Origin of the sequence: Halobaculum sp. CBA1158 (assembly GCF_021431925.1) — an archaeon.
Taxonomy (GTDB): Archaea; Halobacteriota; Halobacteria; order Halobacteriales; family Haloferacaceae; genus Halobaculum.
Window position 1 is genome coordinate 2,818,038 of sequence record NZ_CP090371.1, and the last position, 57,303, is coordinate 2,875,340.

Genomic DNA, 57,303 nt, shown 5'->3' on the forward strand with positions numbered 1-57,303 from the left:
GGTCCGGCCGCCGACGAATGCTCGTGCCCCCGGATCCGGCGGGGAATGGCATCGGCGGATCGCACCGACGGGTCGCGTGGCGTGACGGATTCGCAGCGCGACCGATCGCGGACTGACGGGCGGTCGATCGGGCGCGCGTCGCCGGCAGAGGGAAGATTGAATGCGGCGCGATAGCGAGGGACGGGCGTGAATCCGACCGCGCGAACCCGGCGTGAGGCGGCCGTCGCCGCCGTGCTCGCGGCGATCGCCGTCCTCGCGGAGCGCCCGCTGCTCGTGCTCGCGGCGGTCGGACTGGGCGGGCTGATCCTCGCGCGGCAGTACGCCGCGGTCCGGGCGTTCCTCCGAGTCGACGACGCGCTGACGGTGACGGTGCGACCCGCGGACGGCGAGGCGGTCGTCGACGAACCCGTTCCGGTGACGGTTCGCGCGTCGCTGGAGTCGCCCGTCGCGTGTCGCGTCCGCGTGTCGGTGCCGCCGCCGGTGGGGGCGCGGGCCGCGGGCGCGTCCGGCGACGGTTCGGTGCTCACGCTGTCGCCGGGCGAGACGGAGGCGACGGGGGTCGTCGAGTGGACGATGCCGGTCGCCGGCCGGGTCGACGTACCCGATGTCGTCGTGGACGTCGACGGGCCGACCGGCGCGTTCCGCGAGACGCTCGGGCGGGCCAGCGACGCGGAGTTCGTCGTCGCGGCCCCGCACCCGCAGAGCGTCCACGTCGGTCGCGGGGGCGAGCGCGTTGCAGGGGCCTACGGCGAGCACACCGACGGCGCGTCCGGAAGCGGGCTGATCCCGCGCGAGATCCGGCCGTACGTCGCCGGGGACGAACTCGCGCGGATCGACTGGAACGCGACCGCTCGACTCGGCGACCCTCACGTCCGCGAGTTCGAATCCCAGACCGACCGCCCGACCGCGCTCGTGGTCGACCGGCGGCGGACGATGGGCGAGGGACCGAGCGGCGAGGAGCCGCTGGCGTACGTCCGCGAGGTCGCGCTGGGCTACGCCGCCGCCGCCCAGGACCGTGGCGACCCGGTCGGCCTCTACGCCGTCGGCGACGACGCCGTGACCGACGCCCTCGCGCCGGGGGCGACCCCGGAGCGCTACCGTCGCGTACGCGACGCCCTGTACCGGATCGAACCGGACGACGGCGTCGATCTCCGGGGCGTGATGAGCGCCTCCCGCGGCGCGTCCGGCGACGCGTCCGACGGCGCGACCGCGGGTGGACCGACGGCCCCGACGGCGTCGTCGACACCTGCGGGGTCGTCGCCGGCGACGACAGCGCCGTCGTCGACAGCGACGGCAACGGCGACGACGGGCGACGGCTCGGCGTTCGATCGGGCGCTGTCGCCGTTTCTCGCGGGCGGGACCCGCGGGCGGCGTCGCGTCGACGGCGACCCGCTGGTCGCGGCCGTCGAGCGGGCGCGCGCGGAGACTTCCGAGGGCCGATGGATCGTGATCGCGACCGACGACGCCGACCGAGACCGGGTCGGCGAGGCGGTCGGGCGGGCCCGCGCGGCGGCCGCCGGGGTGGTGGTGCTTCTCACCCCCCGGGCGCTGTTCGAGCCGGGGTCGCTCGCGGACGTGGAGGCGACGTACGACCGCTACCTGTCGTTCGAGGAGTTCAGACGGGGGCTCGACAACCTCGACGGAGTGCGCGCGCTCGAGGTCGCGCCGGGCGACCGCCTCGACGCCGTGCTCGGTGCGGCGGGTCGCCGTCGGTGACGCCGGCGCGAACCTACAACGCTAAGGACGGACGGCCGAAACGACCGCCGAATGAGTCGCGTTCGCGCGCTCGAGCGCCGGGTCGCTCGCTCGATTCGACCGCCGTCGACGGCGGCCGGCCTCGCGTCTCTCGCGGCGATCGGGGGGCTGTGGGCGCTGTGGGGCCCGTCGGGAGGCGTCGCGGGCGCGGTCGCGGCCGGCGCGGGACTGCTCGGCGGTCCCGCGGCGGCGTTCGTCGTCGCGCACGTCGGCCTCCTCGCAGTAGCTCCAGCGCCCGTCGGCTGGCGGGTCGTCGCGAGCGAAGTCGCGCTCGGGCCGCTGCTCGTCGTCGCGGCGACTGAGTCGGGGACTGGGCAGACCGCCGCCGCCGTCGGCGTCTGCGTCGTGCTGCTGGCCGCGGAGGTGTTCGTGCTCGCCGAGGCCGCGCTCGACTCGCTGGCGCGGGCGACGGTCGTCGTCGCCGCCGGCCTCGCAGCAGCGTCGTACCTGCTCCACCGGTACGAACTGGTCCGACTGGGGCTCGTGACGGAGGGCGAGTCGTGAGCCGACGCGACGGCGACCCCGGCTCGGGTCGCGGTGGTGACGGCGACCGCGACGGCAACGCGGAACGTGACGCGAACCGCGGCCGCGACGCCGATCGTGACGCGAACCGCGGCCGCGACGCCGATCGTGACGCGCTCTCGACCCCGGAGCTTCGCGCTCGCGTCGAGGTGTTGGAGGCTGAGCTCGACCGACTCCGCGAGCGCTACCGGCGGTCGCGCCGGAGCCGCTACCGGCGAACCGCCGGCGGCCTCGCGGCCGTCGGCGGGGTCGCGGCCGCGCTTGCGGCGGCGTTCCCGACGGTGCGCTCGACGCTGGTCGTGCTCGCCGGCATCGGCCTGTTCGGCGCTGTGTTGACGCTCGTCATCACCCCGGAGCGGTTCGTCGCCGCCGGGACGGCCGAGCGCGTGAACCGCGCCCGAACGCGGTCGCTCTCGGAGATGGTCGACCAACTCGGGCTGTCGGCGGTCCGGGTGTACGTGCCCGTCGATGGGGCGACGCCGGCCCGGCTGTTCGTGCCGCTCCACGACGAGTACGCCGTGCCCGACGACGGCGCGCTCGCGGAGCCGTTCGTCGTCGACCACGCCGGCGACGGGGCCGGCCGCGGGCTGTCGCTGGTTCCCGCGGGCGCGCCGCTATTCGAGGCGTTCGAGCGGACCCTCTCGGAGCCGCTCGGGTCGTCGCCGACGCGGGTGCTGGCGCAGGCCGCCGACGCGCTCGTCGAGGCGTTCGAGCTGGCCGAGACCGTCGAGACCGACTGCGACCCGGGCGACGGCCGCGCGACCGTCGCAGTCGGCGGAAGCGCCTACGGCGCGGCCGCGGACGTGGACGACCCCGTGGCGTCGTTCGTCGCCGTCGCGCTGGCTCGCGGGCTGGACGCGCCCGTCGAGGCCGAGGTCGTCGACGCCGACGGGGACGACGACCTCGTCGTGGCGGTCCGCTGGGACGCGACGGAGCGATCGGAAACTGAGCAATCAGCTGACTGAGCGATCGAGGACGTGATCTGCCGGGGTTCGTTACCGCCGAGCGCGACGGTCGATCGCGAGCCGGATCGCGACGACGAGCGCCGTCGAGACGACGAGCACGAGCCGGATCCCGTCGCCGACGACCCAGATCTTCCGCTCGGCCGAGAGCGGGTCCGCGCCCATCGTCGGATCCAGGGGCGACGGATGGTGGGTGGTGTTAGTGGTGCCGTCGGGCTGAAGCACGTCGATCGGCGGGATCCACCCGGCCGCGGCGATGCCCGGGTCGCCGACCAGGCCCCGGTGGGTCGTGATCAGCACAGTACCGTCGACGGTGTAGAATCGGTCGTGGATCGGGTACAGGAGGTTGACGCCGGTGTGGGCCAGGTCGGGGAGGATCCCCGCGAGCGCGATCGCGAGAACCGACACCGACGCGATCCGAACGCCGCGGTCGCCGTAGCGCGCGCGCAGGGTCGAGCGTTCGCGACGACAGTCGAACAGGAGGAGGGCCGCGAGCGCCAGCGGGAACAGCAGGGTGTGCAGCGCCGCGCGGTGGGTGCCGGGCACCGCGAGCGCGACCACCGCGTCGAGATCCGGCAGCGACACGGCCGCCAACACGACCGCGAGCGAGCGCGCGTCGAACGCCCGGTCGAGCAGTATCCCGGCGAACAGCGCCGCCAGCGCCAGGTGGACGAGCAGGGAGGGCACACCTCGGGGGTCGCCGGAGCCGAGGATAGTAAGGAGTCGGCTACGCCCGCCCCGCAGGATACTTGTCGGGGTCGCCCCGATCGATTCGCGTGACGACACGTCTCCAAGTCGCGGCCGTGCTCGCGCTGGCGGTGGTGTGGACGGCGTCGCCGGTCGCCGCTGTCGGCGGCACGGCGCTCGCGGAACCGGGCGTCGACGGGGGCGTGGCGACCGCGGAGACGGGATCGGCCGAGGACGCCGCGACCGCGGAGACGGGATCGGCCGAGGACGCCGCGACCGCGGAGCCGGCGGATCCGAGGGCGACGCCGGCGGCGGTCGTCGACAGCGAGACGATCGAGGCCGAAACCGCCGACGCCGAGACGGCCGGTCGACTCCTCGCCTCGCGGACGACCACCCCGGTCGGGTCGCCGGTGTCGCTGGGCGTGGCGGACGCGAGCGCCGCGAACGAGTCGTGGACGCTGGCTGACGCCCCGGCCGAGAGCGACGCGCGGGTGTACGCCCACGGCGACACGGCGACGCTTCGGCCCGACGTCGCCGGGTCGTACACCGTGGGCGTCGAGACCGAGGACGGAACGACCCTGACCGCGACAGTACGGGCGCAAGGCACCGACCGGATCGACCTGCTGCGGCGGTACGCGCCGCTGGTGTCGTTCCACGAGAACGAGACGTACTACCCGACGCGCTACGAGTCGTTCGTGTACAACGCCGACCTGGAGGCACTCACCGCCGTCGACGACCCGGAGCCGAGCATGTTCTCGCTCGCCGAGCGCAGCGACGGATGGGAGTTGGATCTCGACGACGGCGACTACGAGCGCTACGACGAGCGCTACCCGCCGACCGTCTACGGGAGCGTCCACCGAGACGTCGAGTTCCGCGGCGAGACGTACACGGCGGTCACCTACTGGCTGTTCTACGTGTACGACCCGAAACAGCCGGGGTCGATCACCAGCCTGCTGGCCCACCAGAGCGACCTGGAGACGGTGACGGTGCTCGCGAACGACAGCGGGCCGCAGTGGCTGGCCGCCTCCCAACACTACGGCGGCGAGCGCCGGGAGTGGCGCGCCGTCGACCGGGTCGACGGCCACCCGGCGGTGTATCCGGCGCTGGGGGCGCACTCGAACTACCTGCGTGACACCGGCGCGTTCGACGGCGACGGGATTCAGATCCAGCGCCAGTTCGTCAACGAGACGAGCACCGACACCGCGCTGTTCGAGCCCGCCGTCGGGATCCACGCCGACCGCACGGGCGACGCGACGACGTGGAGCCACGACGGCTCGGTCGGCGTCGACTACCAGCTCGCGGTGCTCACCGGCGACGAGGTGTGGGCCAGTTACGAGGGGACGGTCGGACCCGAGGGCGAGGGCGGGCCGGTCCCGATGGCCCGCCAACGCTGGCGCGCGCCCGGCGAGTGGGTCGCCGGAAACACCGCAGCCGACGAGCGACAGATCGACGCCCGGTTCCAGTCGCTCCACTTCGACCACGCCCGCGACGCCGCAGCGGCGACGGTTCGGCTCGGGAACGTCGGCCCGAAGCCGCACAGCTTCCGCGTCCGGTTGGAGGCGAAGCCCGTCGACGGCGGGTGGCACGAGGATGGGCGGGTGCTGAACGCGACGACGCTGCCGGTCGGTACCGACGCGACGGCGGCCGCGACGCTCGAGGGGACGCCGCCGGCCGACGGCAGGTGGAACGTTCGCGTCCGGGTGCTCGCGTATCCGGAGTCGACGGGGGGGAGTGCGGAGTCCGTCGTCGTCTCCGATCCCGCGTCGTTCACGGTCGCCGTCGGTGAGGGACCGTTCGGCCTGCCGCTGTGGCTCCGTGAGCGCCTCCGAGAGGTCGCCGCGCCGCTCGCGCTCGCGGGCGTGCTCGGAGCGCTGTACGCGACGCTGTCACGGTTCGATAGCTCGTGAGGCGTGATCGGCGGTTGGAATTTCGCCTCCGAGACCCGGTCTCGACCGCCGGCCTCGCGCCGTCGGGGTATTATCGATCGCCTACCGAACGGAAACGAACCCAAAGGATGAATTTGTTCCGCATAACATGACACGTCGTCATGACAGAAACGGCCGGACAGTTCGGTGGCGGACTGTCGGGATCAGACGGGAAGAAGCTCATTATTCGCTTCCTCGCCATCCTGCTTGCCGCCCCGCTCGTCGGGTGGATGATGGCGCGCGCGTGGGTACCGAACAACCTCATATACGACCTCGTCGGGAACACGGTGCAGTCGATCCTCGAGGTCGACAACAGGTTCATCGCGCTCCAGGTGGTCGGAAGCGCCGGGCTCGGCCTGTATCTCGGGTTCCTCCTCATCTTCCTGATCGACATCAAAAAGCGGGTACAGGGGACGCTGTTGCTGCTCGGAACGGTGCTCGGGCTCGTGGTGTTGACCGTCCAGGGCGTGTTGCTGCCGAACATCGACCTGGGCTACGTGCCGAACGTCGCCGCGTTCGCGCTGGCGTTCCTCGCGGCGATCGTCCTCGACATCGACAAACTGTTCAGCATCAGCCTGGAGGAGTCGACGCTCAAGCGACCCCGGACCGCGAGCGGCGAGATTCCCGAGTTCACCAACACCGCGCGGGCGCTGTTCGGAATCTTGTCGTTCGTGATCGTGCTCTCGCTCGTGCAGGTCGTGCTGGCTGGGGTGTTCCAGCCGACCGACGCGGTCGCGACGGTGGTGATGATCTTCCTCCTGTACAAGTTCATCCAATACGAGGTGAAGTCCAGCTACATGATGCTCGGCCCCTCGAAGTCGGGCAAGAGCATGGCGATGCTCGGCATGGCGCTGAAGATGTACGACACCGACGACGTGCAGCCGGACCCGAACCCGTACCTCCAGCGCGCGATCGAACGCGCGAGCGACCCGGAGAACGCCGAGGACTGGCCGTTCCCGCAGACGGAGCAGCTGAACGAGACCAGCTTCCAGATGCTCGTCGGTAACCTCTTCCCGCGGCGCATGCGGCTGGTCGCGTACGACTACCCCGGACAGCTCCTCCCGCAGATCGCCGACCGCGTCGAGCACATGTCGTCGTCGTCGACGCTGTCGCGGCTCCCGTTCCTCGGCGGCGACGAGGCCCCGGACGTGCAGGCCGACGGTGGGGCCGTCGAGTCGGTCGACGACCAGGCGGGGCGGGTCGCGTCAGACCTGCTCGGCTCGGACATCCTCATGGTCGTGATCGACTGCGAGCGGCTCGTCCACCCCCAGGAGTTCGACGAGGCCGAGACGGGCGGACAGGACACCGGCCGGACGCTCGGGATCGAGTACTACAAGCCGATCCTGGAGAACTCGAACGTCGAGCACGTCGTCATCGCGGTCACGAAGGCCGACGTGTTGATCCACGACGAGTCGATCCCGGTCCAGCCGCCGTCCGCACACGGCGGCTTCACCGGCTTCAAGAGCGAAGTCAACGAGCTCCTCGGCGAGCGCTACGACATCCAGGAGCTCAAGCAGGCGCTCGAGGAGACGGAGGTCCAGCCGGTGTTCTACAAGACCGAGAAGCGCGACGGGGAGTACGTCCCCCTTCGCGACGCCTCGAACAACCTGATTCCGGTGGGCTACGACAACCTCATCGAGTCGATTCAGCGGGGTGCCTGAGATGTCCGCGTTCACCGTCTACACCACCGACGCGAACCCGCAGTTGCTGTACTCGGGCGAGCGCGCGACCGAAGCCGACGAGCGCGTCGACGGCTGGGTCGACCAGCTCGCGCGCGTCACCGGCCAGCCGGTCGATCTGTTCGTCGACGTGCCAGGCGGGCGCGTCGTCTGGACGATGCTCGCGACCCGCGGCGAGCGCGGGCGGACCGGGCGCTACCTCGCCGACTACACCGTCGACGGCGACGAGCCGATCGCCGCGGTGTTCGACGGTCTCCACGACCGTCTCGCGGGCCTGCGCGACGGCGACGGGTGGACCTTCACCGCCGACGAGCCGCGCTGGCGCGCCGCCTTCGACCTGCCCGACCTGCCGGCGGCGTGTCCGGGACTCGACGACGCCGACGAGGACGCGCTCGCCGCGGCCGTCGGCGACGCCGACGGACAGCTCGTCGTCGGCATGTCCTCCTACGACGCGGCGCTTCGGACGGTGAAACACCTGACCGAACGCGGCGTCGCGGCGACGCTGGCGATCAACTCCGACGGCGCGACCGCCGAGACCGAGGGGGTCGATCTGGTGCTGTGGCCGGGTGCAGACGCCGATTTCGCGCCGATGGACGAGTCGACCCGCGACGCCCTCGTCGCGGCCGGGTTCGCCCCCGCACGCGAGACCGATGTCGTCGACGAGACGCCCGCCAGCGACCGCGCGGTCGTTCAGGATCGCCACGAGCGCCCCTCGGCGCTGGAGTCGTTCGTCGGCGACGGCATCGGTCGGATCGGCGTCGGCATGAGCGTCATCCTGTCGGTCGCGACCGTTGGGTCGCTGGCGGCGATCCAGTCGCTCTATCCCGCATCGGGTCTGTCGGCCATCGGCGGCGTTATCGGTGCCACCGCGGGGCTCGTCGCCTCCCGTGCCGGGCTTGACTCGATCGCGTCGGCGACACCCACGGAGACGGATGGCGGCGCAGTCGACAGTAGCAACGACTGGGCCTGGCAGCAGTACGGCGCATTCTTCGGGTTCTACTTGCTGTTCGGGTACGCGTTCCTGACAGTATTCCGACTGGCGGGGTGGCCGTTCGGAGTAACGGAGTTTGTTGTACCGACAGCGCTATCAGCGGCCGTGTACGCGGGGGCGATCCTCCTGGTCAGCCTCGCGCTGCGCGTCGCCTGGGGCCTCCGGTCGGGCGAGTCCCCCGAGGCGACCGATCTGGTGCCGGTCGTCGCCATCAACGTCCTGTTCGGCGTCGGCCTCGTCGCTTCCACCGGGCTGGCGTGTGCGGTGTGGTACGGCGTGATCGGCTTCTCGGGCGGACCCTGTTGAGTCGCGAACCGGTCGGGTTCCCTCGTCGTCCGGTCGTTTCCCGGCCGGTAGCCGGGAACTAACCGGGATCTTTTTGCTATTCATTGTCTTACACTATGCAACTCGTGGACGATCCCTCGTTTCAGACGTGGCTGCTCGGCTTGCCCGTCGGCGGGGCAGCGCTCTCGGCGGCCGTCGGCCTCGTCGTCCCCGGTGTCGGTCCGGTGCTGCTGGGCGGGGCCGGGCTCGCCGTCGGAGCGTGTCTGAGCGTCGCGATGGTGTATCTCGTGTCGACCGACGACTCGGCCTCGGATCCCGGCGGCAGCGGTCTCGCCGGAAGCGCTCCCGACGGACGCTCGAGTGCGACCGGGCCCGGGACGGCCCCGGTTCGGATCCGGGTCGTCGACGCGGTGAGCGGCGAGCTAGTGCGCGATCCGGTGTCGGTGCTGGCCGAGCAGTCCGTCATCGGTGACCGGCGCGAGTTCGCCGTCGAGAACGGCGAGGCGACGGTCGAACTCCGGACGCTGGGGTGGGATCTCACCGCCGCGTACGACGGCCGGCGGGCGACCGAGGCGGTCGCCGTCGGAGACGACGAGACCGTCGAGATCGCGATCCCGCCGACGCGGCTCCACGTCGCCGTCGCCGACCGCTCCGACGACCCGCTCCCGACGGCGACGGTGTCGTGTCGGGCCGAGCCGACCGTCGCCGCCGCCGGCGACGCCGTCGCGGCCGAGCGCGACGACGCCACCCACACGGTCCCCCTCTCGGCGACCGCCGAGCGCGCGACCATCGCCGTCGAGCACCCGGAGTACGCGAGCGAGCGGACGGACGTGCTCCTCGACGGCGACGGCGACCACCGGGCGACGGTGCGGCTCGAACGCCCCGCGACGACCGGCGAACCCGGCGGCGTCGACGACGTGGGGGCCGCCGCCGAGACGACGGCCGCGGACGCCGAGCCAGCGACGGCGGACGCGGAGCAGGCGGGCGCGAACGCGGAGACCGCGACCGCACCGGCCGCCGGGACGGGGGACGCCGGCGGCGACCCCGGTGCCGCCGGCGGCTCCGCGGCGTCGGCCGACGGGCGTGGCGACGGGGGAGCGGGCACGCCGAGCGCGTCGCCGGCGACCGGGACCGACCGACCGAGCGAGGGTGACGGGGAGAACGAGAGCGGCGGCGGAGCGCCCGGCGAGGGCGACGGTGCTTCCGGGACGGACGGCGACCCCGCTGCGGGGAACGACGATCCCGTCGTGGGGAACGACGACCGGGCTGACGATCCGACCGACGACCCCGACGACGACGCGGGGAGCGACGGCGACCCGAACGTCGCCGACGGCGTCGAGATCGAGCGCGTCGGGGTGACTGGAATCGACCACCACCTCCCGTCGACCAGCCCGGACCCGCCGCGGATCGGTCTGGAACCGGCGCGCGTCGAGGCCGCCGACGAGGTGATCGCGGAGAACGACCACACCGCCCGCAAGCGGGTCGTCGCCGGCGACCGCGAGCTCGTCGTCACCGTCCCGAACGGCACCAAGGACGGCCGACGGACTGTGCGAACGACCGCCGAGCGCGCCGACGAGTGGCGGGACATCGACCACCACCCGCACGTCGCGAAGCTGCTGGCGGCCGAGGCGGGTGACCGGCCGTATCTCGCGGTCGAACGCGGCGACCGCACCGTCGAGAGCGTCGCCGGGGAGAGCGAACAGCGGACCGCGCTGTGGCTGGCCGCCTGCGTCGCCGACGCGGTCGCGACGGCTCACCGTTCGGGCGTCTACCACCTGGATCTGGAGCCCGGGAACGTGCTGTTGCAGGACGTCGAGCGGGGCAGTTGGCCGGTGGCGAAGGTGACCGGCTGGGACCTCCCGCGGCTCACCGACCTCCCGTCGGACGTGTTCCGGCCGCTCGCGACCGCGCACGCGACGCCGGAGCAGTTGGACCACGAGGCGACCGTCGACGAGCGGACCGACGTGTACCAACTCGGCGTGTTGACCCACTACCTGCTCGTGGGCGAGACGCCGATGAACGGGGGCCACGCGGTCGATCGGACGAGCGCGTCGTCGGCTCCGATCCCGGCGATCACCGACCTCGACGCCGAACTCCACGGCGACCTCGACGCGATCCTCCGGCGCGCGACGGCCGTCGAGCCCGCGGCCCGCTACGGCACGGCCGACGAACTCCGCGAGGACCTCGTGGACGTGGCCGGGCGCGTCGCCGGATTCATCTGAGGGGTCGGAGAACGGGACGAGGCGAACAAAGCGCGTTGGAGGCGACGCGACGGAGCCTTATCCCTGCAGTTCCGCGCGGACGCCGGGGCGTTCCGCCTCGGGGATGTAGTCCCAGTCGATGAGCCCCTGGTCGTAGAGGTACGCCCAGGGGTTCTCGGCGGTCTCGATGACGCTGTGCTCGTAGCCGTTCGAGAGCACCTTGAGTCGGATCTTTCCGACGTCGGTGACGTACAGCAGCGACTGGCTGTAGTTGGCGGAGTTGCCGGCCTGTGCCTGGATGACGTACCGACGCTCGCGATCGGTCAGGTCCAGCGCCTCCAGCGCCTCGTCGCCGATGTTCTCGTGGCGCATGAGCGCGCGGATGTCACACTGGTCGTAGATCGCCTTCGCCGACTCGTTTTTCATGAACTCGTCGACGGTCTGGCTGATGAGCGTCATGCCGGAGTCGTAGTGGCGGCTGTGGCGCGCGAACAGCTCCAGCATGCGAAGCGGCTCCTCCTGGCCGAGCATGTAGTGGGCCTCGTCGATGACGACGAGCGTCTTCCCGTCGTTGGCGCGGGCGCGCTGGAACAGCCAGTCGAGGACGACGTGCATCATCAGCGGCGTCCCGCCCTGCGTGCGGGCCTGCGAGAGGTCGAACTGGACGACGCGGTCGTGCAGTTGGACGTTGGACTCGCCGTTGAGGTTCTGATTCTGCCCGCCTTCCTGGAAGTCCTCGAGTCCCAGTAGGACGTTGTGCGCGTGGTCGGCGACCTTCTGGCCGGCCTCGCTGCCCTCGGCCATCTCGATCGACTCGATGAACGGTTCGTGCTCGGGTGGCACGTCCATGAACTCGCTGGGACTGTTGCCGTCGGCGAACGCCCTGAGTACGTCGAGGACGGTCTGGACGGTCGGACTGTCGTTGTGGTGAGTGGACACGTCCGGGGTGATCCCGTGGCGGAGGTACGCGAGCCGCACGGCCCGTCGGAGGATTCCCTCCTCTTCTTTGGTCAGCTCCCGGCGACCCTCGAAGTGGGTGTGGAACAGCCCCATCACCGAGCGGATCTTCTGCTCGTAGGGGTTGAGGTCGAGCTCCTCGTCGGCCTCGTCGACGTCGCTGTCCTGCAGTTCGAGGGGATTGATCACGCTGGACCCGCCCACCTGGACGCGCTGGCCGCCGATGGCGTCGACGAGGTCGGACATCCCCCCGACGGGGTCGATGATGAGGACGTCCGTGTCGGGGTCCATCTGGAGGCGACGCCAGACCGCCAGCTTCGCCAGATAGGACTTCCCCGACCCGATCTTTCCGGAGATGAGCATGTTGTGCCCCGAGAGGTCGAAGCGGTCGACGACGACCGGCGTACCGGTCACGTCGTGAAAGCCCAACAGGACGCCGGAGGGCTGAACGACGCTCGGCTCGATGAACGGGAACGTGGTTCCGAGCGCGTTCGTGTCCATCACCTGCGTGTTGCGGACCTTGTCGCGACCCAGCGGGGCGACCGACGCCTGCCCGTCGAGCTGGCGGTCGTACAGCGGCGTGACGCGGGCGTTGCTCTGGGCGAACACCTGCCTGACGCGTGCGGTCCGCTCGTCGAGGTCCTCCTCGTCGTCGGCGATGACCTCGATGTACAGCGCGAAGTCGAACAGGCTGGTGTTGCCGCGAGTGACCTGCTCGCGGAGGCGCTCGATCTCCTCGAGCTGCTGCTCCTCCTCTGTGGTGTTGATGTTGCCCTTCTCGCGTTTGTCGCGGATCTGTCCCCGCAGGCGCGTGTTCCGGATGTTCAGCTTCCGGAGCATCGAGTCGGGGTCGCGCGGCCAGGTGTGATAGGAGATGCGGATGTTCGTGTCGCCGGCGAACAGCTGGTCGAGCCAGCCGTAGGAGACCCGCGAGGGGAAACTGGAGACGATCAGTTGGCGGACGTACTTCTCCTCGCCGTTCTCGCCGCGGCGGACGATGTGCGACTCGTGCTCCTCGACTTTGTCCGGTGCGACCGCGACGCGCTGGGCGTCGCCCTGCGTCTCCGGCGACCGCACGGCGCGCGAGGGCTTCTCCGAGGCCGCCTCGCTTCTGATCTCCTCGATGACCTCCCAGAGGTTCGCGCCGGTGACCTCCTCGCCGCGGCGGTCGAGGCGTCGCGCCGCCTCGTCCAGGAGTGCCTGGTCGAGGTCCTCGAAGTCGTCGTCGTCGTCCGCCTCCCCGGCGGCCTCGCTCTCGCCGCCGCCCGACAGTCCGGGGATGTAGTCGGCGATGCCGGCGACGAGCACGAGCGCGCCCGCGAGCGCGAGCGGTCCCTCGAGCGCGAGCGCCGGAACGGCGATGCCGAGTCCGGTCACGGCTCCTCACCCCCCTCGCCCACGTCGCCGTAGTCGGGGCGCATGAGGTCGTCCACCTCGAACCCCTCGACGTTCAACTCGGTGTCGGCGTCGAACTCGGTTCGGCGACCCACATCGAAGGCCGCTCGTTCGGGACGGGCGTTGTTGTAGTAGTGGTAGATCACGGAGAGCGCCTCGTCGCGGTCGGTGATCGGGTCGACGGTCACGTCGATCTGTCGGAGCGCGCTGCGGACCTGATTCAGGCGCTTGCTCACCTCGCGGACGCACTCCTCGCGGCTGGCCTCGCCCGCGTCGGCGTCGTCCGAGGAGAACAGCGACTCGACCGCCGAGACGATCGACCCGAAGGCGGCCGCGCTCTCGCCGACCTTGTCCGAGAGGCTCTCGGACTCGTCGAACTGCCGCAGCGACGACGGGTCGACGCGGACGATCACGTAGTACTCGCGCTGAGTGAGCTCCTCCTCTTCGATGAAACTCGTGAGCCACCGGGGGTACAGCTGTCGGCCGTACTGGACCAGCGGCGACTCGTCGGCCGCGTTCGACCGCTCGCGCATGCGCTCTTCGAGGCGGTCGATGTGCTCGCTGGTGTCGAACTCCGTCGGGTAACAGACGATCTGCGTGTAGAAGTCCAGCGAGGAGAGGAATCCCGACTGATACGACTGGAGGATCTGGTGTTTCTTCTCCTGCGTGTGGATGCTCCAGCTTCGCGGAGTCACCCGGGCCATCCCGACGTAGTCGCCGCTTTGGGTCAACACGATCCCGTCCGCGTTGACCGACTGCGGGGCGAAGTCGTCGCCGGAGTCGAAGACGTACTCGAAGTCGACGAGGTCCTGCGTGTAGTTGCGCGTCCCCATCGGCCCCTGCAGCGCGGGGTCCGTCTCCTCGGGCCGCCGTCGCTCGGCGGTCTCGCCTGGCGAGCGCGACGCCTGATCGACCGCCGAACTCGCGGCCGTCGAGGGACCGTCATCGCCGAACGGCGACGAGTCGGGGGCCGGCGTCGGCTCCCGGCCGGTCTCGTCGGCCGGCTCGGTGTCCGTCGATTCTCCAGTATCGCCGTCGGCAGGTTCGACTCCGTCGACGGCTCCGCCGCCGACCGCGTCGCCGCCGGCGTCGCGGTCGGTCGACACCGCGGTCGCCTGCTCGAATCCCGACGCGTCGTCGCCGCCGCCGGCGGCGTCCGGTGTGCCCTCGTCGAACCCGTCGAAGCCATCGGCGTCGCCGGCGGAGCCGTCGCCGCCGGCGTCCGACGACCCGGACCCGGGGCCCGATCCCTCGTTAGTCGTGGACGTGTCGCCCCACGGGTTGTTCTGCTCGTCGTCGCCGTCGTCGTTCCCGCTCATCGCTCGCTCCCGTCCGGGTCGGGTTGCTCGTCGATCGGTTCGCCGCCGTCGGTCGCGGCCGAGTGGCGCACCGACAGGTACGTGCTCCTGTCGTAGCCCATCTCGTCGGGGCGCAGGTAGTACGTGTCCGGGCCGAGTCGCCGCCGCAGCGCCGCCGGAGCCCACGAGGTCGGACTCTGACCCTCGGGCGTGCTGACGACGATACCGACCATGACGAGCCCGGCAACTACCGCGGTACCGATGCTCACGAGGAGCGGTACCTGTTCGATGAACAGACTCGGAAGCATGACCACGAGCGGAATCGACGCCATCAAGATGATCTCGTCGAACGAGAGCCCGAAGGCCACGTCGTCCTCGAGGATCCGTCCGGGAATCGGGACCGTTCTCATACTAGTTCAATCCATGATACTTCCTCTGGGTGTTATATGTACCGTTAGGTATCAGATAACGCCGCGTGGAATTTGTCGGACGCGAGGGCGGCGGGTCAGTTGACCTGGTCCTCGAGGTGTTTCACGTCCTCGTAGTCGGGCATCTTCCCGTGGCCGTCGACCTGGCACTCCTCGGGGGGCTCCTCGCCCATCGAGAAGTAGATATCCCGTATCTGACACCGGAAGTGGTGAATCAGGAACTCCCGGAACCGCTCGCTGAACTCGAACTCGAAGTTCAGCTGCGGCAGTTCGATCGCGAGGTCGGCGACGCGCCCGCGCGAGGGCTGTTGGCCGACCCACTCGTACTCGTCGGGTGCCCGCTCGACGAGCACGAGTACGTCGGAGACGTGTTCGATCGAGCGGCGGTCGGGTGTGAGGTAGATCAGCTGTGTGATCACGTCGATCGCTTCGGGTTCGGCACCGACCGCCGGGTCCCGAAGCCGGTGGTACGTCTGCCGGAACAGCCGGGCGAACTCGTCGTCGCTGAGCGACTGGATCACCTCGATCCCGTCGGCGATGACCCGCGGATCCCAGTTGGGGTCGAAGACCTCGAGTCCGCCCTCCCAATGTGCTTCGTACTGTGCGCGCCGCTGGACGTGGTGGACGGTCTGCTTGCGCTCGTCACTCAAGTCATCGAATGACGCCGGCCAGTCGTCCGGTGACTCGTGTGTGCTGATCTCACCGTCCCCCTCCATGACAACGACCTTGTGCACCTCACCCTCGTTGTCGACAACCCGAACACCGACTCTGTCGTCCGCAGTTCCCAATATGCTGACGTTCATTCAGCAATCACCTGTTGGTCGACCTCGTCCGTTCCGCTTTCGTATCCGGACTCGCCGGTGTCCGCGGTCCGACTGGACTTCGACGTGGCGAGCTCCTGCACCGAGCCGGCGATGTCCTTGCCGGCGTTGATCGAGCGGTCCGCCACGTCCATCGCCCCTCCCTTGGCCGACTCGACGGCACTCTCGGCGCCGCCGAAGTCGTTATCGTACAGCGATTCGGACGCTGCCCCACCAGCCACCTTGATCGCCTCTCCCCCGACAGCGCCGGCAGCGCCCGTAGCGGCGCCTGCTACCGTCCCGAGTGGCGTGGCGGCTGACCCGATGGCCGCACCGCCGGCGGCTCCCTGCACGGCCGCTCCCATGAGGGAGTCCTTGTTCTCTTTGAGCTCCGAAACGGCGTCGCTCCCGGCCTGCTTCAGCTTCTCTCCCGTGCTCATGTTCTCGGCGTCGGCCTGCGCTCCGCCGCCGGCCGGCGATTGCGTTTCGCCGCCTCCGGAAGCCCGGTCGAGTTTCTGTTGGGAGCCGGCCGCTGCGCCGGCCGCGCCGCCCCCGCCGAAGGAGTTCTGCGAGCTGCTCGGCTCGAACTCGGCGGTCGTGGCACCGCCGTCGGCGGTGACGCCGCGGCCGGTGTCGGGCGCGCCGCCGGCGTCGCCGGTGGCACCGCCGCCTCCGCCCCCAACGTCGGGTTCACCGCCGTCCCCGCCGCCGCCTCCACCGCCGAGCAGTCCGGAGCCCCCCGAACTACCGGATCCGCCCGAGCTACCGGTTATTCCCCCGGCGACCGCGCCGGCGACGGCCCCGCCGATCGCTGAGGTCGTTCCGCCGGTGAGCGAGGAGAGTCCGAACAACACGAGCGTCGTCGACAGCGTCATCGCGCCGCCGATGCCGATCACCGGCGTGATGTTCACGTACTCGAACGGTCCGGCGGTGATGATCTGCGTGTCGCTTTGCGCGATGACGATCCCCGCGTTCAGCGTCGCCGCGATGAACACGCCCGCGACGAGCGTCATCCCCGTCGCCTTGAGGAACAGGTCGCTCACCTTCTTTCCGTACTTTCCGACGCCCATGTCGAAGATCCAGAAGGCGGCCAGCAGCGGAAACAGTCCGAACGTGGCGTAGACGATAAACACCCGAAAGAGCAACAACGCGAGGAAGATCGCGAGACCGACCAGGATCGTCGAGCCGATCGTCAACGCGACGATGATCGCCGCGGCACCGGTGATGGCCGCCGACTCCGGGTCCGTGAGGATCGATCCGAAGGCGTCAACCACCGAACTGGCGTTCGGATAGAAGAACCGCCCGAGGACGTTCGTGAACTCGACGGCAGTACTGACCGCCTGCCGGCCGACGACCGCCATCACGACGCCGACGAACGAGCGTTCGAGCAGCCGGTAGGGATCGGCTTTCGTGCTGGGGTACACCTGAATACTGAGTAGCGTGACGAGCCATCCGATCCCGAGAATGAAGACGAACGCCGTGAGCGACCGGTCGTAGAGGTCACCGAGGTCGTTCGCGGGGCCGGGCTGTCCGAACTCGCTCGGTTCGGTGAAGAACAGCAGTTGCTCGACGACTTCGAGGAGGAACTGGAGGATTCCGAAGAGCGCCTCGTAGGCGTTCCGCAACAGGTTCTCGAACGCCTGTCCGACGAGACTTCCGCCGAGGACAAGCGGAGAGGGTTGCGTCGCCGTGATCTCCGCTAACAGACTCGCTCCGATCATCGTTGTTCTCCAGCCATTCGGTCTGGCCGATAGTTACCGATTAGTGTCATAATTGTTGTGGTCAGCTATCGTCGTTCGTTGATCCGGCGGACGAGGAAGTACCCGATGAAGAACGGAGTGGCGAACGCGAGCCACCTGACGAGGTCGATGATGCTGGCGATCAGGCCGTCGGCGTCGGTGGCGATCAGCCGTTCGCTACTCTCGCCGTAGTACGGTCCGTCGACCGTACCGGACCGGATATCCGCACGCCAGGGATCCCCGTCGAACGATGCCGAGACGTACGTCGACGTCTGTTCGACGGTCGCCGTCCCGTCGTCGCCAGTCACGACCGTATCGCTCGCGGCCCCTTGTACGGAGAGCTCACGATCAGCCAGTCCCGTCCCGGTGGTGGCGTTCTGCAGCCGGAACGTCACCTCGCCGTCGGACTGCTCGACGATCTCGATCGAGGATCGGCGAACCGTCACGGTCGGCTCGGATTCGACCGGCACGTCGCGTCCGAACAGGTCGGTCGCATCCAGGATCTGACTCGGAACCCCGGCGATGAACATGCTGTCGACCACCGTCGGCTCCGTCGTTGTCATGTTGACCTGCGGTCCGAGCGTCGGCTCCTCGTCGGCGATCTGCGACTGTTCGACCGTCTCGATTCGGGGGCTGGTCGGCTCGTCCACCGCCTCGGTGTCGACGACGCTCTGCGGGCGGGCGTACGAACTCGTCAACTTCGTCTCCAACACGTGCGGGAAGTCGAACGTCTCGGTGTCTCCGGAGTCCGTGGCGATGTGCCCGTGCGTGTACCTAGTCGTCGAGTAGATTCCCCAGTTGTTCTCGATCTGCGTGCCCGAACTGAAGTTGAGCCGCGACCAGATCTGGCGGTCCGTGATCGACTCCGGACCGTCGAACCGTACCGCGAGATAGCCCGTGGACTGCCCCTCGATGTCGACGTACCGTTGGGAGATCGTCGCCTCCTGGTCGTCGACCACGCGGACGGTCGCAGTATCGCGAACAGTAACGCTACCGGCCTCTTGCTGTCTCGGTTCCTCGTCGACGATACTCCCGTTTTCGTTTCGGGTGATAACCGTGTAATCCATCACCGCGACGATGGTGGTCTCGATCGTCAGCGTCACCTCGCCATCGCCGTTCGCGCCGGCGTAGTCGATGACTCGGCCCTCCGGGTCCTCGGTTGCACTCCCGACCTCGCGGCCGTTGATCGTGACGACTCGACGCTCCACGCCCGTCTCGTCCTCGTTTATCTCCTGATCTGTCACCTCGTTCGTGAAGTTCCCCGGGGCTGAGTCGACATCCGGTTCGGGGAGGTTTCCGTCGTCGATGCGGTAATCGAGGAAGTTGAGCACCCGGCCGTCGGCGGGAATGAACTCCTGATCGGTTCCGTCGATCGGGGTCACCGGAGTCGCACCTTCGACGGTACCGAGATACGTCACGTGTGCGTCCTTGATCACTCCGGTGGCTGAGTCGCGAAGCCGTGATTCGGGGAGGTACTTGCTCGTCGAGTCGTTTCGGTCAACGCCGCGGAGTTGTTCGATACGGTAGTCGCTGTAGGAGCGGTCGTCCGAACCGAACGACCGATCCGTGGTGCGGTAGTAGATGTCGAACGCGGCACCCAACTGGGCGAGGTCCGAGGAGTTCGTATCCGCGATCGACTGGTCATCCGGATCGTCGGCGTAGAATATTCGCTCGGGTCCCGTCGGCCACTCGTCTACCGGTCGGTCGTCGGCGAGCGCGAGCGGGGCCACGCCGGCGCTGAGTACCATCGCGACCGCGACGAGCGCGGCGAGTTGGCGATGCCGGGCCGAGCGAGCCATGTCAGAACAGCGTCGCCTGGATCAAGCCGACCGCGACCTGGATGATCGCCGCACCGGCGAGCGCGATGAAGGTGTTCCGGATGCGCGTCTTGCCCTTCTGCAGTTTCTCCTCGTTCGCACCCGCAGTCATCCATTGCAACAGGCCGAACGCGCCGTTCGGCACCGCGACCGCGCCGATGACGAGGACGAGCAGATCGGCGATCTGCTGGAACTGGTCCTGAATCTGCTGCTCGCGTTCCTCCTGCGTGGGCGTCGGTGTGTGATTGTCTGCTGCGACGGGAACGGCCATGATTCCCAAGACGATCGAAATCAGCGCGAGGAACTTCACCGCACGCATCGGAGCAGAACCGCCCGCAGTTGCTGTCATGAACAAATACGGCGTCGTCAGAGCATCAATTAAATATACTGGATTTCTACCCGACAGATAGTAGCAAATAATGTAGTAGTTACGTGGTATCTAAGCGGCCTCATTCGATCTCGCCGTCCGCCTCCACCGCCCGCGCTTCCGGCGGCTCGACCGACTCGACGGTTCGCTCGACGATCTCGCGGGGCGACTCCCCGGCCAGTTCGGCGTCGGTGTTCACCACCACCCGGTGTGCCAACACCGGCTCGGCGAGCGCCTTCACGTCGTCGGGGATGACGTACGACCGCCCGCGGATCGCCGCCCTCGCCTTGGCGGTGTGCAACAGCGCGAGAGTTCCTCGGGGGGAGGCCCCGTGTTCCAGCGAGGGGTCGTCGCGGGTCGCCGCGATCACGTCGAGGACGTACTCCGCGACCGCGCTCGCGACGTGCACGTCGGCGACGGCGTCGATCGCCGCGGACAGGTCCGCCTCGGTCACCACCTGCGAGACGGCGTCGGGGCCGAGGTTCGGTTCGGCGTCGAAGCGGTCGATCAGTTCGCGCTCGACGTCGCGGTCGGGCAGATCGACGACGAGCTTGAGCTGGAAGCGGTCCCGCTGCGCCTCGGGGAGTTCGAACGTCCCCTCCATCTCGATGGGGTTCTGCGTGGCGATCACCATGAACGGCCGCGGCAGCGACAGCGTCTCCCCGCCGATCGTCACCGTCCGCTCCTCCATCGCCTCAAGCAGCGCCGACTGGGTCTTGGGCGTCGCCCGGTTGATCTCGTCGGCGACGACGACGTTCGCGAACACGGGGCCGCGCTGGAGTTCGAACTCGCCGGTGGACTCCCGGTACACCTTCGTACCGGTGATGTCGGCGGGGAGGATATCCGGGGTCATCTGGACCCGGGTGAACTCGAGGCCGGTGGCGCGGGCGAAGACGTTCGCGATCGTCGTCTTCGCGACGCCGGGAACCCCCTCGAGCAGGACGTGTCCGCCGGTCAGCGCGCTCACGGTGAGCCGTTCGAGGACGCGCTCGTTGCCGACGAGCACCTCGTCGGCCGCCTCCCGGATCGCCTCGTACACCGCCGCCGGATCACTCATCGTCACGCGATTGCGGTCCGCGCGGCAAAACGCCTCCTATCACGCGCCGGATCCGCCGACGGTCCCAGTCGGGGTGGCGACGCTCCAACAGCGCCACGAGCGCCTCCCGGTCGGCCGCCCGCTCGTCGTCGCCGACAGCCGCGGTTCCGGTTCCGTCGCCGACGGCGTCAGCGGTCTCCCCGTCGCCGTCGCCGGCGGCGATGCCTCGGCGGACGAGTCCCGTCGTCCACCGCCTGAGCGTCCGCCATCGGAGGATCCCGGCGACGCCGACCAGCGCGACCAGAGACTGGAGCCACGGCGTCGCGCGCAGCGTCGCCAGCGCGACCACGGCCGGCGGGCGATCGGACCGGTGTGAGAGGTCGAGGATGGCTCGCTCGTGAGCGCCGAACAGGTTCGCGGCGAGGCGTTCGTTGCCGGGGCGCTCCAGCATCGCGTTGAGGAACACGCTCGGGTCCGAGAGGACGTACACCGTCCCCGCACCGACGCGCTGGCGCACGAGCACCGGCCGTCGCTCCAGCGACTCGTCGTCGTCGAGTTCGCCGTCGCCGTCGGCGTCGAGATACGAGAAGCGCGACGAGCGAACCAGGACGGCGGTTTCCTCGCGGGAGTCGTCGACCACGACCGCAGTACCGTGGTTGAGAGTGAGTCTGTCGACGCCCTCCGTCTCGGGCGCGTCGGTGACGTTACTCGCGATCGGAAGCGCCGGTGCGCGGTGGTAGTTCCGCTCGTCGCGCAACGGCCGGCCGTCGAACCGGGCGCTCGCGCCGGCGGCGGCGGCGACGTCGTTTCCGTGACCGCCGAAGTCCGCCGCGACGAGGAGGGTGCCGCCGCGCTCGACGAACCGTCCGACCCGCCGGCGGTCGGTCGCGTCGTACGGGCGGTCCGGCGCGAGCACGACGGCGATGGTGCCGTTCGGGTCGGCGTCGGCGTAGGCGGTCGTCTCGGTCGCGATCGACACGTCCGCGCCGGCGGCCTCGGCGACGCCGCGGAGGTCGGCCGCGCCGTCCCAGTCGGCGTCGTACACGCCGAAGTCGGCCGGCGACGTGCTCGCGCCGACGGCCCCGGCCAGCAGCAGCGCCGCGATCAGTCCGACGAGGAGCCACCGCGGGCCGGACCAGCCCCGGGGGTCGCGCCAGTCGTCAGCCACTCGGGTCACCTCCGTCTATCACTCAGATCACCCCCGGCGGGAGGATGGCGAGCACCCGCCGGACGACGATGTAGGCGAACACGCACAGCCCCACCGCGATCACCGCTCGGAGGCGCGTCCGCCACCGCGGCGTCACCGCGATCGGAGCCGTGAGTTCGGCGACGACGAGCACGCCGATGAGCGAGACGACGACGAACAGTTCGTACTCGAGCGCGGACAGCAGATCGAGTACCAGCGCCGACGCGAGTAACCAGGCGATCGACGCGTACAGAAAGCGCTCGCGCCGAGCCGTCATCGTACCCGCATCTCGGGTATCGGACTACTAACTCTGTCGCCTCGACCGGTCGGTCGATCCGCAGGTGACGCACGACCGACCGACAGCCACTTTGCCGCGTCGGCGGGACGTGGACCCGAATGCTTCCGTGGGGACACGCCGCGCTCGGCTACCTTCTGTATTCGGCGTGGCGGCACCTCCGGACCGGACGGCCGCCCGGCGGGTGGGCCGTCGTCGGGCTGGCCGTCGGGACGCAGTTCCCCGACCTGATCGACAAGCCGCTGGCGTGGACCGTGCCCGTGCTCCCGTCGGGACGGAGCCTGGCGCACTCGCTCGTGGTGATCGTTCCGGTCACGGTCGCCGTCGCCGCCGCGGTGGTCCTCATCCGTCGCGCACGCCGGGACGGAGCCCCGGACGGCCACACAGCGGACGCGCCGGCGACGCCCGCGGTCGCGGCCGCCGGCGGGTTCGCCTTCGGGTGGTACGCGCACCTCCTGGGCGACGCCTACCGGGTCGTGCTCCCGGGCGAGGCGTGCGTCTCGTACCTCCTGTGGCCGGTCGCGCCCGTCTGCGGCTACGCCGAGAGCGACGCCTCCATCCTCGGCTTCTTCCTCGAACTCACGCCGACTCCGGCGATCGTCGCCGGCCTCGCGCTCACAGCGGTCGCCGTCGGCGTCTGGTGTCGCGACGGGACGCCGGGACTGGCAGCGGTGCGCGCGGTCGCCGGCGGCGTCGCCGGCGCGGTCGCAGAGCGCGTCGGGAACGGGAGACCGTAGCGCGACGGGCGCGTCCGACCCGTCCGTTCGTCGGGACTCTCTCGCGAGCGCGCCGTTCGCGAGACCGACGGTCTCGTGAGCGCACGAATCGCGGAGCGATTTGTGAACGCCGTTTCCCGTGGTCCTCGGCCTCACGGCCTCGGACCACGTTTTCGTTTCTGGGCGGCGCGCCCGCAAGCGCGCCGCACGTGGCCGTGGCCTCGGTCGCTACGTTCGCGGGTCACTCCGTTCCCCGCTCGGCTCGTGGCCTCACTCCGTTCGGCCACGCAGCGCTCGTCCTCGCATCTCTCGGCCACGCTTTCGACGGTCTTTTCTCTCACCGTCGAGCATTCACCCGTAATGGCCGAATTCAAGATCGTCGTCGGCGACGACACCGGCGACACGCGGCAGTTCGACGTGGACGGACAGGACGCCAACCGATTCCTCGGGAAGGAACTCGGCGAGGCCGTCGACGGGGCCGCCGTCGACATCGACGGCGTCGACCTGACGCTGACGGGCGGCTCCGACAAGGCCGGCCGCCCGATGCGCGAGGACGTCCCCGGCAGCGAACTGAAGGAGCTCCTCCTCGAGGGCGGCGTCGGCTACAAGCCCTCCCGCGACGGCGAGCGCAAGCGCGTCACCGTCCGCGGCCGCCAGGTGTCCGAGGAGACCGTCCAGATCAACGCCCGCGTCGAGGGCTCCATCGCCGAGGCGCTCGGCGAGGAGACCGAGGACGAGGAAGCGGCCGACGCGGAGGCTGACGACGCCGAGGCCGACGGCGACGAGTCGGACGACGACGAGGAGTAACTCCCCGCCCTCACCGGTTTCGCGATCATGAGCGACAGACTCGCCAGCGACGCCGCGGACGTGAACAGCCTGCGCGCCCGGCTCGCGCGCTCGGGAGGAACCAGACTCCCCTGCTTGCGGATCCCCGAGGAGGCCGCCCTCTCGGCCGGCGACGAGGTCCGACTCGTCCTCGACGGCCACCAGCGCCACGCCGAGGTGACGAGCGACTCCACGGGCCTGCTCGTTCGCGGCGCGTACGACGACCGGCGACGCATGCGCGAGGCGACCGACGCCGACGGCGCGGGCGACGGCGGAGCGAACCGCCTCGTCGAGTGGGCGCGCGAGCACGACCGGGAACCCGGCGACGCCGTGGACCTGGACGAGGTCGACCCGGGCTACCTCTACGGCCTGCGCGTCCCCGGCGACCGCGCCGTCTACACGGTGACGAAGCGGCCCGACGAGGGGCTGCGGGACATCGCGGAGTCGCTGTACGACACCTGAACACGGAGCGTCGACCGGGCCGTCCCCCGACCGGTCGGCGGAGTCCGCCGCGGTCAGTCCGCGGAGCCCTCGACCGTCCCGCCGCACTCGACCCCGGTGACCTCGAAGCGCGCGCCGCCGTCGACGCTCTCGGTGGCTTCGATGTCCCAACCGTGCGCGTCGACGATCCGCGTGACGATCGACAGCCCGAACCCCGTCCCCTTCTCGATGGTGGTGTAGCCGTCGTCGAACACCTCCCCGCGCTGTTCCTCCGGGATCCCCTGTCCGTCGTCCTCGACGTAGAATCCGTCGCCGCCCGGGAGGACGCCCGCGGTCAGCCGGACCGTCGTCTCGTTGTGTTCGATGGCGTTGCGCAGGAGGTTCTCGATCGCTTCCTTGAGCCGGACGGGATCGCACTCGATCGGCTCGCTCGACTCGACCGCCAGACGTGCGTCCCCCATGGCGACGTTGTGCTCGGCCGACTCGATCACCTCCTCGAGCGCGACGGACTGGGCCTCGTTGACCGCCTCGCCCGTGCGTGCGAGCGACAGGAGGTCCGACAGGAGTTCGTCCATCCGCTCGATCGCCCGGGCGCTGGCGTCCAGGTGGGGGCTGTCGAACTCCTCTCGAGCCAGACCGAGATGGCCGTCGGCGATGTTGACCGGGTTGCGAAGGTCGTGGGCGACCGTCGAGGTGAAGCGGTCCAACTGCTCGTTCGTGGTCGCCAGTTCGCGCTCGCGCGTCTTCCGGTTCGTGATGTCGCGGGTGAATCCCGTCATTCGCTCGACCGTCCCCTCCTCGTCGACGACGGGTTCACACTGGGACTCCACCCACAGCTCGACCGACTCCGACGGCCGGACGCGGTACTCGACGCTCTGTGAGTGTCCCGCCGTGGCCCGCTCCATCGCCGCCCGGACCCGGTCCACGTCGTCCGGATGAACCCGATCCAGGAAGGAGTCCGGCTCCGCGTACAGCTCCTCGGTGGGCTGGCCGAACAGCCGCTCGTGGGCCTCGTTGATGAACAACAGCTCCGACCAGTCGGCCGAGAACACCCAGAGCGCGTCGTTGGCGACTCCCGCCAGCTCGTGGAGTCGGTCGTTGACCCGCTCGGCGCGGCGCTCGGCACGCTGCCGGTCGACGTACGTGGATATCTTCCGCGCCAGCAGTTCGTGTTGCGCACCGACGGCCTTCTCGATGACGTAGTCGGTGACGCCCGCCGAGATCGCCTCGCTGGCGACGTGCTCGCTGCCCGTCTCGGCGAACATGATGAACGGGAGCTCCGGGTCGGTCTCACGAACCGATCGGAGCAGTTCGACGCCGGTCCCCCCGGGCATCGAGTAGTCGCTCACGACGCAGTCGATCCCGCCCTCGTGGAACCGTTCCAGCGCCGCCGACGGCGAGTCCGCCGTGTCGACGGCGATCCGGTCCGACTGCCGCTCCAGTCCCTGTCGGAACAGATCGCGTAGCTCCGGCTCGTCGTCGACGTAGAGGACGGCGATCTGATCACCGGCCGAATTCATCTGTCCGGTCCTGCTACTCATCTGACCTATATAGGAGTCGCGATCCAGCTATCAGGACTGAATCGAGCGTCGTCAGCGACCGCTCAGCCGGGCGATACCGACCGGTATGGCGCGGCTGGCGGACGACGGACTCTTCGGCGACCGATCGACCTCGGCCCGCGACGGACGACCTTTTACCACTCGACCGCCGATTCGGAGGCATGACCGACGACGCCGCCGATCCCGGCACCGTTGACGACGCAGGCGAGAAGCTCGCGGAGTTCCTCGCGGGCGAGCGCCTGGACGACGTGGCCATCTACCTCACCCACGACCACCTCGACGAACAGGGGAAGATCGCGAACATGGGCGAGGCCGTCGACGGCGGCGTCGTCCTCGTCGTCCCCGGCGACGACGGCCGGCAGGCGTTCGCCGCCGGCACCGGGATGGACCCGATGCAGTTCGCGAAGGGAGCGATGGACCGCAACGGCGTGATCCACCCCGACCTGGGCGGCGGCGAGTGTCCCGACGCGGCTGCGGACCCCGAGGCGGACCACCGCGCGGAGTTCCTCTTCGCGTTCGGCGAGGAGCGGAACGAGGGCGTCGGCGGCCTCTACGCCGAGGGCGACGTGATGCACGCGTACGCCCACTGTCGCTGCGGCACCGACTACTCCCACAAGTGGGTCATGGGCGAGTACAGCGAGGACGCCGTCGTCGAGGAGTAGCTCGGCAGATCGCGTCGCGGGCGCGGGTCGGGGATCGGCTCGGTGGACGAGTTAACACTCCGGTTCGAATCCGGATCCCACGACCGGTGCGCCGGTCGAAATCGACCGCCCATCAGACGACCGTTCGGTGATTCACACTCATCGAGTCTGCTTCTGTGTGGTATCCACGGCGATCATGCGAACTGGTTCTGAAGAACTTCGATCCACTCGACGGTTTCAAAATCGGACAGACAGTCTGCACAGATCACCACGTCTTCCAACACGGTATTGCCTTCTAGCAGCAGAGTACGGTGTTCTAAAGCAGAACCAGCACAGGAGAAACACTCGTCCATCAGAAGGAATCGTGACACCTGAGATGAATAAATAGGCGCGTTATCGAAAAAGTGAGTGAATAGCTCACAAACGCGGTTAGTAGACGCTCCTGTACTGGCCGATCCGAGTCCCCGTGGGTCCGAGAAGAGCGAATGCAGGATACACAGAAGGTTTCTAACAACTGTTTTACAGTCAATAGGACGGAATAAATCGGGGTCGGCGGGCGTGATTGTGTTTTGAACGACGAGATTCAAACAGAACCGAGTCCACCGAGAACGTGGCAAGCGCCGCCGCTCTCGAGTGTTGAGCGACGGGGTAGGTCAGTCGGCGATCGCCGTCGTGGCGGAACCACGTGGCTGAAAGGTGCCGCCTGACCGTGCCGTCGACTCTACCTTTCGGGCGTCCGTACAAAGGGCCTCCGGTCGGACGGCGTCGCGCGGCGCTGGTCGCCTACTCGGCGGCGTCGGCCGCGTCCTCGGCGGCCGCCTCGCTGGCGACGGCCTCGAACGCCCGGAGGATGACGCGCTTGGCCGTCGCGCCCTCGCTGCTCCAGTGGTGGGCGAAATCGAGCATGTCGTCGTAGATGTCCGGCATGCAGCCGGCGGCCTTCGGGTGGCCGCCGCCGTTCACTCGACCGGCGACCTCGTGACAGCGCTCGAACTCCTCGGAGCCGCGGATCGACGCCGAGCCGGAGGGCTTGACGATCACCGCGGCGTCCATCCCCTGCTCGCGGAGGGCGTCGGCGACCTCGTTCTGCGAGCACCGGCCGTAGGTGACGCCGACCGACCAGTCGCCGACCTCGTGTTCGACCGCGCGGCCGACCGCCTTCTCGATCAGGCGCTGCTTTTCCACGCGGCGCTGTTCGACGTACTCCATCGCGACCGGCGGCAGGTCGACGCCGTACGCGCCGACGACCGCGGCGTACTCCTCGCCGCCGGTCCAGTAGGCGAAGTCGGCGAGGTCCTGGGAGCGCTCGTCCTCCTTCAGCCAGAGGTCGTGGTCGCGGGTGACCGCCGCGAGCTCGGCGAAGCGCTCGTCGAAGTCGTGTCCCAGCGAGCGGAGGGTCACGTCCGTCGAGCACTCCTCGTCGCTCTCGCCGACGACGAGGTCGATGCCGAGCTCGCGGACCGACGCCGCCAGCTCCTCGCCCCACTGGTGGTGGTCGAACCAGCGGACCGACTCGGCGCGGCGGACGACCGCGCGCAGGTCCTCGGCGATGTACTGGAACTCGTCGGGGCAGATGTCGCAGACGAACACGTCCGCTCCCTCCTCCAGGTACTCGGCGGCGTATCCGAGGTCCTCCTCGAAGGAGTGCGGTCCCGAGGGCAACAGCGCGACCGGCGACTCCGGGAGGTCGTCGCCGTCGTCGTCACCGTCGCCCTCCTCGCCGTACTCCTCCTCGTAGGTCCCGTCGAGTCTCGCGCGCCGACGCGCCTCGAACGGGTCGGGGGCGAGCGCGGCGTCGTACGCCTGGCGGATCAGCGCCACGCAGCCGAGGCCGTCGGCGTCGGAGTCGGTGATGACGACCGCCTCCGCGCCCTCGATGGCCTCGCGAGCGCGCTCCTCGGCGCGGTCCTCGTCCAGCGAGTCCGGGTAGAAGAAGCCCGTCCCGGGGAGGCGCGACTTGCGCTCCAGGGGAAGGGTGTCGCTCTCGATGAGTTCGTCGTCCATACCCTCCGAGTCACGGCGCTGAGTGAAAACAGGCGTGATCGGGGGCCGAGGGCCGGAGGGCGGGGAACGGGAGACGGGGGTGGTCGCGTCGACGGCGCGGGATACGACGGCGATGCAGTCGCCGTCGACCGCTCAGACGGGTGCGCTGTCGTAGCCGCCGGCGTCGCCGTTCTCGCCCTCCAACTGGCGGACGGTGAGCACCGGAACGGGACAGGTCCGGACGACGCGCTCGGCGACCGAGCCGATGAGGAACCGGTTCTCGCCGTGGCGGCCGCGGGTGCCGGAGGCGACGAGGTCGGCGTCGATCTCGCGGGCGTAGTCGGCGATCTCGTTGGCCGGGCGGCCCTCGCGGACGACGGCAGTCACGTCGCGGTCGGCGCGCTTCTGCACCTCGACGATCGCCTCGCCGCCGCGCTCTTGAAGCGCGTGGCGCATCTCCTCGCGCACCGCCTCCGGCGAGGAGTCGACCTCGCCGCTGTCGACGACGTACAGCGCGTGGACGGCCGCGTCGAAGCGACCGGCCAGGTCCAGCGCGGCGTCGACCGCGCGGCGCACGCTGTCGGAGCCGTCGGTCGCCACGACGATGGTGTCGATGTCGGGCATTACGCGAGTGTACTCCGGGCGATCCCTTAACTCCCGGCGTGTCCGGGTCTCGCTCGCGCGAACACGGAGCGCTGGGAGGCCTGTCGCGACCGGATCGACGGCCGATGAATAAAAACTCCCGGATGAATGCGGCACCACGCCGATGCGAACCGCACGCCACTATCGACGTGATGACGACACCGCCGGCGGGTCCCCTCGGCGAGCGAGCCGATCGAGGCGAGCGAGCGGGACGGCCCGACCGAACCGATCGGAACGATCGAGGCGACGCCGAGGCGACGACCGCCCCGGTTTCGGCCGAACGACGGGTGGCGTACACCGAGTACGGATCGCCCGACGGCGCGCCCGTCGTGTTCCTCCACGGGACGCCGGGATCGCGCCTGCTCGGCGGACTGTTCGATTCGGTCGCCGCGGACGCCGGAGTTCGACTGCTCGCGCCCGATCGCCCGGGATACGGCAGGTCGCCGCCGTGGACCGGCCGGTCGGTTTCCGACGGCGCTCGGATCGTCGCCGCGGTCCTCGACGACGCCGGCGTCGCCGAGGCCGACCTCCTGGCGTTCTCCGGGGGCGCGCCGTCCGCGTTCGCGACAGCGGCGACGCGCCCGGACCGCGTCGGCCGGGTGGAGGTGGTCGCCGGCGCGCCGCCGCCCGGGATCGTCGACCACCGCCCGGCGGTACAGGCGGTCCTCGGCGGACTGGCGACGACGACGCCCACGCTTCTCCGGGGTCTCCTCGGCGGCCAGGCGTGGCTCGCGCGACGCCTCGATCCGTCGTTCGTCGTGGGGCAGTACACGACCGGCGATCCGGCGGAGGCCGTCCCCGAACGGACCGCGGCGATCGTTCGCGAGGACTTCCTCGAGGCGTTCTCGCGCTCCCGTCGCGGTGCGGTCACGGAGTTTCGCCACGCGGCGGACGGCTGGGACGTCGATCCCGAGGCGGTTCACGCCGAGGTCCGACTGTGGCACGGCAGCGACGACGCGAACGTCCCGATCGACGGGGCTCGTCGCCTCGCGTCGACGCTCCCGGCCGCCCGGCTCCGGGTGATCGACGGTGCTGATCACCTCCAGACGCTGCTTCGGGCCGCGCCGGCGGTCCTGAGGGGCGAGTCGTGAAGGGCGAGTCGCGAGGGGCGAGTCGCGAGGGGCGAAGGCGGCCCGCGGGAGCGGCCTCGCTCGACCGGTCGGACACGATCACGGGGGTTGATACGCCGATCGGTCCGATCCCGTTCGACGCCGGCATGAAACGCGTCCAGATCTCGACGACGTATCCGGACCGCCTCATCCACCCGCTTCACCGGCGGGTCATCGAGGGGGAGGCCCTGACTCGGGCGGAACTGCTGACGTGGAGCCCCACGGCGGACGCGACGACGCTGTTCTGGTGTGACGGGGAACTCGCGGCGACCGAGCGGGCCGTCGACGCCGTCGAATCGGTGGTGGACAGCAGACTCGTCGCTGACGGCGACGGGACCTACGCGTTCCTCAGACAGGACGACTACGAGTTCGCGTCGTCGATCCTGGAGGCGGTCTCGGACGCGCGGGTGGCGTTTCTCCCGCCGGTCGTCTTCCGCGAGACGGGCGACGTTCGGTTCGAGGCGGTCGGAGAGCCGGCGGCGCTCAGCGACTTCCACGGGGAGCTGTCCGAGTTGGGCGAGGCCGCCATCGAGCGGGTCCACGCGTTCGAGCGGAGCCGCTCGCCCTCGCGGCTCACCGACCGACAGCGGGCCGCGCTGGAGGCAGCCGCCGCGACCGGCTACTACGAGATACCAAGGGAAGGCACGGTCGCGGACGTGGCGGAGGCCCTCGAATGTTCGACGAGCACGGCCGGGGAGTTGCTCCGGAAGGCGGAGGGCGCTGTGATCCGAGCGTTCCTCGCGTCCGAGTGATCACGTCCGTCGCTGTTGCGGTCGCCGTCGCCACCGCTGTTGCCGGCGCATCGTCGCCATCCTCTCCGTCGCCATCGACACCGTCGCCGTTCCCGGCTCCGACAGTTTAAACCCGAGAACCCCGCTACCTCGGGTAATGAAACCCTCCGACGTGTCGACGCTCCCCGACGGCGTCCCCGAGGCGCTGGAGGCGGAGGGGATCGCGGAGCTGTATCCGCCGCAGTCGGCGGCCGTGGAGGCGGGCGTCGCCGACGGCGACAGCGTCGTCGCCTCCGTGCCGACCGCCTCGGGCAAGACGCTGATCGCCGAGCTGGCGATGCTGTCGTCGATCGCCCGGGGCGGGAAGGCGCTGTACATCGTCCCCCTGCGGGCGCTCGCCAGCGAGAAGAAGACCGAGTTCGAGCGCTGGGAGGAGTTCGGCGTCGACGTGGGCGTCTCCACCGGCAACTACGACTCCGACGGCGAGTGGCTCGCCTCCCGCGACCTCATCGTCGCCACCAGCGAGAAGGTCGACTCGCTGGTCCGCAACGGCGCGCCGTGGGTGGACGACCTCACCTGCGTCGTCGCCGACGAGGTCCACCTCGTCGACGACTCCGGCCGCGGCCCGACGCTGGAGGTCACTCTCGCGAAGCTCCGGCGGATCAACCGAAATCTCCAGGTCGTCGCGCTCTCGGCGACGGTCGGCAACGCCGACGAGGTGGCCGGCTGGCTCGACGCCGAACTCGTCGAGTCCGACTGGCGGCCGATCGACCTCCGGACGGGCGTCCACTACGGCAGCGCGATCAACTTCGACGACGGCAGCCAGCGGGAGGTGTCCGTCGGGACGGGACAGAAGCCCGAGGCGGCGCTGGTCGCCGACGCCCTCGACGAGACGGTCGACGGGACCCGCGGCTCCTCGCTGGTGTTCGTCAACTCCCGACGCAACGCCGAGGGCGCGGCCAAGCGCCTGACGGGCGTGACCGACACGCGGCTGGAGCCGGAAGAACGGGCCGAACTCGACGAGTTGGCCCGCGAGATCCGCGACGCCTCCGACACCGACACCGCCGTCGATCTGGCCGACTGCGTGGAGACGGGCGCGGCGTTCCACCACGCCGGCCTCTCGAGCGAGAGCCGGTCGCTCGTCGAAGACGCCTTCCGCGACCGGCTGATCAAGTGCGTCTGCGCGACGCCGACGCTCGCGGCCGGCGTCAACACGCCCGCCCGCCGGGTGATCGTCCGGGACTGGCGCAGGTACGACGGCGAGTTCGGTGGGATGCAGCCGCTCGACACCCTGGAGGTCCACCAGATGATGGGCCGGGCGGGCCGTCCCGGGCTGGACCCCTACGGCGAGGCGGTGCTGCTCGCGAACGACCGCGACACCATGGACGAACTGTTCGAGCGCTACCTCTGGGCCGAGCCGGAGGCGGTCCGGTCGAAGCTCGCGGCCGAGCCCGCGCTGCGGACGCACGTGCTCGCGACGGTCGCCTCCGGGTTCGCCACCACCCGCAGTGGACTGCTCGAGTTCCTCGACCAGACGCTGTACGCCAGCCAGACCGACGACGACGATCGGCTCGCGACCGTCACCGACCGGGTGCTGGAGTACCTCGCTGCCAACGACTTCCTCGAGCGCGACGGCGACACCCTCACCGCGACGGGGATCGGACACACGGTCTCGCGGCTCTACCTCGACCCGATGTCCGCCGCGGAGATCGTCGACGGCCTTCGCGAGGGCGTCGAGTCCGGCGGGACGGACGCGGCCGAGTCGCCGGCGCGGACCCGCCCGAGCGACGACGGGGAGGCCCCCGACGACGCCGAGGTCGGTTTCGTCACCGGGAGCGACCTCGCGGCCGAGGCGGACGGCGACGCGGACAGCGGGGGCGAACCGGACAGCAGAAGCGACGCGGGCGGCGACGGAGAACACACCGTCGGGGACGGTCCGACGCTGTCGGCGTTGGGGCTGTATCACCTCGTCGCGCGGACGCCCGACATGTACCAGCTCTACCTGAAGTCGGGCGACCGCGAGACGTACGAGGAGCAGTTCTACGAGCGCGAGCCGGAGTTCCTCGGTCACGCCCCCTCGGAGTTCGAGGACGTGGCGTGGGAGGACTGGCTGGCGGCGCTCAAGACCGCCCGGCTGCTGGAGGACTGGGCGAGCGAACTCGACGAGGACACCATCGCCGAGCGGTACGGCGTCGGCCCGGGCGACATCCGGGGGAAGGTCGACACCGCCGAGTGGCTGCTGGGCGCGGCCGAGCAGCTCGCGAGCGAACTCGACCTGCCGGCGGTGCGGGACGTTCGCGCGGCGAGAAAACGGGTCGCCGACGGCGTCCGCGAGGAGCTGCTCGACCTCGTCGGCGTGCGCGGCGTGGGCCGAAAGCGCGCCAGGCGGCTGTTCGAGGCGGGCATCGAGACCAGCGCGGAGCTTCGCGAGGCCGACAAGTCCGTCGTCCTCGGCGCGCTCCGCGGGCGCGAGAAGACCGCCGAGAACGTCCTGCAGGCGGCCGGGAGACAGGACCCCTCGATGGACGGCGTCGAGGCCGACGACGACGCGACCGCGAGCGCCGTCGCCGCCGACGGCGACGGAGAGAAGGGTGAGACCAGCGGCGGGGAGCGCGGGGACGCCGACGACGGACAGGCGACTTTCGGTGATTTCTCGTGAGGCTCGTCGAGGGGACGGCGCGGATCGACGACCTCGACGACTTCCTCGGGGAGTTGACCGCGATCGGCGCGGCGACCGACTGCACCGTCCAGGCGTTCGACGCCCGGTACGTCGTCGACCGCGCGCACCTCGAACGGGCGCTCGAACGCGCCGACCGCGCCATCGCGCGCGGCGAAAACGTCGCCCGCGACCGCGGCGTCGAGGTCATGCTGTACGCCGCCGGCCGTCGCCAGATCGACCGCGCGCTCGCGATGGGCGTCGAGGAGGGCGAGGGGCCCGTCGTGGTGCTCGTCGCCGCCGACCCGGAGACGGAGACGGCGACGGGGACCGGGGCGGGACGCGACGACGAAGGGGAGCGGGAACGGGCGGCCGCCGACCGCGTCCGCGACCTGCTCGACCCGGGCGAGGCGCTCGGGGAGTACGACGAGGCGGTCGTGCGCGACTACTTCGACGTGACCGACGCCGAGTTGGCGGCGACCGCCGGCACGCTCGCGGACGTGATCCACGAGCGCGTCGCGCTGCTCGACGTGCGGAAGTGAGGAGGCGAGGTCCCGGGAGAGCGCAGAGCCGAACGCGGGCCGGTCGCGCCTCGCGAGCGCGGAGCCGTCCGCCGTCGTTCCTCGTCTGCGGTCACCCCTCGTCCGCAGTCACTCGCGGTCGGCGATCACTCCTCGTCGGCGTCGTCGGCAGCGTCGCCGGCGGGGGAGTCGTCACCGAGAGAGTCGTCGCCAGGAGAGCCGTCGCCGGGAACGTCGCCGGCACCGTCGCCGTCGACCGCGGCCGTCCGCTGGAGGAACATGCGCCGGATGCGCTCGCCGTCGATCTGTTCGATCGTCACGGCGACGCCGTCCAGGTCGATCCGTTCGTCCGCACGCGGGACGCGACCGAGGCGGTGGTAGACGTAGCCGGCGAGCGTCTCCGCCCCGGCGGGCGCGTCGGCCGCCATCGCCGTGTCGAAGACGGCGTCGATCCGGTTGAGGAACACGTCGCCGCGGACCATCACGCCGTCGGCGACCGTGCGGACGCTGGCCTCGACGCCGGCGTCGAACAGGTCGCCGACGACCTCCTCGAGCACGTCACCGACCGTGACGATCCCGACGACATCGCCGTCGTCGCCGGCGACTATCGCCATCCGAACGCGCTCGTCTTGCATGCGCGTCAACAGCGCGTCGATCGGCTCGCCGCGCGACACGGTCAGCGTCGGCGTCGCGAGGCGTTCGACGGGCACGGACTCGTCGAGCGCGAGCGTCCGCTCCAGGTCGCGCAGGTCGACGATACCCCGGGGCTCGTCGAGCGACCCGTCGTACACCGGGAGCCGCGTCACGCGCTCGTCGGCCGCCAGCGTCGCCGCGTCGCGGATCGAGGTCGCGGCGTCGACGGCGACGACGTTCTCACGCGGCACCATCACGTCACCGGCGGTGATCGTGTGGAGGCCCAGCACCGACTCCACCATCGCCCGCTCGTCGGCGTCGATCTCGCCGCCCCGCTCGGCCGTCCGCGCCAGCGCCGCCAACTCGTCGCGGGTGACGTACGGGGCCTCGATCCCCGCTTCGCCGCCGACGGCCGCACTCAGCCGCCGGGTCACCGCGTCGAACGCGCTCACGACCGGGCCGGCGGCGCGCTGGAAGCGGCGGAGCGTCGGAGCCGACCGGAGCGCCCAGGACTCGGCGTTCGCCACGCCGTAGGACTTGGGGACGATCTCGCCGAACACCAACACGACGACGGTGAGCAGCACCGTCGACACGGTCACCGCAACGCCGGCAGGGAACGCGGCCACGAGGATCGCCGTCGCCACCGACGACATGGCGATGTTGACGACGTTGTTCCCGACGAGGATCGTCACGAGCAGCCGGTGGGGGTCCGAGCGCAACGCCTCCAGCACGGCTCCGGGACCACCGCGTTCGGCCAGGACGCCGATTCGGTGGCGCTCCACGCTGAATATCGCGATCTCGCTGCTGGAGAAGAACGCCGAGCACGCGAGCAACACGAAGATGAGCCCCGAGCCGACGACGGGCAACGAGAGCGGATCGAATGCGGCCATACCACGAGCGTGACGCGGGGGACGTAAATCGGTCCGGGGCAGCGACGGTCTCGCGACGGCGACGCTCTGCCGAGGCGGTCGAGATCCGTACACCCCTTCGTTTCGTGTGGAAACCGCCGTACTACGCCCGTAGTTTCGTCGAGTAGAAACGGCCGAGAGAAGTAGTCCATCCTGGATTCGAACCAGGGTCGTTGCCCCCAGAAGGCAACAGGATTGGCCAGCTACCCCAATGGACTGCCACGTCGCCGGTCCGCGTTCGGATCTCGGCATCGGACGTATGCCGCTGGGAGTTATGAGTGTTGCGAAGTCGGGAGGGGGCGACGGCGGTCGGCGATCGACGGCCGTGCCGGAAGCGCGGAACCAGCGCGGACGCGACGTTCCATGAAATCCACGATCTACCACGTACTCCGAAAACAGAGTCAAATATATCGGCCGGTATCCGAAAAATAATCTCAAACCACCGAATCAACATCACCATTTTCTGTTGTGTTGAGTCAGATATCCGGCGAATTCCTTCACAATGCGATAGCTTATCAGTCTCCGTTGGCCTTGGGAAGATGTGACGCGATATGGGAGAGCGTAACAAAGACGAGTATCGGACGGACGGGTTCGTGCCCGGGACGTTCTCGATTTCGGCCCACGACCCGGAGGCCGACGAGTTCGGCGTGGCGGTCAGCACGGCGCTCGTGGGCGTCGGCGCGCTGTGTCCGTTCGTGAGCGAGAACGCCGCGGTGGCGACGCAGTCGTTCGTGAACGTGTCCCACGGGGCCAACGCCGTGGACATGGCCGACCGGGGCGTGAGCGTTCCGACGGCGTGTGACGCGCTGTTGGAGGACGACGAGCACGCGAGCTACCGACAGCTTCACGGCATCGACGCCGACGGACGCACGTTCGCCTTCAGCGGCGACGACTGCGTCGACTGGTACGGTCACCTCGAGCGGGACGACCACACCGTCGCGGGCAACATGCTCGACAACGGCGACGTGATCGAGGAGATCAGCGAGACGTTCACCGAGGCGGAGGGAGAACTCGCCGAGCGACTCATGACCGCGCTCGAGGCCGGCCAGGGGGCCGGCGGCGACAAACGCGGGAAGATCAGCGCCGCGCTGCTGGTCCACTCGCCGGACCCGAAACTGTACCACAACCTCCGCATCGACAACTCCGACGACCCCGTGGGGGACCTGCGCGAGGCGTTCGAGTTGGGCAAGCAGACGGAGCGTGACCTGCCCGCGTCGACCGATGAGATGCTCGGGGAGTACCCCGACGAGATACTCGACTTCGGACTGAAGTACTGACGAATCCACAATGAGCGACGACACCACATTCGACCCGACAGACATCGACCGCCGCCGCTTCCTGAAGGCCACGGGCCTCGCGGGAGCCGGCGGAATGACCACCATCGCCGGCTGCTCCGGCGGCGGCGACGGCACCGAGACACCGACCGACGGCTCCGGCGACGGCGACAGCGACGCCACGCCGGCGGAGACCGAGGACCCCGGCGAGGTCCAGGAGGGCGGGAGGCTCATCTGGGGACACAGCGAGGTCACGCAGAACCTCGACATCCACCAGACCGCGACGGCGAGCACCGGCCGGTTCCTCAACAGCGTCTACGACGCCCTCGTCGGCCTGACGAGCGACCTGGAGCTGTCCACGGATCCCGACATCCAGAGCCCGGGCCTCGCGACCGACTGGGAGGTCAGCGACGACCTCATGACGTACACGTTCACGCTCCGCGAGGGGGTCACGTTCCACGACGGGACGGAGCTCACCGCGGAGGACGTGAAGTACAGCTACGACCGGATCGCGAATCCGGACACCGGCGCGATCATGCAGTTCGTCTTCGGCTCGACCGAGTCCGTCGAGGTCGAGGACGACTACACGGTCGTCGTCAACCAGTCCGAGCGGTACCAGCCGTTCCTCCGGCAGCTGGCGTTCTCCGGCACGTCGATCGTGCCCGCGGACTCCGGGGACCAGATCGGCGACGAACCGATCGGGACCGGCCCCTTCCAGTTCGTCATGCGCCAGCAGGGGAACCGCGCGGAGCTCGAGGCGTTCGACGACTACTGGGGAGAGGGACCGTACCTCGACGCCGTCGAAGAGCGGACCGTCACCGACCCCGACAGCCGACTCACCGGGATCGAGGAGGGGGACTTCGACCTCATCAACGACATCCCGCTCGACGACGTCAACGACGTGGTCGGGAACGACAGCGACGACCTCAAGACGCGGACGTGGTCGCCGCTGTCGTGGGCGTTCCTCAACATGAACAACACCGAGCCGCCGTTCGACGACCCCGACTTCCGCAAGGCCGTCGACTTCTGCATCGACAAGCAGGGGCTCGTCGAAGGGGCGCTGTTCGGGAACGGCGAGCCGACCGCGAGCCCGAGCTTCCCGGCCAGCGCGTTCCGTAACGAGGAGATCTCCCCCCGCGAGCAGGACTTCGACCGCGCGGCGGAGCTGTTCGAGCAGTCCGAGTACGACGTCGACGAGTTCGACATCACGTTCAAGGTGACCACGAACTACCCATGGCACGTCGACGCCGCGACGATCCTCCAGCAGTACTTCCAGCAGGCGGGGCTCAACGTGGAGATCCAGCAGCTGCAATGGAGCGACTGGCTCTCGCAGGTGTTCACGAACCAGGACTTCACCCTCTCGATGGTGAACTTCTTCACCTTCTGGGAGCCGGCGTACCTGTACACGTCGATGTGGACGAGCGACGGCTCGTTCAACTTCCGCGGATACGCCAGCGACGAGTACGACCAGGCCGTCGTCAACGCCGCACAGGCGGACAGTCGGGAGGACGCCATTCCGCACTACCAGGAGGCGCAGTCGATCATCCACGAGGACGTGCCCGACGTGATGCTGTGGTTCCGCGACGGGACGGTCGCAGCGAAGAACGACGTCTACGGACTCGACACGGTCCTCTCGCCGAACAACAGCGAACTCAACTTCGGCCGGGTATGGCTGGATCAGTCGTGAGTTCGACCGTGATATGAGCCTGGCACGCTACGCGGCTCGCCGAACCGTCTTCCTCATCGGAACGCTGTTCGGTGCCTCAGTCATCACCTTCGCGCTCGTGAACGTCCTCCCGGGCGACGTGGCGGTGATGATCCTGGGCACGAGCGGGAGCCCAGAGCAGGTAGAGACGCTCCGCCAGCAACTCGGGTTGAACCAGCCGGTGTACGTCAGGTACATCGACTGGATCGTCGGCGTCCTCCAGGGGGACCTCGGCAGGTCGCTGCGCTTCGGCGACCCCGTGGCGACGCTCATCGCCCAGCGGTTCCCCGCGAGCGCGTTCCTCGCGGTGTCGGCGCTGACGATCGCCGTCCTCGTCGCGATCCCGATGGGGATCGTCGCAGCGGTCGAGCAGAACACCTGGAAGGACTTCCTGACGAGCATCGCCGCGTTCGCCGGGATCAGCCTCCCGAACTTCTTCTGGGGGATGGTGTTGATACTGCTCATCGCGAGCTACGCCTCCCTGTTACCGCCCTCGGGCTACGTCAGCCCCTTCGAGGACTTCCAGGCCGCGGTCGCGCACGTCCTCCTGCCGGCGGGCGCACTCGGGTTCAGCCTGATGGCGCACATCACGCGGATGACGCGGTCGTCGCTCATCGAGGAACTCCGCTCCGGGTACATCAACCTCGCCAAGATGAAGGGGCTGTCGAGTCGCCGGATCGTGCTTCGGCACGCGCTTCGAAACGCGTTCCTCCCGGTACTGACGGTGATCGGCTTTCAGCTCGGATTCCTGTTCGGCGGGATCATCATCATCGAGCAGCTGTTCGCGTACCCCGGGCTCGGCAGGCTGGCGTTCAACGCCCTGCTCAACCGCGACGCGCCGCTCATCCAGGGGTCGGTGCTCACCATCGCGGTCGTGTTCATGACGAGCAACCTCGTCGTCGACCTCCTGTACGCCGTCATCGACCCGCGGGTCACCGCTGGAGGTGAGGCCTGATGGCCGCCGAGACCGGGACGACGACGGTGGTCGACGAGTACCAGCGCGAACGGCTGTACAGGTTCGCGCGCAGCGTCCGCCACAACACGAAGGCCGTCGTCGGCCTCGCGCTCATCCTCGGACTGGTCGTGTTGGCGGTCGTCTCGCCGATGATGATCTCACAGGAGGCGGCCAACGAGATGAACGTCCAGGACCGCTTCGCCCCGCCCAGCGCGGAGCACCCGTTCGGGACGGACAACTTCGGCCGCGACATGCTCTCGCGAACCCTGCTCGGCGTCCGCATCAGCCTCTACGTGGGGCTGACGAGCGTCGCCATCTCCTCGGCCGTCGGCGTTCCGCTCGGCGGGTTGGCGGGGTACGCGGGCGGCGCGGTCGACGACCTCGTCATGCGGACGATGGACATCCTGATGAGCTTCCCGCCGATCCTCGTCGCGATGACGATCACGGCGGTGATCGGGCCGACGCTCAACAACGCGATACTGGCGCTCGGGCTCGTGTACATCCCCTACTTCGCGCGGGTGACGCGCTCGGAGGCCATCTCCGTCTCCCAAGAGGAGTTCGTCGAGGCCGCCGAGGCGCTCGGCGAGCGCGACTCGTACATCCTGTTCAGGGAGGTGTTGCCCAACGCCGCCGCGCCGATCATCGTCCAGGCGAGCATCAGCATCTCCTTTGCGATCCTCGCGGCCGCGGGCCTGTCGTTCCTCGGCCTGGGCGCACAACCGCCGACGCCGTCGTGGGGACTGATGCTCCAGCAGGCGAAGCAGTACCTCACGCAGGCCCCGTGGATGGCGATCTTCCCGGGACTGGGCATCGCGGTGACCGTCCTCGGGTTCAACCTCTTCGGGGACGGCATCCGCGACGTATTAGATCCGAACGCGAGCACCGAGTTCGGGGTGGCCGATGAGTAGCGAATCCACGCGACCGACCGACGCCAGCGCCGTTCCGACCGACAGCGACCGCGACGACGACCGCCTCCTCACCGTTCGGGGACTGGAGACCGTGTTCCGAACCGAGGAGGGAACGGTCCGCGCCGTCGACGAGGTGGACCTCACCCTCGATCACGGCGAGATCGTCGGGCTGGTCGGCGAGTCCGGAGCCGGAAAGAGCGCGACCGCGGAGTCGATCGTCCGACTCATCGAGTCGCCCGGCGAGATCGTCGACGGCACGGTCGAGTTCGACGGTCGGGACGTGCTCGAGATGGACGAGGCGGCGCTTCGCGAGTTCCGCGCCACCGACGTCAGCATGGTGTTCCAGGACCCGACGGGGACGCTGAACCCGACGATGACCGTCGGCACGCAGGTCGCCGAGGCGGTCCGCAGCAACGACCCGTCGCTGTCGGACGACGAGGCGAGGGAGCGCTCCATCGAGATCATGGAGCGCGTCGGCATCCCGAACGCGGCCGCCCGGTACAAGGAGTACCCCCACCAGTTCTCCGGGGGACAGAAACAGCGGATCGTCTTCGGGATCGCGATCGCGAGCGAACCCGACCTGCTCGTCGCCGACGAGCCGACGACGGCGCTCGACGTGACGATCCAGGCGCAGATCCTCGACCTGCTCGTCGAACTGCGCGACGAGTTCGGCATGAGCGTGCTGTTCATCACCCACGACCTCGGGGTCGTCCGCGAGGTGTGCGACCGGGTGATGGTGATGTACGCCGGCAGCGTCGTCGAGTCCGGCCGCGTCGAGTCGATGTTCGAGGCACCGCGGCACCCGTACACCAAGGGGTTGCTGGCCAGCAATCCCGGCCTCGACGCCGACGTGATCGGCGACAAGCCCGCCGACGCCGACCGCCTCCGCGTGATCGAGGGGTCGATGCCGGACCTCACCGGCAGCGACTTCCGCGGCTGTAAGTACGCCGACCGGTGTCCCGGCGCGACCGAGGACTGCCGCACGGCCCATCCGGACCTCGAGTCGCTCACCATCGACGGGGAGTCCCGCGAGGTCGCGTGCTACCGGCACGAGTCGATCGGCGAGATGGAGTACACCTACGACCACGAGACGCGGACGCTCTCGTGGCGCACCGACGAGACCGACACGGGCGACGACGGATCCCGGCCGGGAGTACCGGACGGCAGCGGGGCCGTCGACCGTCACGGAGCGCCGGTGCTCGAGGCGGAGGGACTGACGAAGCACTTCGAGACGGGGAACGTCATCGACGACCTCCTCGGCCGCGGCGAGACCGTCAGAGCCGTCGACGGGATCGACATCGAGATCGACGGCGGCGAGACGCTCGGACTGGTCGGCGAGTCCGGGTGCGGGAAGTCCACGGCCGCCCGCGCCATCCTCCAACTGCTGGAGCCGACGGACGGGACCGTGGTGTATCAGGGACGCGACATCACGGCCGCCTCGAAGCAGGAACTGCGGGGCATCCGACGGGACCTGCAGGTGGTGTTCCAGAACCCGCAGTCGAGTCTCAACCCCCGGCGGACCGTCGGGCAGATCCTCCGCCGGCCGATGAAGCTCCACGGCCTCGCAGACGCCGACGGTCGCCACGAGCGCGCTCGCGAGCTGGTCACCGAGGTCGGCCTCGACGAGCGCCACCTCGAACGCCGGCCCGGCGACCTCTCGGGCGGGCAACAACAGCGCGTCGCCATCGCCCGGGCGCTGGCAGTCAACCCGGAGGTGATCGTCTTGGACGAGCCCGTCTCCGGGCTCGACGTCTCCGTCCAGGCGCAGATCCTCAACCTCCTGTCGGACCTGCAGGACGACCTCGGCCTGTCGTACCTGTTCATCAGCCACAACCTCTCGGTCATCGAGCACATCTGCGACCGGGTCGCTGTGATGTACCTCGGCGAGTTGGTGGAGACCGGGACGACCGAGGAGGTGTTCGGGCCGCCGTTCCACCCGTACACCGAGGCGCTGCTGTCGGCGATCCCCGGACGCGTCGACGCGGACGACCGGATCATCCTGGAGGGCGACGTTCCCGACCCGTCGAACGTCCCCTCGGGCTGTCGGTTCCACCCGCGGTGTCCGCACAAGATCGGCGACGTGTGCGAGACGGAGGTGCCCGCGGCACACGACGCCGGCGACGGCCACGAGCTCAATTGCCACCTGCTCCGCGAGGAGTACCGCGACCGCGTCGACTGGGAGGAGATCTAGGGTCCGGCCGGGGACCGGTCGCCCCGGCCGGTCGATCGACGCCGGCGGCGACGATCCGCCGCCGAATTTCTCCGACGACGCCCCGGCGACAGCTTGAAACGGCGCGTCCGCGAGGCCTCGGTGTGCCACTTCGGGAGGCGAAATCCATCGACGCGCTCGCCGCCGAGACGAGCGACGCCGACCTCACGCTCTCTGCGGACCCGCCGCTGACGCTCGCGCTGGACCGTCGCGTCACGGCTCCGCGGCTGGGTCGGGCGAGCGCGACGCCGCGGAGCTACGCGGCCGACGAGTTCGTTCCGCGCGATCGCAGGTCGCTGTTCGAGACGCTCGTCGGGTCGACCGACCTCACGTGGAAGCGGGCTCACCGCGCGCTCGATCGGTGTCTCGACTGCTGGGACGCGACCGGATCGCTCGAGGCGATCACCGACTACGAGGAGTTCGACACCCCGGCGGTCCGGACGACCCGGGACGTGCTCCGGGAGGCCGACTCCAGCTATCGCGACCTCGCGGCCGCGACGCCGCCGTCGGGGGCGACGGCGGTCGTCGACGAGGCGAGGCTGAGTTCGCTCGATCGGACCCTGCTCCCGGACGACTACCGCACGGTATCGCCGTTCACCGGCGAAACGGCCGAGCTCCCGTCGTTTCACGTCTTTCCCTCGGCCACGGCGATCGTCGACGCGCTCGTCACGCAGCTGGACGCGCGCGCCGCCGAGGCGGTCGGGATCGTCCTCGACGACTCGAGCGTGTTCAGCCCGCTCGTGGAGTCGGCGCTCGAGACCGCCGGCGTCCCGTACCAGGGCGGGCCGGGCTTCGTCGACGACGACGACCTCCGGGCGTTCCTCCGCCTCTCGGAGGCCGTCTTCGCCGGGGGCGACCTCCGCGTGAGCGACCTGCGACCGCTCGTCGCCCGCCTCGGCATCGACCTCGACCGCGAGGACGACCACCGGCGAGTCGACCGGGTCGCCGTCGGAACTGCCTACGATCGGTTCCGGGAGGCGGTTCGGACGGGGACGCTTCGCGAGGCGATCGCGGTCTACGAGGAGGCGTCGGCCGGCTCGCTCGACCCGCTCCGGCGAGAGTGCGACGCGCTCGGGCTGCTCGACGGGACGTTCACCCGGCGGCGACTCGATCAGTTGCGGTACTACGTCGGTTCGTTCGACGTCCCCGTCGACCGCGACGACGACGGCGTGCTGCTCGCGGACGGTGCCGTGGCGAGCTACATCGACCGGCCGGTCGTGTTCTACCTGGGACTGGGCGACGGGTGGGCGCGGACGCCTCCTGACCTCCCGTGGGTCGACCCCGGCGAGCGCGTCCAGCGCGACCTCGACCGCTTCGAGATCCTCCTCCAGAACGGGCGGGAGCGACACGCCCTCGTCCAAGAGACGCACGCCGGTTCGGCGGTCACGCCGTGCGTCTACCTCCGGGACGCAGTCGACGACACCGTCGAGACGTTCACCGACCTCCCGCACGCGACCCACGGCGACGACGCCACCCGCGACGGCGTCGGCACGCCGTTCGTCGCTCCGGACGCCAGCGCCAGCGCCACCGTCGGCGGTGGCTACCGCGACCGCGACAGCGACCGCCACCGCGACCGCGACGACAACCGTGACGGCGACCCCGACCGCGACGACAACCGTGACGGCGACCCCGACCGCGACGACACCGACGGCGACTACAGCGACCGCAACGCCGACAGCGACGACGGCGACCGGACCGCGCCGGCGACGGTGAGCCAGTCGACGTTGCGACGCCTCGCGAACTGTCCCCGCGAGGAGTACTTCCGCCGGTTGGTCGACTCGCCCACGTCGCTCCCGATGGCCCGCGGGACGGTCGTCCACGAGGCCGCAGAGCTGTACGTCGCCGACCCCGACGCGGTCCGCGAGCGACGCGAGGCCGTCATTGACGCGATGTGCGAACAGGTCCGCGCGTACGCCTCGACGGTCCGCGAGCCGGTCGAGCGGACGCGACTCGACCTGGCGCTGGAGACGGTGACGCGGTACCTCGACGCCCATCCCCCCGAGGAGACGAGCCACGACGCCTACGCCGACCGCTCGCAGTCGAACGAACTCGCCGAGCGCCTCGGGATGTCGGCCGACTCCGCGCTCACCGAGCGGTGGTTCGAGGCCCCCGAGGTCGGGCTGCACGGGTTCGTCGACCTGCTCCACTCGGGGACGGCGGTCGTCGACTACAAGACCGGGTCGCAGTCGACGGCCGCGAGCCTCCGGCGGCGAGGCGCGCTCGATCCGCCCCACGAGGACCCGACGTTCCAGGCGGCGGCGTACCTCGCCCAGCAGCGTCGCGAGCGGCCGAACCGGCCCCTGGAGATCCGCTTCGTGCACGTGCTCGAACAGGCCGACCGGCTCGCCCGCGGCGACGACGTGTCCGTCGACGACTGCGTCACCACCGTCGAGTACCTCCCGTGTACGTTCGGGGAGTTCGCCGCCCGTCGGGAGACGTACGAGGCCGTCACCGACTACGCCGACTCGAACGACCGGGTGAAGGCGCTCGAGCCGCTGGGCTACGAGGCGTATCGCGACTTCTTCACGGAACACGACCTCCCCCGGAAGGGCGTCGACCCCGACCGTCGAGCGGACGTCACGCGGGCGTTCATCGAGTACACGAAGGCCCGGTACAAGGACACGAAGTACGTCGAGAACGGCTGTCGGAAGGCGATCGGCGACGTCGACGACCTGGTCGGCGAGCGGTATCTCACCGACGACCTGGACGCGTTCGAGTCGTTCGTCGCGCGTCAGCGCGACCGCCTCGCCGACTACCGGCGCGACGGCTTCCCGGTCCGCGTTCGCGAGGACGGGCCGAACTGGGACCGCGTCGACGCACGCGACCTGGTGATCGACGATGTCTGAGCCGACGCCGAACGAGGATCAACGGCACCTCATCGAGTCCACAGAGGGGATCTACCGCGTCGACGCGGGTGCCGGCACCGGCAAGACGTTCGCGGTCACCCGCCGCTACGCCCGGATCCTGGAGACGACGGACGCGACCCCCGAGGACGTCCTGCTGGTCACGTTCACGCGCACCGCCGCCCGGGAGATGCGCGACCGGATCGGCCGGCGGACGACGTACGACGTTCGGGAGCTACAGGACGCGCCGATCAGCACCTTTCACGCCTACTGTTTCCGCCTGCTCCGCCGGTACGGTCACACCGTCCCCGAGGCGCTGGGCATCGACGAGGAGATCCCCGACTCCGTCGATCTCCTCGAGGACTCCGTCCGCGAGCGGCGACTGTTCTCCCGGTTCGTGTCGCGGTTCGCCGACGATCACCCCGAACACGCCGAGCTCCTCCGGATCTTCCGCGACCCCGCGACGCTGCACGAACTCGTCGGTGAACTCGCGGCGAAAGGCGTCGTGCCGACGCGAGCGGGGTGGTACCGCGGGACCGACGATCCCCTGACGGGCGACCGCGAGGCGTTCTTCGAGGCGTTCGCGGCGGCCAACGAGCCGGGGGAGGGCGCGCGGGGGCCGACCAACAGCGACGCCCGGTCGGCGGTCGCCGACTGGGACGCGAGCGAGTACGCCCCGGACGCGCCGCCCGCCTCCGCCGTACACGACGGGACGCGCGTGTCTCGGGAGGTCGTCGAACGGGCGTACGACGCCGACCGCGACGCCCTCCTTACGTTCGTCCGAGACGTGTACGTCGAGTACCTCGAGTACGCCCTCTCGCAGAACACCCTCACGCAGGGGCTGATGCTCGCGCTGGCGTTCGTCATGCTGTGCGACCGGCCGACCGTCCGCGACCGGGTCGCCCACGAGTACGTGATGGTCGACGAGTTCCAGGACACGAACGAGCTCCAGTTCAAGATCGCGCTCCTGCTGTCGGACACGAACAACGTCTGCGTCGTCGGCGACTGGAAGCAGTCCATCTACGGCTTCCAACACACCAGCGTCGAGAACATCACCGAGTTCGACGACCGGCTCCGGCGGTTCGCGAGCGACCTGAACGCCGACCGGACCCGGATCAACTACCCGGTCGACGAGACCGAGACGATCCCGCTGTACCGGAACTACCGATCGTCGGCGTCGATCCTCGAGTTCGCCGAGGAGAGCCTCTCGATCCCCGCGACCTACGGCGAGCGCGTCGGCGATCCGCTCGCGGACGAGCGGTCGCTGGTCGCGACCAACCACGTGGACAACGCGCGGATCGAGGCGTACCGAGCGAGCGCGGAACACGAGCTGTTGCTCGATCGGATTCAAGCGATCGTCGGCAACGAGGCGTACGCCGTCGAGGTGCGCGAGGACCCCCGCCCCGACGAGGACGCCCCGGCGGCCGAGCGCGCGGCCGCCGAGCGCGAGCGACTCGGCGCACCCAGCTACGGGGACATCGCGGTGTTCACGCGGACGCGGGCGTTCGCCCGGGAGTTCCTCGAGCGGGCCGCCGAGTACGGGGTACCGGTCGCCTACGAGGGCGGCGTCGAGCTGTTCGACACGCCGGAGGCGAAGCTCGCGCTCGCGTGGCTGCGGATCGCCGAGTCCGACGACCGCCGCGGGTGGGCGGTCGCCCTCGAACGCGCGGGCTACGGCGTCGATCGCGCTGAGACGCTCCTCGACGCCGGGGCGTACCCGGACGCGATGACGCGGTTTCGCGACGAGCTCGCGGAGTTGGAGACGCTCGGCGGATTCCTCCGGCGCGTCTTCGACCGCTACGGCCGCACGAACGCCTACGCCGACGCGCTCGTCGATCACCTCACCGGCCTCTACGAGAACAGCACGCTCCCGCGCGGGGAGGCGATCCAGTACGTCGAGGCGAACCTCGCGGCCGGGACGACCGTCGAGATCGACGCGAGTCCCGGGGAGGACGCCGTTACGCTCCGGACCGTCCACGGCGCGAAGGGGCTGGAGTACCCGATCGTGATCCTCGCGAACCTCAACGACCGGGCGTTCCCCCACTACGGTCGCCCGCCGGCGTGTCCGGTCGTCTACGACGACGACCTCGGGGTGCGCCAGACCCGCGAGTACAGCGAGGCGGGGGCGTACCCGCACGTCTATCGCAACTGGCGGTACTCGCTGTTGCGGTCGGTTCGCCCGTCGACGTACGACGAGGAGCGCCGCCTGCTGTACGTCGCGATGACGCGCGCGAAGCGACATCTCCTGTTCACGGCCGGCGAGAACCCGAGTCGGTTCATGGACGGGCTGTCGATCGACGCGACCGAGGTCGATCCGGAGCCGGAGCGGGTCGACTCCGAGCGGCCGACGGCCGAGCCGTTCGCGGTCGACGTCCCCGACCGGTCGTCGGTTCCGCGTCGACTCAGCGTCCACGACCTCATGGACGACGGCGTCTACGACGACCGCGAGGGCGGCCGCGGCACCGAGTTCGGGACCGAACTCCACGACTTCGCGGAGGCGTACGCCGACGGCGCGGCGGCGGAGCCGTCGAACGACGACCAGCGCGCGGTCGCCGCGTTCCTCGACGGTCTCGACGGGGACCTGCGGACCGAGGTCCCGGCGCTGTTGCCGCTTCCGGGCGAACCGCGGGTCACGCTCGCGGGAGTGATCGACCTCGTGCACGTCACCGACGGACGCGTCGACGTCGTCGACTACAAGACCGACCCCGATCGCCTCGCACACGGGGAGTACCGAACCCAGTTGAGCGCGTACCACCACGTGCTCGCGAGCGTCTACCCGGACCGGACGATCCGACTCGTGGTGTACTACACCGCCGAGGACGAGGCGGTCGCGGTCGATCCGATCGACCTCGACGCGCTTCGAGCGCTCGTGCCGGAAAAATAATACTGAGCGACCGACGCGACCGCGACGAGGGACTGTGCGGGCGACGGCGACGACGGTGACAGCGCGGGCGACGGCGACAGCGACCGAGAGCGCTCCCTACCGTCGGTACGCCTCCCGGAGGAACGCCAGCGCCGCGCCGAACATGGCGAGGTTGCCGAAGAACGCCAGGCGCTCGCCGCTGGCGTCGCCCTCCTCGGTCCAGAAGTCGTGCATCGTCGGCGTGACCACGGCGAGGAAGGTGGCGACCGCGCCGGTCGCGACCCGGGGGAACCGCCACAGCGCGACGCCGAGGCCCCCGACGAGCATCATCCCCGAGGCGAACGGGGCGGCCAGTTCCGGCATCGGCACGCCGGCGGACTCGGCGTACTCGACGGTGTCGTCCATGTCGCGGAAGTCCTCGGAGGCCTGCAACGCGACCCCCAGGCCGAACAGGAGGCGTCCGAGACGCGACGGCGACGGGCGGACGGGCGACTGCTCCGACTCGTCTGTCATGGGAGGTGACACGTCGGGGAGAGGCATAAGACTGTGCTCGGGTAGTCAAATTCGGATGGGACTGAGCCAGACCGATCCTCTAGCGGATTCAGTCGCCTATTTCCGCGATGCGACTGCTCGCGGGGAATGCAGTCGGGAGTGATCCTGCGCGATTCGATACCGACGAGTGTCTGTAAAGCGAGTTGGCGGGTTCCGAATGACGATCGGTACGAGTCGGTCCAAGCACTACTCCCTGCGTCGAAGGCGAGAGAGCAAGTATGGTTATATCGTATGTAAATCAGAGATACTGTCATGAAGTCGGTCTTCTATCACCACCCCGTCTTCGAGGACTTCTCGCTGAAAGCGGTAGGTGAGTCTCCGTCGGACCTTCGGGAGTATGTTGACCGGCGAGCTAGTGGCGAGTTTAAATTTCTCGGATATCCGTTCGACGAACCGGTGTATGTAGTGTATGGCCGAGACACCGAAAACCGAAACATCGAGGACCTCCAGCTCGACCGAGACTGGCTGGAATCGGAGATCGACTCGCTGAGTCTGCTTGGCCGGTTCGTCATGTACCGGCTGATCGAACTGCTTGAAGCCGCCGTTGATGAGCGGGACTCGGAGGGGTTCAACCTCTACAAGGAACTTCAACCGAGGCAGATCGACAACGCACTCGTTCACGTGGATTGGGGTGCAATGCTTCCTACCGTTGCCGGTGATCTGATGGCAAACCTCATTCTCCGCCACTCGCTTCCAAACGCAAATCACCGGACCGCCATCGCGATGTTGCAGTTCTGTATCGAGGCCGTCGACGGGAGCTTTTCAATGCCTCGTACGCACATTGACGATGACAACTGGCAGGAGTGGGTCGATCCGTATATTCTCGACTCGAAACGGCTACTGACGGTGCGACGCAACAACGTCCGGTTTCAGAAGCTCGTTAGCCTCGACGTTGACGGAGTAACGCGGAAGGATGGGATCGAGATCCGGCTTTCGAACTACGATCTAGATATGCCGTTTCGCGAGGCCCGCTCGCATTACGCGAAGGTACACGAGCTACACTGTCGGAGCTTTGCTGTGGAAGTACTCGACAAGGCCGGCCGAACTGACCTTACTGCCGAAACAGGTCCGACCAGAGACGACTTACGGACGTATCTTGAGGTCGGCGTTCACAAGCACGAATTCACGGACGTCTTCAGTTAGTCCCGGAGATGAGCGACATCACGACCGGTCCGTCGGACGTGCTCGCTCCGGTCGCTATCGAGGTGCTCTGCGAGACAGTCGACTGTCTCTTCGAGGTTCATGTTGATACGCCAGGTCCCGGTCGACTAAAGTGTTGGCAACACGTTCTCGCCGTATTGTAACACCGAGAATCGGGCACGGAGGTCGTTGCTGGATCACACTGTACGTGTCTTACTCGTCGACGAACTCGTCGAGTCGGGCGTGGATCACGTCCCTGACGGGCGTGACCACGTCGTCTTCGGCGGTGTGGCGTTGGAGCATCGCGCCCGACAGCGTCGCGAGCACGTAGGAGCCGACGGCCTCGGGGTCGATGTCGGCCGGGAACACGCCCGTGTCGACGCCGTCCTCCACGGCGTCGACGATCCGTTCGCGCAGGTGTCGGTCGATCCGGGTGAACTCCTCGCGAAAGCGCGGTTCCGAGACCGCCTGCGCGCGCAGGTCGAGGATCAGCCGCTGGGCGGCGGCCATCTCCTCGTCGAGCTCCGCGCCGAGATAGAGGTCGACGAAGGCGCGGAGCGTTCCGACGGGGTCGTCGGCGTCGCGCTCGGCCTCGTCGAGCATCTCGATGAAGTGGTCGCCGGCGAAGCTCAGGAACCCCGCGATGAGGTCGTCTTTGGAGTCGTAGTGGTAGTACAGCAGCGACTTGCTCTTCTCGAACTCGTCGGCGATGTGCGAGACGCTCAACTCGGCGTAGCCGTGGGTCCGGAGCGCGCGGTACGTCGCCTCCATGATCAGGACGTCCACGTCCCGCTCGTCGTCGGGGTCGGCGTCGTCGGCGTCGTCCGCGGGCGCGACGTCCCCGGTAGTCGCGTCGCCGTCCGCGTCGACCCCGTCGCCGTTCCCCTCGGTTCCGTCACTCATCCGTTGGCTCCCCTCTCTCCCCCGCGGGTATCAACTCCCCGGAAGCCGAAACTCTGCACCGGCGGGACCGTCGAGGATCACCCACGGAGCGCCTCCACGGGGCGCTCGCTGGCGGCCTTCCAGGCGGGATAGATCCCCGCGACGAGGCTGGCGATCACGCCGAAGGCCATCCCGCCGGCGACGTAGCGGAGCCCCTCGACGGAGAACGCGAAGGGGTCGCCCAGCAGCGCCGCGTTGATCGCCGCGACGGCTCCGAGCGCGAGGACGCCGCCCAGTATCGAGCCGACCGTCCCGAGGAGCGTCGCCTCCGCGAGCATGATCCGGACGATGTCGAGCTTCTGGTAGCCGACGGCCCGGAGGACGCCGATCTCCTCGCGGCGCTCGATCGCCGACATGAGCATCACGTTGGCGATGGAGACGCCGGCGACGACCAGCGAGATCGCACCGATGCCGACGAGAAAGAGGTTGATCAGTCGGAACGCCTCGTCGATCTGCTCGGACACGTCGCCGCGCTCGAACACGCTGACGAGCGTCCGGCGGCCGTTGAACGTCCGCTTGATCTGCATCGCCGTCTCGTTGGCGGTGGTCGCGTCCTCCGCGCGGACGACGACCTGCGCGAAGCGGTCGTCCGCGAACGCGCCCGGCGGGAGCACGAACGCCTCGTTGGGGTTGGCGATGTCGGCCTGGCCCGCCTCGGCGAGGACGGCCCGGACGCGGTACGTCTCCGTCCGCTGGACGGTCTCGCCGTCCTCGGTGACGGTCCGACGGATCGACACCCGCGAGCCGGGTCGCAGGTCGTGGCGGTCGGCGAGCGTCGCGCCGACGAGCGCGCCGTTTCGCCAGTTCGGCGGGATCGAGCCGTCCCGGACCTCATACAGCGTCGTCGGGTCCTCGACGCCGTACAGCGTCGGGCTGTCGACCGCCTCTCCGTCGTCGATCAGCCGTCCGCTGTCCTGGCGCAGCGGGACGATCTCGGCCTGCCCGCTGACGCGGTCGATCGTTCCCACGTCCGACTGGGTCAGGTAGCCGTTCTCGTTGTCCTCGCCGGCGAACACCTGCACGTCCGACCCGATCGTGCCAAGCGTCTCCAGTTGCGACTGCTGGAAGGCGACGCCGCCCGCGCCGATCGCGCCGATGGCGACGACCCCGATGACGATCGCCGCGATCGCGAGCGCCGAGCGGGTCTTCGCGCGCGAGACGTTCCGGCGCGCCATCAACAGCGCGGGAAACGCCCCCCACAGCCGGTCGAGGAGGTTCATCCCGTGACCGCCTCCGCGTCTTCGCGGACGGTGCCGTCGATGAGGTTGACGACGCGGTCGGCGAACTGCGCGACGTAGTCGTCGTGGGTGACGGTGACGACGGAGACGCCCTCGTCGGTGATCGCGTCGAACTCCGCGAGGATCTGGTCGCCGGTGTCGCGGTCGAGGTTGCCCGTCGGCTCGTCTGCGAGGACGAGCCGCGGGTCGTTCACGAGCGCGCGGGCGATGGCGACGCGCTGTTTCTGGCCGCCCGACAGCTCGTCCGGGTAGTGGCCGAGGCGGTCTCCCAGCCCCATCCGGTCGAGCAGGTCCTCGGCGACCTCGCGGGTCCGCGCGGGCGTGCGGTCGAGCAGCCGCGGCACCTCGACGTTCTCGACGGCCGAGAGCGTCGGGATGAGGTGGAAGCTCTGGAAGACGAAGCCGATCGTCTCCTTGCGGCGGCGGGTGCGCTCGGCGTCGCCGAACGTCTCCACGTCGACGCCCTCCAGTTCGACGACGCCGCTCGTGGGCACGTCGAGCAGGCCGAGCATGTTCAACAGGGTCGACTTCCCGGAGCCGGAGGGGCCGACGATGGCGACGAACTCACCGGGGTCGACGCGGAAGTCGATCCCGCGGAGGGCCCGCACAGTCTCCCCGCCCGTGTCGTACTCCTTCACCACGTCGCGTCCGGAGATGAGCGCTCGGCCGGCGGCGGCGTCGCCGACGGTACCGTCGTCGCCGGTGGCGGACACGTCGCTGTCGCCGGTGGCGGACGCGTCGCCGACCGGTCGGGTGTCGCCGCCGACGGACGCGTCGTTCGCCGCGGCGTCGTCCGCGCGGTCGTGGTCGGTCATCGGCGTCGGATCACGAGCGCGCCGCCGACCAGCACGACGAGGACGACGAGGGCGGTCGCGATCCCCGGAAGGCCGCCGAGCGCGCCGCCCTGCGGCGCGGGAGTGGGCGTCGCCAGCGCGGAGTCGCCGACGCGCACGTCGGTCGTGAACGAGCGCTCGACGCCGTCGACGACGTACTCGACGCGGACGGGGACGCTCGTCCGGTCGCCGGTGAGTTCGGCGTTCAGGTCGAAGGAGGCGAAGTCGCTGCCCTCGACGGTGCCGACGAAGTAATCGGGCTGTGGCTCGGCGGCGACGACGCCGTCGGCGTCGCCGACGCTGACGACGACGCTGCGGACGTCGGTTCCGCCGACGTTGGCGGCGCTGCCGGCGATACCGAGGACGCCGTCCGCGCCGCGGGTCACGCTGACGCCGGTGAGTCGGATCCGTCCGGCGTCGCCGGGCTCGGAGAAGTCGGCGTCGAACGTCCGGGTGACCGTCCGGCGGTCGCCGTCGTCGGTGTAGGAGAGTCGGACCTCGACGGGGAACTGCCCGGCCTCCTCGGCGACGACCGGGAACGTGAAGCCGGCGGTGCTTCCGCCCCCGAGCGTCGCCCGCACGCGGTTTCGAGTGCGGAACGTCAGCGCCTCCGCGGGCGATGAGACGCGCACGTCGATCTGCCTGACCGACTCCTCCAGGCCGTTCGCGACCGTGACGTTCAGGGTCCGTTCGGCCCCGACGACGGCGTCGTTCACGTTCACCTCCAACTGCGGACTCGGTTGGCGTACGTCGACGGGTACCGCCTGCACGAGGTGCTTGCGGTCGCCGCGGGGACCGAGCAGCGTCGCGTGGACGTAGACGGTCTGCTCGCCGGTGTCCTCCAGCGAGACGTTGAAGTCGTACGAGCGCTCGGCGTCGGGCGCGAGCGAGTCGGACACGTCGAGGACTGCGAGCTCCTCGTCGTCGTCGTAGTTGCGATCGGCTACCTCCGCGACCGAGAGGTCGGTGACGCGGTAGGTGTCGTCGCTGTCGTCGTCGTTGGCCAGCGTCGTGGCGATGGTGAACGCCTCGTCGGGAGCCGGCTCCTCGCTCGGGCCGTCCGTCGTCATCGTGACGAACGTGTCGGCCGAGGCGGGAACGGCGACCCCCGCGAGGCCGGCGGTCGCGAGGAGGGCACACACGAGCACGACGGCCGGGGCGGATCGGAACACGGGTTTCCGGTGGATGCAGAGCCCCCGGGCCGATAAACGTTCTGAACGTTCGTTCAACCATTCGGGGAAGTCGATCCAGGCGACTGATCCTGGCAGTCGATCCAGGCGACGGAGTCGGACGGCGGGTCGCGGAGAGCGAACCACAAGTGGATCGCCGCCGACCGTGCATAGATCAGCACCTACTTGGCCCGAGAAGATCCGTATGGGTGTATGTACATCGGACGGTTCGTGGTGGTCGGGCCGAGCGTGGGTGCGTACAGAGTCTCCTCGCGGTCGTTCCCGAATCGGAAGGTCACGCGCCGCGGCGACGACACGCTGACTGTGGTGCCGACGGCGGACGCCGACGAGACGGACAACCCCTACGTGTCGTACAACTGCGCGCGGACGGCCGGCGACGGGGCCGTTATCGGCAACGGTTCGCACGTGGATCCGATCGCCGAGAAGTACGATCGGGGGTACCCCGCCCGCGACGCGCTCGTGGAGGCGCTGCACGCGATGGACTACGAGAAGGACGACTACGACACGCCGCGGGTCGCCGGGGTCGTCGAGCGTGACGCCGGCTACGTCGGGATCGTCCGGCGGGACGCGTTGCTGGTTCGGGAGATCGACGAGCCCCATCTCGTGGCGACGTACGAGGAGGACGAGCCCCGGCCGTTCGAGTTCGAGCCGCGGACCGCTGTGGCGGCCGCGCGGACCGCCTACGGGCTGGAGTACGAGCACGCCGTCTGTGCGGCGGGCGTTCACGTCGGCGACGGGAGTAGCGGGTTCGCCGTACAGAACACGAGCGAGGACGAGTGAGCGCGAAGCGCGACCGAGTCCTCGGCCGACGGCGGCGAGCTTGCGGGCGAGCCGCCTACGAACCGAACGAGGACGAGTGAGCGCGAAGCGCGACCGAGTCCTCGGCCGACGGCGGCGGAACGCTCCGCAGTCGTCCCAAAAGCACTTGTTCGCGGTCGCTAGCCGACGAACATGGTCCTCGCGCAGTCGCTCGTCGCCGACGCTGTCGGCGTGTTCTGGCTCGTCGCGTTCGCGCTTGTTCCCGGAGTCGTCGCATCGATCCTGTGGACGCCGTTCCTGCTCGCCCGCCGGATCCGGTCGCTGTTCGCCGCGCTTCCGCCGTCCGGGTCGGCGGTTCCCTCGTTCGTGATCGCCGGGATCGGCGGGTCGCTGCCATACGTCGCCGTGGTCGCGGGCGTCATCGGAGCGGTCGACCCGGAGGGAGCCGCCTGGAGCAACGCGCTGCTTGGCGCGGTCGTCCCGCTCTCGGCGGCGTACGTTCTCGGCGGTCCCGTCGTCGCCGCCCTCGTGCTTCCCAGGATCGGGATCGACTGGGATCCGACCGGCTACGGGCCGTCGACGTGGGCGCTGTCGCTCGTCGCGAGCGCGTGGTACGCCGCGACGCTCGCGACGCCGATCGTCCTCATGGCGTTCGTGTTCGCGCTTCCGGGCGGGTACTGAGCCGCCGGCGGGCCGTCGAACGCCCGGCGTATCGGATCGTCGGGGTCGTCGGAGTGCCGAGGTCGCCGGAGGTAACACCGCGGCCGCCGTAGTCGTCGGTATGCGACTCGGCGTCATCTCCGACGTGCACGGTAACCGCGTCGCGCTGGCGGCCGTCCTCGACGACATGCCGGCGGTCGACGGCCTCGTCTGTGCCGGCGACGTGGTCGGCTACAACCCCTGGCCCGTCGAGTGCGTCGCGGCGCTGCGCGATCGCGACGTGCCGACCGTGATGGGGAATCACGACCGAGCGGTGGCGACGGGGACCTCCTTCCGGTTCAACGCGATGGCGGCTGCGGGTGTCGAACACGCCCGCGAGGAACTCGACGACGACGCGCTGGCGTGGCTTGCCGACCTCCCGGATCGCCGGACAGTCGCCGGCGGCCGCGTCGCCGTCGCCCACGGCCACCCGGTCGATCCCGACCGCTACACCTACCCACGGGAGTTCTCGGGCGAACTGATCGACCGCGCTGCCGACCGTCTCGGCGACGGCGGCGATGGCAACAGCGGCGACGGCGACGACGATGCTGTCGCGGGCGGCGTCGACGCCGCAGACCTCGAGGCGCTCGTCCTCGGCCACACGCACGTCCAGGGACACCGGACGTTCGATGAGGGGGTCGTCCTCAACCCGGGCAGCGTCGGCCAGCCCCGCGACGGCGACCCGCGGGCGGGGTATGCCGTGCTCGACCTGCCGGACGGCGACGGCACGCCGACCGTCGAGGAACGCCGCGTCGCGTACGACATCGACGCCGTCGCCGACGCGGTCGCCGACGCCGGGCTCCCCGAGCGGATCGCAAGCAGGCTGTACGACGGCGAGTGACTCCATCGACGGGTGGGCGGGATCGATCGCGCTCTCAGGACGGCGTGACATCCGCCTCCGCGGCCGGCGCTCGAACGGGAGAGACCGCGACCCACAGCAGGCCGCCCAGAACCGCGACGGCGACGCCGACCGTCGAGAGGAACGTCACCGGACCGATCGACCCCGCGACCCGGCCGCCGAGGACGTTCGCGGTGCCGGAGACGAGCGTGAGCGCCATCGACACCCCCGACAGCACCGTCGCGCGGCCGGCGTCCTCGACGCGGTCGTTGACGTAGCCGTTGCGGACCGGGCGGGTGACCCGCTGGAGCGCCCGCCTGCAGAACAGCGCGGGAACCAGCAGGACGGGGACGAGCGCGACAGCGCCGTAGGCGACGCCGACGACGGGCACCAACAGGAACAGCGTCCCGCGGGTGCCGAGGCGGTCGTGGATCGGCCCCGCGGCCCCGGAGGCGACCGCCGAGACGAGCTTGAACCCCGCGTAGAGAACGCCCAGACCAGCAACTGGGACGCCGACCGACCGCATCGCCGGCTGCTCGAACACCCGTGTGACTGAGAAGACGAGGTTGAACAGCGCCGCGTACGCGACGATCCATCGGATCGACGGTCGCGAGAGCTGCGCGGCCAGCACCCGGGCGGCCTCGCGGACGCCGAGCGCCGCGTCG

At 69.7% G+C, this 57,303-nt stretch carries 48 protein-coding genes and 1 tRNA gene (1 of these 49 cut by a window edge); 26 read left to right on the forward strand and 23 right to left on the reverse strand.

Annotated elements, in window-relative coordinates; genetic code table 11:
• The first annotated feature begins 186 nt into the window (after positions 1 to 186).
• The 3 genes from Hbl1158_RS14660 to Hbl1158_RS14670 are packed head-to-tail and all read left to right on the forward strand — an operon-like array spanning position 187 to position 3,242.
• Positions 187 to 1,716: a DUF58 domain-containing protein gene (locus Hbl1158_RS14660; protein WP_234297988.1), complete on the forward strand. Its 1,530-nt coding sequence runs from the start codon at positions 187 to 189 to the stop codon at positions 1,714 to 1,716.
• Positions 1,717 to 1,767: 51 nt separating this feature from the next.
• On the forward strand, positions 1,768 to 2,259 hold the full coding sequence (locus Hbl1158_RS14665; RefSeq protein ID WP_234297989.1) for a hypothetical protein: 492 nt from the start codon (positions 1,768 to 1,770) through the stop codon (positions 2,257 to 2,259).
• Positions 2,256 to 3,242: a hypothetical protein gene (locus Hbl1158_RS14670; RefSeq protein ID WP_234297990.1), complete on the forward strand. Its 987-nt coding sequence runs from the start codon at positions 2,256 to 2,258 to the stop codon at positions 3,240 to 3,242. The genes Hbl1158_RS14665 and Hbl1158_RS14670 overlap by 4 nt, the downstream gene beginning before the upstream one ends.
• Positions 3,243 to 3,272: 30 nt before the next feature.
• Here Hbl1158_RS14670 and Hbl1158_RS14675 read toward each other — a convergent pair whose 3' ends face one another.
• Positions 3,273 to 3,926 (reverse strand): metal-dependent hydrolase, encoded by a 654-nt coding sequence (locus Hbl1158_RS14675; protein ID WP_234297991.1) that lies wholly within the window; start codon positions 3,924 to 3,926, stop codon positions 3,273 to 3,275.
• 89 nt (positions 3,927 to 4,015) lie between these two features.
• Between Hbl1158_RS14675 and Hbl1158_RS14680 the strand changes: the two genes are divergently transcribed.
• From Hbl1158_RS14680 to Hbl1158_RS14695, 4 genes are all read left to right on the forward strand, one after another.
• The gene (locus Hbl1158_RS14680; RefSeq protein ID WP_234297992.1) at positions 4,016 to 5,833 is read left to right on the forward strand and encodes a hypothetical protein; all 1,818 of its coding nucleotides are present in this window, start codon (positions 4,016 to 4,018) and stop codon (positions 5,831 to 5,833) included.
• A 140-nt stretch (positions 5,834 to 5,973) separates the two neighbouring features.
• Positions 5,974 to 7,512, forward strand: coding sequence for a hypothetical protein (locus Hbl1158_RS14685; protein ID WP_234297993.1), 1,539 nt, complete (start codon positions 5,974 to 5,976; stop codon positions 7,510 to 7,512).
• 1 nt (position 7,513) lies between these two features.
• Positions 7,514 to 8,827, forward strand: a complete 1,314-nt coding sequence (locus tag Hbl1158_RS14690) for a hypothetical protein (protein WP_234297994.1) — start codon at positions 7,514 to 7,516, stop codon at positions 8,825 to 8,827.
• Between the two features lie 95 nt (positions 8,828 to 8,922).
• The gene (locus Hbl1158_RS14695; RefSeq protein WP_234297995.1) at positions 8,923 to 11,028 is read left to right on the forward strand and encodes a hypothetical protein; all 2,106 of its coding nucleotides are present in this window, start codon (positions 8,923 to 8,925) and stop codon (positions 11,026 to 11,028) included.
• A gap of 57 nt (positions 11,029 to 11,085) precedes the next feature.
• On the opposite strand, the gene Hbl1158_RS14700 is transcribed toward Hbl1158_RS14695, so the two are convergent.
• The 10 genes from Hbl1158_RS14700 to Hbl1158_RS14745 form a co-directional block, all read right to left on the reverse strand.
• The gene (locus Hbl1158_RS14700) at positions 11,086 to 13,341 is read right to left on the reverse strand and encodes a DUF87 domain-containing protein (protein WP_234297996.1); all 2,256 of its coding nucleotides are present in this window, start codon (positions 13,339 to 13,341) and stop codon (positions 11,086 to 11,088) included.
• Entirely contained in the window at positions 13,338 to 14,678 is a 1,341-nt protein-coding gene (locus Hbl1158_RS14705; protein ID WP_234297997.1) for a hypothetical protein, read from the reverse strand. The genes Hbl1158_RS14700 and Hbl1158_RS14705 overlap by 4 nt, the downstream gene beginning before the upstream one ends.
• The gene (locus tag Hbl1158_RS14710; protein ID WP_234297998.1) at positions 14,675 to 15,067 is read right to left on the reverse strand and encodes a hypothetical protein; all 393 of its coding nucleotides are present in this window, start codon (positions 15,065 to 15,067) and stop codon (positions 14,675 to 14,677) included. Before Hbl1158_RS14710 ends, Hbl1158_RS14705 begins: the two co-directional genes overlap by 4 nt.
• A gap of 95 nt (positions 15,068 to 15,162) precedes the next feature.
• Positions 15,163 to 15,888 carry a hypothetical protein gene (locus tag Hbl1158_RS14715; protein ID WP_234297999.1) on the reverse strand — a complete coding sequence of 242 codons (726 nt, stop codon included), beginning with the start codon at positions 15,886 to 15,888 and terminating at the stop codon, positions 15,163 to 15,165.
• Positions 15,885 to 17,606 (reverse strand): hypothetical protein, encoded by a 1,722-nt coding sequence (locus Hbl1158_RS14720; RefSeq protein ID WP_234298000.1) that lies wholly within the window; start codon positions 17,604 to 17,606, stop codon positions 15,885 to 15,887. The genes Hbl1158_RS14715 and Hbl1158_RS14720 overlap by 4 nt, the downstream gene beginning before the upstream one ends.
• A 65-nt stretch (positions 17,607 to 17,671) precedes the next feature.
• Positions 17,672 to 19,423 carry a hypothetical protein gene (locus tag Hbl1158_RS14725; RefSeq protein ID WP_234298001.1) on the reverse strand — a complete coding sequence of 584 codons (1,752 nt, stop codon included), beginning with the start codon at positions 19,421 to 19,423 and terminating at the stop codon, positions 17,672 to 17,674.
• A 1-nt stretch (position 19,424) separates the two neighbouring features.
• The gene (locus Hbl1158_RS14730; RefSeq protein ID WP_234298002.1) at positions 19,425 to 19,790 is read right to left on the reverse strand and encodes a hypothetical protein; all 366 of its coding nucleotides are present in this window, start codon (positions 19,788 to 19,790) and stop codon (positions 19,425 to 19,427) included.
• Between the two features lie 100 nt (positions 19,791 to 19,890).
• Positions 19,891 to 20,865, reverse strand: coding sequence for a MoxR family ATPase (locus Hbl1158_RS14735; protein ID WP_234298003.1), 975 nt, complete (start codon positions 20,863 to 20,865; stop codon positions 19,891 to 19,893).
• Complete coding sequence (locus Hbl1158_RS14740) at positions 20,858 to 22,012, reverse strand: DUF4350 domain-containing protein (protein WP_234298004.1); 1,155 nt, start codon at positions 22,010 to 22,012, stop codon at positions 20,858 to 20,860. Before Hbl1158_RS14740 ends, Hbl1158_RS14735 begins: the two co-directional genes overlap by 8 nt.
• A gap of 22 nt (positions 22,013 to 22,034) precedes the next feature.
• A complete protein-coding gene (locus Hbl1158_RS14745) occupies positions 22,035 to 22,307 on the reverse strand; it encodes a hypothetical protein (RefSeq protein ID WP_234298005.1) in 273 nt (90 codons plus the stop codon).
• 119 nt (positions 22,308 to 22,426) lie between these two features.
• Between Hbl1158_RS14745 and Hbl1158_RS14750 the strand changes: the two genes are divergently transcribed.
• The 3 genes from Hbl1158_RS14750 (at position 22,427) to Hbl1158_RS14760 (ending at position 24,328) form a co-directional block, all read left to right on the forward strand.
• Positions 22,427 to 23,062 carry a metal-dependent hydrolase gene (locus tag Hbl1158_RS14750; RefSeq protein ID WP_234298006.1) on the forward strand — a complete coding sequence of 212 codons (636 nt, stop codon included), beginning with the start codon at positions 22,427 to 22,429 and terminating at the stop codon, positions 23,060 to 23,062.
• 339 nt (positions 23,063 to 23,401) lie between these two features.
• Positions 23,402 to 23,848 (forward strand): 30S ribosomal protein S6e, encoded by a 447-nt coding sequence (locus Hbl1158_RS14755; RefSeq protein WP_234298007.1) that lies wholly within the window; start codon positions 23,402 to 23,404, stop codon positions 23,846 to 23,848.
• A gap of 27 nt (positions 23,849 to 23,875) precedes the next feature.
• Entirely contained in the window at positions 23,876 to 24,328 is a 453-nt protein-coding gene (locus Hbl1158_RS14760) for a hypothetical protein (protein ID WP_234298008.1), read from the forward strand.
• Between the two features lie 53 nt (positions 24,329 to 24,381).
• Here the strand turns inward: Hbl1158_RS14760 and Hbl1158_RS14765 are convergent, their stop codons facing one another.
• Complete coding sequence (locus Hbl1158_RS14765; RefSeq protein WP_234298009.1) at positions 24,382 to 25,827, reverse strand: response regulator; 1,446 nt, start codon at positions 25,825 to 25,827, stop codon at positions 24,382 to 24,384.
• A 200-nt stretch (positions 25,828 to 26,027) separates the two neighbouring features.
• On the opposite strand from Hbl1158_RS14765, the gene Hbl1158_RS14770 reads away from it, so the two are divergent.
• Positions 26,028 to 26,528 (forward strand): DUF5807 family protein, encoded by a 501-nt coding sequence (locus Hbl1158_RS14770; protein ID WP_234298010.1) that lies wholly within the window; start codon positions 26,028 to 26,030, stop codon positions 26,526 to 26,528.
• Between the two features lie 173 nt (positions 26,529 to 26,701).
• On the opposite strand, the gene Hbl1158_RS14775 is transcribed toward Hbl1158_RS14770, so the two are convergent.
• From Hbl1158_RS14775 to Hbl1158_RS14785, 3 genes are all read right to left on the reverse strand, one after another.
• On the reverse strand, positions 26,702 to 26,860 hold the full coding sequence (locus Hbl1158_RS14775; protein ID WP_234298011.1) for a hypothetical protein: 159 nt from the start codon (positions 26,858 to 26,860) through the stop codon (positions 26,702 to 26,704).
• 430 nt (positions 26,861 to 27,290) lie between these two features.
• A complete protein-coding gene (locus Hbl1158_RS14780; protein WP_234298012.1) occupies positions 27,291 to 28,511 on the reverse strand; it encodes a phosphohydrolase in 1,221 nt (406 codons plus the stop codon).
• A 132-nt stretch (positions 28,512 to 28,643) separates the two neighbouring features.
• Positions 28,644 to 29,114 carry a universal stress protein gene (locus Hbl1158_RS14785; RefSeq protein WP_234298013.1) on the reverse strand — a complete coding sequence of 157 codons (471 nt, stop codon included), beginning with the start codon at positions 29,112 to 29,114 and terminating at the stop codon, positions 28,644 to 28,646.
• Positions 29,115 to 29,284: 170 nt separating this feature from the next.
• On the opposite strand from Hbl1158_RS14785, the gene Hbl1158_RS14790 reads away from it, so the two are divergent.
• The 4 genes from Hbl1158_RS14790 (at position 29,285) to cgi121 (ending at position 34,170) form a co-directional block, all read left to right on the forward strand.
• Positions 29,285 to 30,223 (forward strand): alpha/beta hydrolase, encoded by a 939-nt coding sequence (locus tag Hbl1158_RS14790; RefSeq protein ID WP_234298014.1) that lies wholly within the window; start codon positions 29,285 to 29,287, stop codon positions 30,221 to 30,223.
• A gap of 125 nt (positions 30,224 to 30,348) precedes the next feature.
• Complete coding sequence (locus Hbl1158_RS14795; RefSeq protein ID WP_234298015.1) at positions 30,349 to 30,993, forward strand: helix-turn-helix domain-containing protein; 645 nt, start codon at positions 30,349 to 30,351, stop codon at positions 30,991 to 30,993.
• A gap of 136 nt (positions 30,994 to 31,129) precedes the next feature.
• On the forward strand, positions 31,130 to 33,631 hold the full coding sequence (locus tag Hbl1158_RS14800) for an ATP-dependent DNA helicase (protein WP_234298016.1): 2,502 nt from the start codon (positions 31,130 to 31,132) through the stop codon (positions 33,629 to 33,631).
• Positions 33,628 to 34,170, forward strand: coding sequence for a KEOPS complex subunit Cgi121 (cgi121, locus tag Hbl1158_RS14805; RefSeq protein WP_234298017.1), 543 nt, complete (start codon positions 33,628 to 33,630; stop codon positions 34,168 to 34,170). Before Hbl1158_RS14800 ends, cgi121 begins: the two co-directional genes overlap by 4 nt.
• A gap of 125 nt (positions 34,171 to 34,295) precedes the next feature.
• Here the strand turns inward: cgi121 and Hbl1158_RS14810 are convergent, their stop codons facing one another.
• Positions 34,296 to 35,672, reverse strand: coding sequence for a hemolysin family protein (locus tag Hbl1158_RS14810; RefSeq protein ID WP_234298018.1), 1,377 nt, complete (start codon positions 35,670 to 35,672; stop codon positions 34,296 to 34,298).
• Between the two features lie 162 nt (positions 35,673 to 35,834).
• Positions 35,835 to 35,908: transfer RNA gene (locus tag Hbl1158_RS14815), tRNA-Gln, on the reverse strand.
• Positions 35,909 to 36,241: 333 nt separating this feature from the next.
• On the opposite strand from Hbl1158_RS14815, the gene Hbl1158_RS14820 reads away from it, so the two are divergent.
• The 7 genes from Hbl1158_RS14820 (at position 36,242) to Hbl1158_RS14850 (ending at position 48,468) form a co-directional block, all read left to right on the forward strand.
• Positions 36,242 to 36,967: a DUF1028 domain-containing protein gene (locus tag Hbl1158_RS14820; protein WP_234298019.1), complete on the forward strand. Its 726-nt coding sequence runs from the start codon at positions 36,242 to 36,244 to the stop codon at positions 36,965 to 36,967.
• 10 nt (positions 36,968 to 36,977) lie between these two features.
• The gene (locus Hbl1158_RS14825; RefSeq protein ID WP_234298020.1) at positions 36,978 to 38,651 is read left to right on the forward strand and encodes an ABC transporter substrate-binding protein; all 1,674 of its coding nucleotides are present in this window, start codon (positions 36,978 to 36,980) and stop codon (positions 38,649 to 38,651) included.
• Between the two features lie 13 nt (positions 38,652 to 38,664).
• Positions 38,665 to 39,624, forward strand: coding sequence for an ABC transporter permease (locus tag Hbl1158_RS14830; RefSeq protein WP_234298021.1), 960 nt, complete (start codon positions 38,665 to 38,667; stop codon positions 39,622 to 39,624).
• Positions 39,624 to 40,532: an ABC transporter permease gene (locus tag Hbl1158_RS14835; RefSeq protein WP_234298022.1), complete on the forward strand. Its 909-nt coding sequence runs from the start codon at positions 39,624 to 39,626 to the stop codon at positions 40,530 to 40,532. The genes Hbl1158_RS14830 and Hbl1158_RS14835 overlap by 1 nt, the downstream gene beginning before the upstream one ends.
• Positions 40,525 to 42,723, forward strand: coding sequence for an ABC transporter ATP-binding protein (locus Hbl1158_RS14840; protein ID WP_234298023.1), 2,199 nt, complete (start codon positions 40,525 to 40,527; stop codon positions 42,721 to 42,723). Before Hbl1158_RS14835 ends, Hbl1158_RS14840 begins: the two co-directional genes overlap by 8 nt.
• A 122-nt stretch (positions 42,724 to 42,845) precedes the next feature.
• Entirely contained in the window at positions 42,846 to 45,587 is a 2,742-nt protein-coding gene (locus tag Hbl1158_RS14845; protein ID WP_234298024.1) for a PD-(D/E)XK nuclease family protein, read from the forward strand.
• Positions 45,580 to 48,468 carry an ATP-dependent helicase gene (locus Hbl1158_RS14850; RefSeq protein ID WP_234298025.1) on the forward strand — a complete coding sequence of 963 codons (2,889 nt, stop codon included), beginning with the start codon at positions 45,580 to 45,582 and terminating at the stop codon, positions 48,466 to 48,468. The genes Hbl1158_RS14845 and Hbl1158_RS14850 overlap by 8 nt, the downstream gene beginning before the upstream one ends.
• A gap of 96 nt (positions 48,469 to 48,564) precedes the next feature.
• Here Hbl1158_RS14850 and Hbl1158_RS14855 read toward each other — a convergent pair whose 3' ends face one another.
• The gene (locus Hbl1158_RS14855; protein ID WP_234298026.1) at positions 48,565 to 48,960 is read right to left on the reverse strand and encodes a DoxX family protein; all 396 of its coding nucleotides are present in this window, start codon (positions 48,958 to 48,960) and stop codon (positions 48,565 to 48,567) included.
• A gap of 291 nt (positions 48,961 to 49,251) precedes the next feature.
• On the opposite strand from Hbl1158_RS14855, the gene Hbl1158_RS14860 reads away from it, so the two are divergent.
• Positions 49,252 to 50,142: a hypothetical protein gene (locus tag Hbl1158_RS14860; RefSeq protein WP_234298027.1), complete on the forward strand. Its 891-nt coding sequence runs from the start codon at positions 49,252 to 49,254 to the stop codon at positions 50,140 to 50,142.
• Positions 50,143 to 50,352: 210 nt separating this feature from the next.
• Here Hbl1158_RS14860 and Hbl1158_RS14865 read toward each other — a convergent pair whose 3' ends face one another.
• The 4 genes from Hbl1158_RS14865 to Hbl1158_RS14880 form a co-directional block, all read right to left on the reverse strand.
• Positions 50,353 to 51,042: a TetR/AcrR family transcriptional regulator gene (locus Hbl1158_RS14865; protein ID WP_234298028.1), complete on the reverse strand. Its 690-nt coding sequence runs from the start codon at positions 51,040 to 51,042 to the stop codon at positions 50,353 to 50,355.
• 77 nt (positions 51,043 to 51,119) lie between these two features.
• Positions 51,120 to 52,301: an ABC transporter permease gene (locus tag Hbl1158_RS14870; RefSeq protein ID WP_234298029.1), complete on the reverse strand. Its 1,182-nt coding sequence runs from the start codon at positions 52,299 to 52,301 to the stop codon at positions 51,120 to 51,122.
• Positions 52,298 to 53,134 carry an ABC transporter ATP-binding protein gene (locus Hbl1158_RS14875; RefSeq protein WP_234298030.1) on the reverse strand — a complete coding sequence of 279 codons (837 nt, stop codon included), beginning with the start codon at positions 53,132 to 53,134 and terminating at the stop codon, positions 52,298 to 52,300. The genes Hbl1158_RS14870 and Hbl1158_RS14875 overlap by 4 nt, the downstream gene beginning before the upstream one ends.
• Positions 53,131 to 54,324 (reverse strand): hypothetical protein, encoded by a 1,194-nt coding sequence (locus Hbl1158_RS14880; protein ID WP_234298031.1) that lies wholly within the window; start codon positions 54,322 to 54,324, stop codon positions 53,131 to 53,133. Before Hbl1158_RS14880 ends, Hbl1158_RS14875 begins: the two co-directional genes overlap by 4 nt.
• Before the next feature lie 210 nt (positions 54,325 to 54,534).
• Here Hbl1158_RS14880 and Hbl1158_RS14885 point away from each other — a divergent pair, with 210 nt between their 5' ends.
• The 3 genes from Hbl1158_RS14885 (at position 54,535) to Hbl1158_RS14895 (ending at position 56,641) form a co-directional block, all read left to right on the forward strand.
• Complete coding sequence (locus Hbl1158_RS14885) at positions 54,535 to 55,122, forward strand: IMP cyclohydrolase (RefSeq protein ID WP_234298032.1); 588 nt, start codon at positions 54,535 to 54,537, stop codon at positions 55,120 to 55,122.
• A 171-nt stretch (positions 55,123 to 55,293) separates the two neighbouring features.
• Positions 55,294 to 55,782: a hypothetical protein gene (locus tag Hbl1158_RS14890; RefSeq protein WP_234298033.1), complete on the forward strand. Its 489-nt coding sequence runs from the start codon at positions 55,294 to 55,296 to the stop codon at positions 55,780 to 55,782.
• Between the two features lie 100 nt (positions 55,783 to 55,882).
• Positions 55,883 to 56,641 carry a metallophosphoesterase family protein gene (locus Hbl1158_RS14895; protein WP_234298034.1) on the forward strand — a complete coding sequence of 253 codons (759 nt, stop codon included), beginning with the start codon at positions 55,883 to 55,885 and terminating at the stop codon, positions 56,639 to 56,641.
• Positions 56,642 to 56,675: 34 nt separating this feature from the next.
• Here Hbl1158_RS14895 and Hbl1158_RS14900 read toward each other — a convergent pair whose 3' ends face one another.
• Positions 56,676 to 57,303, reverse strand: the end of a protein-coding gene (locus Hbl1158_RS14900) for an MFS transporter (protein ID WP_234298035.1). 707 nt of this gene lie beyond the right edge of the window; 628 of the gene's 1,335 nt are visible here — the last part of the coding sequence; its start codon lies beyond the right edge, outside the window; it ends in the stop codon at positions 56,676 to 56,678.

Excerpts from the sequence above, each read along its gene's own strand:
- Hbl1158_RS14665 (WP_234297989.1), top strand. The coding sequence starts at position 1,768 with ATGAGTCGCGTTCGCGCGCTCGAGCGCCGGGTCGCTCGCTCGATTCGA.
- Hbl1158_RS14685 (WP_234297993.1), top strand. The coding sequence starts at position 5,974 with ATGACAGAAACGGCCGGACAGTTCGGTGGCGGACTGTCGGGATCAGAC.
- Hbl1158_RS14690 (WP_234297994.1), top strand. The coding sequence starts at position 7,514 with ATGTCCGCGTTCACCGTCTACACCACCGACGCGAACCCGCAGTTGCTG.
- Hbl1158_RS14695 (WP_234297995.1), top strand. The coding sequence starts at position 8,923 with ATGCAACTCGTGGACGATCCCTCGTTTCAGACGTGGCTGCTCGGCTTG.
- Hbl1158_RS14705 (WP_234297997.1), bottom strand. The coding sequence starts at position 14,678 with ATGAGCGGGAACGACGACGGCGACGACGAGCAGAACAACCCGTGGGGC.
- Hbl1158_RS14710 (WP_234297998.1), bottom strand. The coding sequence starts at position 15,067 with ATGAGAACGGTCCCGATTCCCGGACGGATCCTCGAGGACGACGTGGCC.
- Hbl1158_RS14715 (WP_234297999.1), bottom strand. The coding sequence starts at position 15,888 with ATGAACGTCAGCATATTGGGAACTGCGGACGACAGAGTCGGTGTTCGG.
- Hbl1158_RS14720 (WP_234298000.1), bottom strand. The coding sequence starts at position 17,606 with ATGATCGGAGCGAGTCTGTTAGCGGAGATCACGGCGACGCAACCCTCT.
- Hbl1158_RS14725 (WP_234298001.1), bottom strand. The coding sequence starts at position 19,423 with ATGGCTCGCTCGGCCCGGCATCGCCAACTCGCCGCGCTCGTCGCGGTC.
- Hbl1158_RS14730 (WP_234298002.1), bottom strand. The coding sequence starts at position 19,790 with ATGACAGCAACTGCGGGCGGTTCTGCTCCGATGCGTGCGGTGAAGTTC.
- Hbl1158_RS14735 (WP_234298003.1), bottom strand. The coding sequence starts at position 20,865 with ATGAGTGATCCGGCGGCGGTGTACGAGGCGATCCGGGAGGCGGCCGAC.
- Hbl1158_RS14745 (WP_234298005.1), bottom strand. The coding sequence starts at position 22,307 with ATGACGGCTCGGCGCGAGCGCTTTCTGTACGCGTCGATCGCCTGGTTA.
- Hbl1158_RS14750 (WP_234298006.1), top strand. The coding sequence starts at position 22,427 with ATGCTTCCGTGGGGACACGCCGCGCTCGGCTACCTTCTGTATTCGGCG.
- Hbl1158_RS14755 (WP_234298007.1), top strand. The coding sequence starts at position 23,402 with ATGGCCGAATTCAAGATCGTCGTCGGCGACGACACCGGCGACACGCGG.
- Hbl1158_RS14760 (WP_234298008.1), top strand. The coding sequence starts at position 23,876 with ATGAGCGACAGACTCGCCAGCGACGCCGCGGACGTGAACAGCCTGCGC.
- Hbl1158_RS14765 (WP_234298009.1), bottom strand. The coding sequence starts at position 25,827 with ATGAATTCGGCCGGTGATCAGATCGCCGTCCTCTACGTCGACGACGAG.
- Hbl1158_RS14770 (WP_234298010.1), top strand. The coding sequence starts at position 26,028 with ATGACCGACGACGCCGCCGATCCCGGCACCGTTGACGACGCAGGCGAG.
- Hbl1158_RS14775 (WP_234298011.1), bottom strand. The coding sequence starts at position 26,860 with ATGGACGAGTGTTTCTCCTGTGCTGGTTCTGCTTTAGAACACCGTACT.
- Hbl1158_RS14780 (WP_234298012.1), bottom strand. The coding sequence starts at position 28,511 with ATGGACGACGAACTCATCGAGAGCGACACCCTTCCCCTGGAGCGCAAG.
- Hbl1158_RS14785 (WP_234298013.1), bottom strand. The coding sequence starts at position 29,114 with ATGCCCGACATCGACACCATCGTCGTGGCGACCGACGGCTCCGACAGC.
- Hbl1158_RS14790 (WP_234298014.1), top strand. The coding sequence starts at position 29,285 with ATGACGACACCGCCGGCGGGTCCCCTCGGCGAGCGAGCCGATCGAGGC.
- Hbl1158_RS14795 (WP_234298015.1), top strand. The coding sequence starts at position 30,349 with ATGAAACGCGTCCAGATCTCGACGACGTATCCGGACCGCCTCATCCAC.
- Hbl1158_RS14800 (WP_234298016.1), top strand. The coding sequence starts at position 31,130 with ATGAAACCCTCCGACGTGTCGACGCTCCCCGACGGCGTCCCCGAGGCG.
- Hbl1158_RS14810 (WP_234298018.1), bottom strand. The coding sequence starts at position 35,672 with ATGGCCGCATTCGATCCGCTCTCGTTGCCCGTCGTCGGCTCGGGGCTC.
- Hbl1158_RS14820 (WP_234298019.1), top strand. The coding sequence starts at position 36,242 with ATGGGAGAGCGTAACAAAGACGAGTATCGGACGGACGGGTTCGTGCCC.
- Hbl1158_RS14825 (WP_234298020.1), top strand. The coding sequence starts at position 36,978 with ATGAGCGACGACACCACATTCGACCCGACAGACATCGACCGCCGCCGC.
- Hbl1158_RS14830 (WP_234298021.1), top strand. The coding sequence starts at position 38,665 with ATGAGCCTGGCACGCTACGCGGCTCGCCGAACCGTCTTCCTCATCGGA.
- Hbl1158_RS14835 (WP_234298022.1), top strand. The coding sequence starts at position 39,624 with ATGGCCGCCGAGACCGGGACGACGACGGTGGTCGACGAGTACCAGCGC.
- Hbl1158_RS14840 (WP_234298023.1), top strand. The coding sequence starts at position 40,525 with ATGAGTAGCGAATCCACGCGACCGACCGACGCCAGCGCCGTTCCGACC.
- Hbl1158_RS14850 (WP_234298025.1), top strand. The coding sequence starts at position 45,580 with ATGTCTGAGCCGACGCCGAACGAGGATCAACGGCACCTCATCGAGTCC.
- Hbl1158_RS14855 (WP_234298026.1), bottom strand. The coding sequence starts at position 48,960 with ATGACAGACGAGTCGGAGCAGTCGCCCGTCCGCCCGTCGCCGTCGCGT.
- Hbl1158_RS14860 (WP_234298027.1), top strand. The coding sequence starts at position 49,252 with ATGAAGTCGGTCTTCTATCACCACCCCGTCTTCGAGGACTTCTCGCTG.
- Hbl1158_RS14865 (WP_234298028.1), bottom strand. The coding sequence starts at position 51,042 with ATGAGTGACGGAACCGAGGGGAACGGCGACGGGGTCGACGCGGACGGC.
- Hbl1158_RS14870 (WP_234298029.1), bottom strand. The coding sequence starts at position 52,301 with ATGAACCTCCTCGACCGGCTGTGGGGGGCGTTTCCCGCGCTGTTGATG.
- Hbl1158_RS14875 (WP_234298030.1), bottom strand. The coding sequence starts at position 53,134 with ATGACCGACCACGACCGCGCGGACGACGCCGCGGCGAACGACGCGTCC.
- Hbl1158_RS14885 (WP_234298032.1), top strand. The coding sequence starts at position 54,535 with ATGTACATCGGACGGTTCGTGGTGGTCGGGCCGAGCGTGGGTGCGTAC.
- Hbl1158_RS14890 (WP_234298033.1), top strand. The coding sequence starts at position 55,294 with ATGGTCCTCGCGCAGTCGCTCGTCGCCGACGCTGTCGGCGTGTTCTGG.
- Hbl1158_RS14895 (WP_234298034.1), top strand. The coding sequence starts at position 55,883 with ATGCGACTCGGCGTCATCTCCGACGTGCACGGTAACCGCGTCGCGCTG.